We start from the raw sequence: 56,205 nt of genomic DNA on the forward strand, positions 1-56,205 counted from the left end.
GGAGTGCCTCGGCCCCGCTCCACCCCGCCGCGCCGCAGGCACCGCTGCGGGTCGTCGTCGCCGACGACAACCCCGTGGTCCGGGCGGGGCTCACCGTCCTGCTCGGCGGACGCGAGGACATCGCCGTCGTCGCCGAGGCGGCCGACGGGGCCGAGGCACTCCGGGCCGCCCGGACCCACCGGCCGGACGTCATCCTGCTCGACGTCCGCATGCCCGGCGTCGACGGCATCTCCGCCCTGCCGTACCTGGCCCAGGCGGCCCCCGTGATGATGCTGACGTACAGCCGGGAGAACGAGATCGTGCACGAGGCCCTGCGCCTCGGTGCCGGCGGCTACCTCGTGCACGGCGAGTTCACCGCCGATCAGCTGGTGGCCGCGGTGCGGGACGTGAAGGAGGGGCGGGCCCACTTCACGGCCACGGCCGCGAACGCCCTGCTGGCGCGGTTCCGTCAGGACGGGGGCCCGGCAGGCGCGCGGGCCCTGCCGGACGGGCTCGGTGCCGCGTACGGCCCGCCGCCGTATCCGGTCCAGCCGCCGGGGCCGTTCGGGGGCCAAGCGCCGCCCGGGAGCCGGGACGCCCGTCCGATTGTCTCGACTTCATCGAATCCCGGCGAAGTTGCTTCGCATCTGCAATCGAATGTGGGACAGTCGTCCGTACGGCCGGGGGGTGGCACGGGTCCGCATGCCGACACCTCCCAACAGGCCCGCGACAGAAGCGAGTTCGGTCTGAGTTCGAGGGAGGTGGAGGTGATGGACCTGATCGCGTCGGGCATGAGCAACCAGCAGATCGCCGCCACCTGTTTCATCAGTGAGAAGACGGTCAAGAACCACATCAACCGCATCTTCGCGAAGCTGCACAGCACCAGCCGGAGCGAGGCCATCGCGATCTGGATCGGCACCGCACGGACCGGCCACGGGTTCGGCAGGGGGGTGACGGGGCGTGGATGAGCGCACCACCGCCGACCGCGGGGCCCAGGCGCCCCCGGCGGAGGCCCAACTCCGCGTTTGGGCCCCTCAATGGGCCCAGGGACCCTCTTCCGGGACCCCTCGTCCCGCGTACGTTTCCGGTGTCGAAAGCGGGGGGCACCGCACAGCCGGTGGACCCGCGGACGACACCGAGACTTACGCGTCGGCCGGCCAGCGGTCGGCCGAACCCGAAGGGGGACGACATGTCGAACGACACTCTGCTGAAGGCCACCGTCAACACGCAGCTGCGCGTCAACGGCTGGAAGAACACGGTCGTCCGTCGGATGACCGACCGCGAGCGCTCCAAGGGCCAGACGGCGCTGGAGTACCTGGGCATCATCATGGTCGTCGTGGTGATCATCGGTGCGATCGTCGGCACGGGCATCGGCGGCAAGATCACGCAGAAGATCAACGAGCAGATCGACAAGATCAAGGCCGGCTGAGCCGCTTGCGCCACCGCAGCACGAAGGATCAAGGGCAGGCATTCCCCATCTATCTGGTGATGGTGGGGGGCCTGCTCTTCCTCGCGTTCGCATTCTTCGCAGTCGGACAGGCATCGGCGACCCGGAACACGGCCCAGGGCGCGGCGGACGCCGCGGCACTCGCGGCGGCCCAGGACGCCCGCGCGAAGCTCACGGCCGAATGGCTCGACGCACTCCAGGACCCGACCGCGTGGCGGGACATCTTCGACGGCTACGCGCCGATCACCCCCTCGTGCGGGGTGGCCGCGCAGTTCGCGGCCAAGAACGGCGCGGTCCTCGACGGGGTGCCGGGCTGCAGGCCCGAACCGGGCATTCCGCTGACCTTCAGCGTCAGTGTCAAGACGCAGAAGCCCGTCGGCGACTCGGTCATCCCCGGCACGGAGGCCAAGTTCGGCACAGCCGACGCCAAGGCCGCCGTCAAGCCGCTGTGCACGTTCGAGCTTCCCGACGACCTCGACCTCCTTCCCGTGCTCGACTGCACGACAGGCAGCTGGGATCTCGAGGACAGCCTGACGGACCTCCCCGACGCGAAGGACCTCTTCGACGTCCGGTTGGTCGACTGATAGCGAATACGAGAGAAGGAATTCCAGTCATGAGCATTCGGCATGTCCTGAAGGCCCGCAGAGGGGCAGCAGCGGCGGTGATCACCGCTGGGCTCGTCTTCACCATGGCCGGTTGCGGTGGCGGCGACGGCAAGCAGGACGACCAGGACAAGTCAAGCTCGTCCAGCAAGCCGGCCGAGAAGGAGAAGGAGGGGTCGGGCGGGACGTCCGCGCAGCCCGATCCCGACCAGGTGATCGCCACGGTCAAGGGACGTGACGGGATGGTCCTGGTGATCAACTCCGTCGAGCGTGACAGCGGGGGCTTCGTCACGGTCAACGGCCAGGTGGAGAACACCGGCAGTGCCGCCTACTACGCGACGACGGAATGGCGCGGCACCGAGGAGGAGCTGCGCGGCGGAGGCCAGTCCGTCGGCGGGGCCACGCTGGTCGACAAGGCCGGCAAGAAGCGTTACTACGTGCTGCGCGACACGGACGGCCGCTGCCTGTGCACCTCGGGCTTCACCCAGGTCGACGCGGGCAAGAAGCTCCCGATCTTCATGCAGTTCCCGGCACCTCCGGAGTCGACGACCGAAGTCGACTTCCAGTTGCCCTCCTTCCCGAACGCCACGCTCGAGATCACGGGGTGACGGCGGCCATGACACGGTCACAAGCGCGCAGAGCCCCCGTCCGCGTCACAGCGGCGGTCTTCATGGCCTCTGCGGTCGTGGCGGCGGCACAGGTGGTGTCCGCCGTTCCCGCCCGCGCCGACGAGAAGCCCAGCGTCCCGCCGGGTACCGAAGCCTCCGCCGAACCTCCTGTGCAGGTGGACGCGGACTCGCCCGGCCTCAAGATGGTCGACGGCGCGACCCTCGCACCCGCCAAGGTCCTCGACATCAAGTCCGTCATCGAGTCCGAGGGCGGCGAGGAACGCCGCGAGGACACCAACTCGGACGTGAAGTACGCACTCCAGGCCGAAGTGCTCTTCGGCAAGGACAGCGCGAAGCTCAGCCCTGCGGCGAACGGACGCATCCAGGCCATCGCCGCCGAGATCACGAAGGAGAACGCGAAGAAGGTCCGCATCTTCGGGTTCACCGACAACCTCGGTTCCTCGGCGCACGGCGACGTGCTGTCGAAGGAGCGGGCCGACGCCGTGCACTCGGTGCTGGCCAAGGCGCTGAGCGACGCCGGGATCACCTACGAGGTCCGCGGCTACGGGGAGCAGTTCCCCATCGCCGACAACTCGAACGAAGAGGGCCGCAAGAAGAACCGCCGCGTGGAGGTCTCGTACCCGCGCGGAGCGGGCGGCTGATGCGCCTGCCGCACGGGTGACGGCCGGCCGCCTCCGGGTGGGCCGGCCGTCGTCGTCCGGCGGCTCGACGCGGCGCATTGAGCCCGCTGTTGGGCCCGGGGGCCCATGACGCGGCCCCCGTTCCTCCCTAGCGTGGCGAGCATGTCTGTACTGGGGGAAGCACGCAGGGTCCTGCGCCGCCGTGTGCGGCGCGGCATGCCGCGCACGGACACACGCCTGCTCGGGCTGCGCAGGCGGCGCAGGGGGGACCGGGGCCAGACACCGCTGGAGTACGTCGGCCTCGGTCTGGTGGTCGTGGCGATCATCGGCGCCCTGGTGGCGACCGGGATCGGGCAGGAGCTGACGGTGAAGATCGGCGCCCAGGTGTGCCGTATCACCGGCGGCGGCGACTGCGGCTCCGGCGGCGGTGTCACCGAGGCGCGGGACGGCGAGCAGGACGAGGAAGGGCAGGGGGACGACACCGCCCCCGCCGACCGCCCCGTCGACGACTCCGGCGACCCCCAGCAGAAGTCCCCCGAGCAGATCGCCTACGAGAAGGCGCTGAAGGATCTCCAGGACGCCCGGTCCGCCGAGAAGGCGGACCAGGACAAGGCGATCCAGGCGGCCAAGGAACTGGCGAAGATCCTCGCGGACGAACTCGGCATCACCGACGCCCTCGACTGCATCACCGAGGGCGACATGGGCGCGTGCACCGAGACGCTCGTCAACGTGCTGCTCAGTCTCGTGGGCGGCGCGGTCGGCAAGCTGGCCGCCAAGTACGGGGCGCCGTGGAAGTGGAAGAAGGCGTACGAGCTCATCCAGAAGCTCAAGAAGCACGGCGGCGACCTGTACGACGGCCTCACCGGGCTGCTCAAGAACCGCAAGAAGGTCAAGGACGCCCAGCAGGCCCTCGACGACGCCAAGAAGAAGTACGACCCCGAGAAACAGAAACCCGACGACAAGAAGCCGGACGACAAGCCGACCACCTGCCCCGTCCGGCACAGCTTCCTGCCCGGCACGCCGGTGCTGCTCGCCGACGGGCGGCGGGTTCCGATCGAGACCGTGCGCGTCGGCGACCGGGTGGCCGCGGCCGACCCCCTCAGCGGGGTGACGGGCGGCCGGCAGGTCACCAGGACGTTCACGACGCACGACGACAAGGAGTTCACCCGGCTCACCGTGCGGACCCCGTCCGGGACCGCGTCCGTGACGGCGACCGACACCCACCCGTTCTGGCTGGACGACGAGGGGCGCTGGGCCGACGCCGGGGACGTCCGCGCCGGGGACCTGCTCCGCTCCGAGCGCGGCGGCGGCATGGAGGTCCTGGCGGTCCGGCACTTCGTGCGGCAGCGCACGACCCACGACCTCGCCGTCGACGGCGTGCACACCTACTTCGTGGGCGTGGGCTCCGCCAACGCCCTGGTGCACAACAACGACTGCGACATGTCCGACGAGGAGGTCGAGGCGGCCCGCAAGCCGGACGTCGGGGAGGGCGACGACCCGAAGAAGTTCAAGGACCACTTCCTGCGGCACAAGAAGCTGATCGAGGACGCGCTCGGCACCAAGTACAAGAAGCTCAAGGAGGACGGCCCGCGCTTCCGCCAGGACATCGCGGACGCGATCAAGGACGGCACGTTCGAACTCGTCGGCAAGGGCACGCTGAAGAAGGGCGAGCCGGAGGGCCTGATCTATCGTGGCAAGGGCGTGACGATCGTCCTGCGGGAGAACGGCGACTTCTGGACCGCTCTGAAGTCGGGCGAGGGCCTGGACACCGGCATCCAGATCACCAAGAAGGTGCCGAAGAAGGAAGGCTGAGCGGATGAACAGCGTGGCGCGGCAGGTCGCGGGGCTGCTGGACGGGCGACGCGTCCGCGATGTGCTCGTCCCGGGGTGGATCGACCGCGACGAGCAGATCGTGGAGTTCCGGCCGCAGCCGCTGGTGGTGTGGCTGCGGCTCGACCTCGGGGTGGTGCGGCTGTCGGCCGAGGAGCAGTTCGGCAGCCTCGGGGTCCGCTCCGGCTCCACCCCCGACTGGTCCGACGTCCCGCTCCTCGCCGAGTCGGAGTACGAGATCGCCCTCGCCTCCTGGAGCGAGCAGCTGTTCGGGGACGGCCGGGGCGACCTCGCGTGGACCGGACTGCGGTCCTACGAGACCGATGACGGACACACCACGGTGATGGCCCTCGACCTGGAAGGCGACCACACGCTCTTCGTCGACCCCACGTGGACGTTCGGCATCCGTGTCGGCAACGCGGCCGACGAGCGCACATGGGTGGAGCTGTACGGCGGCGACCGGGCACCGCGGGCGTGGTGGCCGGCCGCTTCGGGCGTCGCCCAGCGGCCCGGGGGCGCGGGCGGATGAGCGCGCGGCAGCACCCTGTGGCGGACCGGGGGACACGTCCCGCGGGCGGCCCCCGGCCCGCGCGGCTGCCGTGAAACGCCCGGAAAGGCCGGCCGGCCCTGCGCGGTTGCGGACCGCTGCCCGATCGGACGGCCCGTCCGGCCGGCGCGTGGGCCCTGGGGCCCATGTCGCCGCGCCCGCGGGGTTGTTAGCGTGCGGGGACACCGTCGAGCAGCAGGGGAACGGCATGAGCACGGGGACCCGCAGGACCGTACGGAACACCGCCCGCCGGGTGGCGGGGGCCGCGGCCGCCGCCGTGCTCGCGCTGGGGGCGCTCACCGCCTGCCAGGACGAGGACACGCCGGACGACGGCGGCGGTGACGGCGGCCGGCCCGCCGCGTCGGCGTCCGCACCGGCCACGGAGGGCGCCGACGGGACTTTGGCCGCAGAGCCCTCCGTCCCGCCCTCCGACACCACGCCGAGCAGCGGCAAGGCGCTCACCGAGGACGGACTGGCGAAGGCCGCCCTCGCGACGGGCGAGGTGCCGGGCTTCGCGGTGACGCCCCTGCAGGGCGGCGAGGAGCCCGGGACGGAGAAGTCCGACGACCCCGACTGCGCTCCGCTCGCGGCGGTCGTCAACGGAGCGCCCGAACCGGCCGCGTCGGCCACCGTCTACCGCACGGCCGTCGACACGAGGGAGGAGGGCGAGGACACCCAGACCGTCGTCACCCTGATCCTCACCTCCCACCCGGACGGCGGCGCGGAGCAGGTCCTCTCCTCCCTGCGGTCCGCCGTCGGCGCGTGCGCGAAGGGCTTCACGGCCCGCGGCGGCGACGGGGTCTCGACGTACGCCGAGGTGAAGACGATCCGGGGGACGCGGGCGGGTGACGACTCGATCGCCTATCAGGTGACGGGCGCCCTGGGCGGCGACAAGATCCCGCTGGTGTTCCACGTCGTGCGGCGCGGGGCCACGGTCGTCACCTTCTACACGGCGAACTTCGTCGGCGGGACCACCCCGACCGTGCCGGACGAGCTGATCCTGAAGCAGACCGCCAAGCTCCCGTAGGGCGACGGCCCGAGGTCACGCCTTCCGGCCCCCCGTCACGGTCACCCGGGTGCCGGGCACCAGCCCCCAGGCCGCCATCGCCCCGGCCTCCGCCTCCAGCACATGGCGGGCGCGCAGGCGGACCGCCCCGAGCCGGCCGGGCCGCATCGTGTGCACGTGCAGGACGCGCAACTCCTTGTCCAGGTAGGCCACGTCGATGGCGAAGCGCATCCGGAAGGTGTGGACGCTGTTGCACGGGGTCAGCAGGATCGCCCCGTCGACACCGTCCCTGCCGAGCAGCCCCCGGGTGCGCGTCCGGTAGGACGCGGCGACGAGCAGCGCCACCGGCGCCTCGTGTCCGGGTATCCGCAACTCCGCCGTGCCGTCCCGCCATCCGCCCATGGCGCAGACCGTATCGCCCTGCCTCCCCGGCGGGGAGGGGTCGGGGGATTGGGTCCGTGCGTCCCGTGTCTGGGTCCCCGGACCCATGACGGCGCGGCGGGCTCCGGCCTAGGGTCCTGCCGTGGACGTGACGCCGATCGCCGTAGCCGCCGCCGTCTGGGGCGCCGCCACCGGGCTGCTGGTGCCCCGGGCCGCGTACCGGCTGTCCGTCGAGCCGGAGGAGGAGTGGCGGGCGGTGTGCCCGCGGGGTCATGCGATCACCGGTCCGGCGGCGGGCTGGGTCGGCCTCGCGCGCTGCGCGCCCTGCGCGGCGGGCGCCCCCGCGACGACGGCCGACGCCCCGGGCTCCGGCCCGCACGCCGTGGCGGACGCCCGCCCGCCCGCTCCCGGCGGCGACCGGCCTGCCGCGGTCCCGGCGGCCGGCACCCCTGCCGCGTCTTCCGGGGCCCCCGGTACCGCGTCGGGTGCCCCCGGCCCGCCCGAGGTGTCCGACGCCCCCGCAACGGGCACCGCCACGGCCGCGGACGTCACGGCCCCGGCCACGGGCACCGCCGCCGACGCCTCGGCCACTGTCACCGACACCCTGGCCACCGACACCGACACCCTGGCCACCGACCCCCCGGCCACCCGGGCGCCCGCCGTCCCCGCGGCGGCCCCCGACGCCCCCGGCCCGCCCGGTGAGCCGGACGGCCGGCCCGTCCCGTACCGGGTCTCCGTCCCGGTGTCCGCGGTGACCGCCGTGGCGTGCCTGCTGCTGGCGTACGCGACCGGGCCGCGCCCGGAGCTCGCCGTGTGGCTGCTCGGCGCACCGTTCGCCGTGCTCCTCGCGCTCGTCGACCGCAACGTCCACCGGCTGCCCGACGAGCTGACGCTGCCCCTCGCCGGTGCGTCGGCCGTCCTCCTGGGCGCGGCGGCGCTCTTGCCCGGCGACGGCGGCTCCTGGCCCACGGCGCTGCTCGGCGGGCTCGCCCTGGGCGGCGTCTACTTCCTCCTCTTCCTGATCAACCCGAACGGCATGGGGTTCGGGGACGTCAAACTCGCCCTGTCCCTGGGCGTGGTGCTGGGCTGGTACGGCTGGACCGTGCTGTTCGCGGGCGCGTTCGCCGGCTTCCTGCTGGGCTCGGTCTACGGGGTGGGGCTGATGCTGCTGCGCCGGGCCGACCGCCGGACGGCGATCCCCTTCGGCCCGTTCATGATCACGGGCGCCTTCCTGGGCCTGCTCCTCGGCGCCCTCGCGGCCGCCTGACCACGCGCCCCCGCCGCGGCCGGGACCGGGACCTCAGGCGTGCGGCCCCACCGTCACCTCGCCGACGACCAGCTCGGCCCGCCCCTCGAGCACCTCGCCGACCCGCTCGGCCTGCGCGGCCAGCTCCTCGCGTGCCGCCGGGGACGCGAGCGCCGGGCCGACGGGCTCGACGGTCACGGTCACCCGCCTGCCGGAGCGGCGCTGGTGCCAGACGCCCGAGACGGTGCCGTCCACCAGCACCACCGGGTAGTTGCCCGCCTGGCCCCCGGCCAGGGCGCGGTCCCACGCGGCGCCGGGGAACAGACGCTCCCGCGGCTGCGCGGCAATCGTGTACGCGTCGAAGTAGGGCAGCAGCCGCACGCCCCGGGGCCCGGAGCCGGCGTCGAACGCGGTGTCGCCCGCGGCCACCCACGCCGGTCCGTCGTCGCACACCACCTCGGTGATGCGCCCGGCGGCCGCCTGCTCCGCGAACAGCCGTGCCGCCCAGCCCTTCGGCGCGGCCAGCCACCGGGCGAACCACTGGGGCGTCGACGGCCCGTACGCGCGCAGATAGCGGAGGACGACCTCCTCGAGCGCGGCCGGTCCCGGCAGGGGAGTGACGTCCGGGCTGGTGTAGGTGACCCGACGGCCGCGCACCGGGCCGAACGCGAGCACGCCCCGGTGGGCCGCCGTGTGGGTCGCCTGGCGCCAGCGGGGCCACTTGTCCTGGAACGCCTCCATCACCCGGTCGCCGGCCCAGCTGCCGGTGCGGGCCGTGATCGCGTCCGTGAGCTCGTCCACGGTCAGGGCCTGCCCGTCGCCGAGGGCGTCCCGGATCGCGGCGACCACCTCGTCGGTCTGCTCCGGGGTCATCCGCACGCCGTCGGGCATCACCGGGCCGCCGGCCGGGATCGCGGAGAGGGCCCCGGTCCACAGGGGCAGGTCGGCCGCGGGCAGCAGATGCACGGTGCCGCGCGGGCCGTAGGTCTTCACCAGGGTGCGCTCCTGCCAGAGCGCCGCCCGCACGTCCGCACGGGTCGCGCCCCCGCCGACCCGCAGCGCGACGGACAGCTCGGCGGCCGACATCACCTGGGCGTGTGCGCCGAGCATCGCGCCGGTCACGCCGGCGGGGGTGCCGCCGGGGGTCTCCAGGCCCTGCCGGGCGATCCGCCGGGCCCAGGCGGCCTGCCAGGTCACGGTGCCGGACGGGGGGCGTGCGTCACGGTTCGTCATACGGGCGAGCGTAGAGACCCATGAGGACAGATCCTGTCCTCTGTACGGAGGCGACCCGGGCTGGCGCCGTACCGTCTCCGAGCGCCTGACGTCACGTCATGTGTTCGTCAATACGGCTCCCGTCCCGGCGGGTCACCCGTGGGGACTAACCCGTCCGGAAGGCCCGCGGGCCCGTCGCGCCCCCGTCGCGCCCCCCTCGGGGCCCGGCGGGACAAGGGCGACCGGCCCGTGGCGCACGGGCCGGGGCCGGCATTCCGGACCTCTGTGCGCCGTCGTGCGCCGTCCCCGCGAGAAACGGCGCGCGGTTGTGGCACGGCGTGGCACGCAACAACGCTCACGAAGGGTTATGGTGGAAACCCCCCCTCGGGCCGGTCCGTATCCCCCCCCACGGACCGGCCCGTTTTTTCTGCCCGCATCCGGCACGGGCCGCGGACGGGCTCCGCCCCACTCCGGCACGGCGCATCCGCCCGCCCCGCGTGCGGCGGGGCGCGCCCGGGCTCCGGGCCCGACCCGGCCGCTTCCCGCCCGGGGGGATCAGCTCCGTCCGGCCCAGATGTTCGTGCCCTCGGTGTCGACGGCGAAGGTGTCGATCCGCTCCAGCTCGTCCTTCGTCAGCGCCGGCGCGGCCAGGGCCGCCACGTTCTCCTCCAGCTGCCGCACACTCGACGCGCCGATCAGCGCCGAGGTCATCCGCGGGTCGCGCAGCACCCAGGAGAGCGCCATCTGCGCGAGCGACTGGCCCCGCTCCCCCGCGATGTCGTTCAGCCCGTTCAGCCGGCGCACCACGTCGTCCGAGAGCAGGCCGGGGTCGAGGGACTTGCCCTGGGTGGCGCGCGAGCCCTCCGGGATGCCCTTGAGGTACTTGCCGGTGAGCAGACCCTGCGCCAGCGGGACGAAGGAGATGCAGCCCATCCCCGCGGCCTCCAGGGTGTCGAGCAGGCCGTCGTCCTCGATCCAGCGGTTGATCATCGAGTACGAGGGCTGGTGGATGAGCGCGGGGACGCCCATCTCCCTGAGCAGGCGGGCCGCCTCCGCGGTCTGCTCCGCCGTGTAGGAGGAGACGCCGACGTAGAGGGCCTTGCCCTGCTGCACGGCGGAGGCGAGGGCGCCCATCGTCTCCTCGAGCGGGGTGTCCTTGTCGAAGCGGTGGGAGTAGAAGATGTCGACGTGATCGAGGCCCGTCCGCCTCAGGCTGGCGTCCAGCGAGGACAGCAGGTACTTGCGCGAACCCCACTCCCCGTAGGGCCCGGGGTGCATCAGATAACCGGCCTTGGTCGAGATGACCAGCTCGTCCCGGTACGGGGCGAAATCCTGAGCGAAGATCTTGCCGAAGTTCAGCTCGGCGGAGCCGGGCGGGGGGCCGTAGTTGTTCGCCAGGTCGAAGTGGGTCACGCCCAGGTCGAACGCGCGGCGCAGGATCGCGCGCTGGGAATCGAGCGAGCGGTCGTCGCCGAAGTTGTGCCACAGACCGAGCGAGATCGCGGGCAGCCGGAGCCCGGACCGGCCGCTGCGGCGGTACTCCATGGATGCGTAGCGGTCGTCCGCGGGCAGGTGGTGCAGGGAATCAGTCACGCTTCCCTCCCTATCACGGACTTGTGACACACCGGGTTGGGCCCGTGTGGCCCGGCCGCAGTACTGTTGCGCCTTCGGGGACAGCCGTATCGAGGGGTGTAACAACAGTGAACCTGCGCGACCTGGTGTACGGGCTCTACGCACGCCGGGTGGAGGGCCGCCTCGACCACGCCCAGGTGCCGAAGCACATCGGCGTCATCCTCGACGGCAACCGCCGGTGGGCCAAGGCGTCCGGCGGCACCGCCGCACAGGGGCACCAGGCGGGCGCGGACAAGATCTCCGAGCTGCTCGGCTGGTGTGCCGAGACGGACGTCGAGGTCGTCACCCTCTGGCTGCTGTCCACGGACAACTTCGACCGTCCGGAGGAGGAGCTCAAGCCGCTCCTCACCATCATCGAGAACACCGTCCGCAACCTGGCGGCGGACGGCCGCTGGCGGGTGCACCACGTCGGCACGCTCGACCTGCTGCCCGCCCACACCCAGTCCGTGCTGAAGGAGGCCGAGCAGGCCACCGACGGCATCGACGGAATACTGGTCAACGTCGCGGTCGGCTACGGCGGCCGCCAGGAGATCGCCGACGCGGTCCGCTCCCTGCTGCTGGAGCACGCGGCGAAGGGGACGAGCGTCGAGGAGCTCGCCGAGACCGTCGACGTCGAGCACATCTCCGAGCACCTCTACACCCGCGGCCAGCCGGACCCGGACCTCGTCATCCGCACCAGCGGCGAGCAGCGGCTCTCCGGGTTCATGCTCTGGCAGAGCGCCCACTCCGAGTACTACTTCTGCGAAGTCTTCTGGCCGGCCTTCAGGAAGGTCGACTTCCTGCGCGCGCTGCGCGACTACGCCGCCCGCCACCGGCGCTACGGCTCCTGACGCACCCGGCCCCCGGGGACTCCCGCCGGCCGTCCTCCGCACGCCCGCGCACCCCTCGCGCGCGACGCCGCCGAAGCGCCGCCGTTCCTCCTGTCACCGCATGTTCACCCGGTGAGCCTCCGCGCTCCGGCATGGCCGAAGCCGTTCGAGGGAATACAGCCTCCAGGTCGACGTCCGATCCACGGACGTCGTATCTCAGTGAGCGGCCGACACCGCTCGCCCGGGAGGCCCTTTGCACACGAAGGACTGCGGATCCGGCCCACGCGGCCAGGTCGCGGACCACGCGAAGGGCCGGCGTTCGGCCCGTGCATCGGGCCCGAACCCGGCCTGTCCTCCGCTCCGGCGGATGGACTCATGGTCCGCGGCGCCGTCGCACGGCGTCGCGCCCCGACCTCGTCCGAGGGGGTACGTCCTTCCGTGGTGAACAGCACTAAGCGCCGCATGCCCGACCGGCGCACCTACGTTCTCGACACCAGCGTCCTGCTGGCCGATCCGCACGCCATGAGCCGCTTCGACGAGCACGAGGTCGTGCTCCCGATCGTGGTGATCACGGAGCTGGAGGCCAAACGACACCATCCGGAGCTGGGGTACTTCGCCCGGCAGGCGCTGCGCCTGCTGGACGACTTCCGCATCCGGTTCGGCCGACTCGACGCGCCCCTGCCGATCGGGGATCTCGGCGGCACCCTGCGCGTCGAGCTGAACCACTCCGATCCCGGCGTGCTCCCCGCCGGGTTCCGGCTGGGTGACAACGACTCACGGATCCTCGCCGTGGCGCGCAACCTCCAGGCAGAGGGGTACGACGTCACGGTCGTCTCCAAGGACCTGCCGCTGCGCATCAAGGCGTCGTCGGTGGGGCTGCTGGCCGAGGAGTACCGCGCGGAACTGGCGATCACCGACGCCGGCTGGACGGGGATGGCCGAGGTGGCGCTCTCCGCCGAGCAGGTGGACCTGCTCTACGGGGAGGAGACGCTGTACGTGCCCGAGGCGGCCGAGCTGCCCGTGCACACCGGTCTGGTGCTCCAGTCGGAGCGGGGCAAGGCGCTGGGGCGGGTGACGTCCGAGGGCAACGTGCGGCTGGTGCGGGGCGACCGGGAGGCGTTCGGGATCCACGGCCGCAGCGCCGAGCAGCGCATCGCGCTCGACCTCCTGCTCGACCACGAGGTGGGGATCGTCTCCCTCGGCGGCCGGGCCGGCACCGGCAAGTCGGCGCTGGCGCTGTGCGCGGGCCTGGAGGCGGTGCTGGAGCGCCGTCAGCACCAGAAGGTGATGGTCTTCCGGCCGCTGTACGCGGTGGGCGGCCAGGAGCTCGGCTATCTGCCGGGCACCGAGGCCGAGAAGATGAGCCCCTGGGCGCAGGCGGTGTTCGACACCCTGTCGGCCGTCGCCGGCCGCGAGGTGATCGAGGAGGTGCTCGGGCGCGGCATGCTGGAGGTCCTGCCGCTCACCCACATCCGCGGCCGCTCGCTGCACGACGCCTTCGTCATCGTCGACGAGGCCCAGTCGCTGGAACGCAACGTGCTGCTGACCGTTCTGTCCCGGGTCGGGGCGAATTCCCGGGTCGTCCTCACCCATGACGTGGCACAGCGGGACAATCTGCGCGTCGGCCGGTACGACGGAGTCGTCGCGGTGGTCGAGAAACTGAAGGGGCATCCGCTGTTCGCGCATGTCACGCTCACCCGCTCCGAGCGGTCGCAGATCGCGGCGCTGGTGACCGAAATGCTGGAGGACGGGCACATTTAGCCGGACAAGTCCCCAGCTGGGAAGCGGGGACCGTTCCGGCAAACGGGACAGATGAGTTGACGCCGCCCGGCAGAGCGCAGAAGCGTAGCCGGGCGGCGTCGCGCTGCGTGCCCTTTCCGTCAAAACCCCTGCGGCAAACGGGGTGTGAGCTTTCCCACGCAGCGGATAATTGCCTTGCGGCATCGGCGTGGGGCAGAGTCTTGCTTCCGTCAGGCCCCGCATGCGGCACACCCGTACCGGAAACGGTGCACAGCAACAGACACAACTCAAGACTTGCCGTCGCATGCCGCCCGCGAGCACAATGCGGCAACTCCCCAACGGAGTTGCCCACCGGGCCCGCGCCTCTTGTGACCCATGCAGTAGGAGGCCAGCGTCAGGGGCACGATTGCGTTCGCGAGGTCACCTGTGCGGGCGTTGCTGGAAGGAAACCGTGTGAGCCGGATCTCGGTCCGGGGATTCGCTGTCGCCTCGGCGACTGCGGTCACCACCGTCGGCGCCGTCGTCGGCGTCGCGTCGGGCAACACGCAGCCTGCGGGGGACAACCTCGAGGCAGCGGCAGCCGACACGACGCTCCTCGCGGACATCCCCCTGGGCGAGCAGGCCCAGGTGCAGGTCTCGTCCCTCTCGCAGCAGGCGGACGCCCAGGCAGCGGCCGCGGACGCGTCCGCGAAGAAGTCCGCGGAGGAGTCGGCACGCCTCCAGGCCGCCAAGACCGCGGAGGCCAAGAAGGCCGCGGCCGTCGAGAAGGCGGAGCGCGAGCGCGAGGAGAAGGAGCGGGCCAACCGCGACTCGATCCGCTCGGCGTCCAGCTTCTCGACCCAGGCCTCGTACACCGTCGCCGAGGTCAAGGCCATCGCGCGCCAGATGGTGCCCGCCGACCAGTTCCAGTGCTTCAGCAACATCGTGAACCACGAGTCGACCTGGAACTACCGGGCCCAGAACCCGTCTTCGGGCGCCTACGGCCTCGTGCAGGCGCTGCCGGGCTCCAAGATGGCCTCGGCCGGCGCCGACTGGCAGACCAACCCGGCCACCCAGATCAAGTGGGGCCTCAACTACATGGACAGCCGTTACGGCAGCCCGTGCGGTGCCTGGTCCTTCTGGCAGGCCAACCACTGGTACTAGTACCGGTATCCGGTCACCGCTCAACGTTCCGGAGCCCCCCACCGTCCTACGGTGGGGGGCTCGGTGCGTGTACCGTCGAGGGCCGGTTGTTCCCAGCGGGGGCGCCGCCCGCGCCCCAGGGGGCGCAGGGGGAGAGCGGTGGGGAAAAAGGGGAGCATCATGTCGAAGGTTCCAGGATGGCTCGGGCGCGTGGGTGCCGGGCTGACCCGGATGGGAGAGCACCTGGACGAACGGCGCAAGGAGGCCGTGGCGGACGAGGCGCTGCCCGACGAGGCGCCGGTCGCGGAGAGCGTCCCGCCCCCTCCGGCCTACGCACCCGCCGTCGCCGCCAAGCCCGACCCGGTCGCCGCCATCCCGTGGGGCATCCGGGTGGCCGCCGAGGCGGGCTGGCGGCTGCTCGTCCTCGCGGGCACGCTCTGGGTGCTGATGCGGGTCATCAGCGCCGTGCAACTGGTGGTGCTGGCGTTCGTCGCCGCGCTGCTCGTCACCGCGATGCTCCAGCCGACGGTCGCCCGGCTGCGCAGGCTCGGACTGCCGCGCGGACTGGCGACCGCGGTGACGGCGATCCTGGGCTTCGTGATCATGGGGCTCGTCGGCTGGTTCGTCGTGTGGCAGGTCATGGAGAACCTCGACAACCTCTCGGACCGGGTCCGTGACGGCATCGAGGAGCTCAAGCGCTGGCTGCTGGACAGCCCCTTCCACGTGACCGAGAGCCAGATCAACGACATCGCCGAGAACCTGAGCGACACGATCGGCACCAACACCGAGGAGATCACCTCCGCCGGCCTCCAGGGCGTGACGGTGATGGTCGAGGTGCTCACCGGCATACTGCTGGCGATGTTCTCCACGCTCTTCCTGCTGCACGACGGGAAGCGCATCTGGCAGTGGACGCTCAAGCTGGTCCCCGCCCAGGCGCGCGCGGGAGTGGCGGGCGCCGGTCCGCGGGCCTGGCGCACGCTGACCGCCTATGTGCGCGGCACCGTGCTCGTCGCGCTCATCGACGCGATCTTCATCGGCCTCGGGATCTGGTTCCTCGACGTGCCGATGGCGGTGCCGCTGGCCGTGTTCATCTTCCTCTTCGCCTTCATCCCGCTGGTCGGCGCGGTGATCTCGGGCGCGCTCGCCGTCGTCGTCGGCCTGGTCACCCAGGGCGTGTTCACGGCGCTGATGGTGCTCGTCGTCGTCCTCGCGGTGCAGCAGATCGAGGGCCATGTCCTCCAGCCGTTCATCCTCGGCCGGGCGGTGCGGGTGCACCCGCTCGCCGTGGTGCTGTCCGTGGCCGCCGGCGGTCTGATCGCCGGCATCGGCGGCGCCGTGGTCGCGGTGCCCCTGGTCGCCGTCACCAACACCGTCGTCGGCTATCTGCGGTCCTACAGCCAGGAACAGTCGCTGCGCCGGCTGCCGCCGCCGCACGGGGCGACCGCGCTCGACACGGCTCCCGTGCCACCGCCCGCGGTGGCCGCCGGACCGGAGCCGGAGACGCAGTCGTGATCTCGGAACCGGAGCTGGTGGGCGGCGATCCGTTCGGCGCGCCCGGCAGCGGCCGCGCCCTGGGCGGGCCGCCCCCGCCCGACGCGCTCGGCACCGGCCCGGAGGGGGAGGTCCCGGCCCGCCGGACGCGGCCGGCCTGGCTGTGGGCGATCGGCGGGGCGGCGGCCGCGTCCGTGCTGTGGGCCGGAGGGCTGTACGGGTACACGGCGCTCGGTCCGGACCTCGGCGGCTACCGGGCGACCGGGAACCTCTGCACGGAGACGGAGCTGAAGGGGGCGTCCTCCGCGCTGGGGACGCCCCGCAAGGAGGAGAGCACCCACCAGGAGAGCCGGCACGAGACGCTGGACCACGCGTACTGCTCCGTCTATCTGGAGCCCACCGGGTACGAGCCGGACACCGACGAGGAGGGCAACGAGGTCTGGTCGCTGCCGAGCGTCGACATCACCTACACGCTGCACCGGAAGACCGACCCGGGGCCGGAGTTCGACGGTGTGGTCCTGTCCCGCAACGAGGGGTTGGGCAGAGCCCACGAACCCCGGCGGCTGTCCGGGCTGGGTGAGCGGGCCTATGTGTTCGAGCAGACGGGCGACGGCGTCGTCATCGAGGTGCTCGACGGCCAGGCCACGTTCTCGCTCTGGGCGTCGGGCGGGGTGGACCCGGAGACCGGCGAGCAGATCGGCGACGCGTCCGACATCGAGGCGCTGCTGGTGGACGATCTCAGGGCCCTGATGGAGCGGCTCAGAAGCTGATCCGCGAGGAACCCGTGGACGCGACAGGCCCCGCCGGACCTCATCGGTCCGGCGGGGCCTGTCGTCCGTGCGCGGGGTGGGCCGGCTACTCGGCCAGAACGGCTTCCGCGTCCAGCGTCGTGCCCACGGCCTGGATCACCGCGGCGATCTTGAAGGCCTCCTGGATCGTCTCGCGGTCCACGCCGGCCTTGCGGAGCACCTGCTCGTGCGAGTCGAGGCACTGGCCGCAGCCGTTGATCGCGGAGACGGCGAGCGACCAGAGCTCGAAGTCGACCTTCTCGACACCCGGGTTGCCGATCACGTTCATCCGCAGACCGGCACGGAGCGTGCCGTACTCGGGGTCGGACAGCAGGTGACGGGTCCGGTAGAAGACGTTGTTCATCGCCATGACCGCGGCGGCGGACTTGGCGGCGGTGTACGCCTCCGGCTTGAGGTTCGCCTTCGCCTCCGGCTCCAGCTCACGCAGCACCTTCGGCGAGCGCGAGGCGATCGCGCAGGCGAGCACGGTGCCCCACAGCTGCTGCTGCGGAAGGTCGCTGTTGCCGATCACCGAACCGAGGTTCAGCCGCAGGTCCTTCGCGTAGTCCGGTACGGCGGCCTTGAGTTCGTCGAGGGCCATGGGTCACTCACCGGCCAGCAGCGCGACCGGGTCGAGGGTGTTCTCGCCCTTGTTCCAGTTGCACGGGCACAGCTCGTCGGTCTGCAGGGCGTCGAGGACCCGCAGGACCTCCTTGGGGTTACGGCCCACGGAACCGGCGGTCACCATCGTGAACTGGATCTCGTTGTTCGGGTCGACGATGAAGACGGCGCGCTGCGCGAAGCCGTCCTCGCCCTCGATGCCGAGGTCGCGCATCAGCTCGTGCTTGGAGTCGGCCATCATCGGGAAGGGCAGGTCACGCAGGTCGGCGTGGTCCTTGCGCCAGGCGTGGTGGACGAACTCGGAGTCGCCGGAGAAGCCCAGGATCTGCGCGTCACGGTCGGCGAACTCGTCGTTCAGCTTGCCGAACGCGGCGATCTCGGTCGGGCAGACGAAGGTGAAGTCCTTGGGCCACGCGAAGACGACCTTCCACTTGCCCTCGTAGGACTTGTGGTCGATGGTCTCGAACTCCTTGCCGGTCTCCAGCGAGACGCAGGCGGTCAGCTCGAACGTGGGGAACTTGTCACCGACAGTGAGCACGCGCTCTCCTTGCATACAGGAAGGTCCCTTTTGAGGTCTTCCATGCGGGTTGGACGGATCTTGATAGTGGCACAGAGTGCATTGATCGCGGAAATAGCTAGACTCGGTCATCGCGATCGGAGGTGGTTATCAGTGGCTGGGCCGAACAGGGGCAAACAGCCGAGCATCGCACAGCTGCGCGCCTTCGCGGCCGTGGCGGAGCATCTGCACTTCAGGGACGCGGCGGCCGCAATCGGGATGAGTCAGCCGGCGCTCTCCGGTGCGGTCTCCGCGCTGGAGGAGGCACTCGGTGCCCAGCTGCTGGAGCGTACGACGCGCAGAGTGCTGCTCTCCCCGGCCGGCGAACGCATCGCCGTGCGGGCCAGGGCCGTGCTCGACGCGGTCGGGCTGCTGCTGGAGGAGGCCGAGGCGGTGCGCGCCCCCTTCACCGGCGTCCTGCGTCTCGGGGTGATCCCCACCGTCGCTCCCTATCTGCTGCCGACCGTGCTCCGCCTCGTCCACCGGCGCTACCCGGAACTGGACCTCCAGGTCCACGAGGAGCAGACCTCCTCGCTGCTGGAGGGGCTCACCGCCGGGCGCCTGGACCTGCTGCTGCTCGCGGTGCCGCTCGGGGTACCGGGGGTGACCGAACTCCCGCTCTTCGACGAGGACTTCGTGCTGGTCACCCCCGAGGGCCACGATCTCGGGGGCCGGGACGACCTGCCGCGCGAAACCCTGCGCGAGCTGCCGCTGCTCCTCCTCGACGAGGGCCACTGCCTGCGCGACCAGGCACTCGACGTCTGCCGTGAGGCCGGGCGCGAGGACGGGGCGCCGGTCACCACCACCGCGGCCGGGCTCGCCACGCTGGTGCAGCTCGTGGCGGGGGGCATGGGCGTGACCCTGCTGCCGCGCACCGCGGTCGACGTGGAGGCGGGCCGGGGCGGGCTGGGCACCGCGCACTTTGCCGCGCCCGCGCCGTGCCGTCGGATCGCGCTGGCGATGCGGGCGGGCACCGCACGGGCCGAGGAGTTCGCCGAGTTCGCAGGGGCCCTGCGGGAGGCGATGCGGGAGCTGCCGGTACGGGTGGCGGACTGACGGCCCCCGACGGCGGGCCGGGCCGACGGGGCGGGGCCCGGCGGCCCGCCGGGCCCCGGGTCTACTCCGTCCGCAGGCCGTCCGCCCGCATCAGCCGCCACAGGGCCGGCAGCGACAGCAGCGTCACCCCCGCGACCACGCCCGCGCCCGCCCCCGCCAGCGGCACGAACACCCACCAGTCGGACACCGTCTTGCCCGTCATCCGCAGCATCACCGCGCCCAGGGCCAGACCGCCCGCGGTCGCCACCAGCATGCCCAGCGCCACCGGCAGGGCGGTCTGCCACAGCACCGACCACGCCAGCGTGGCGCGGCGCGTCCCGAAGGCGACCAGGACCGCCAGCAGCCGCCGCCGCTCCCGCAACTGCTCGATCTGCGCCACCACCAGGGACGCGGCGATCAGCGCCAGTGTCCCGCACGCCCCGGCCAGCAGACCTCGCTGCACACTCGCGTACCGCTGGTCCCGGTCCGCGTCGGTGGCCTCGCGCACCGCGAGCAGGGGGCTCAGCCGGGCCGCCGTGTTGCGGACGTGCTCGGCCGCGTCCGGGACCCCGTCGTCGAGGTGCACCTGCGCGACCGTCCGCGCGCCCGGCAGCGCGGCCGGGTCCACCGGGGCCGCCGAGCCCGGCGCGTGTGCGCCCGTGAGCGCGCCGGGCGTCGCGAAGATGCCGAAGAGTTCCTCGCCGCCCGCGTCCGGCCGGGCCGGCACGGTCGGGCTGCCGGCGGGCAGGGTCCACAGCAGCGGACCGGTCTCCCGGTCCCGCTCGAAGGGGTCGTTCAGATCGACCGGGCGCCCCGTGCGGGCTGTGCGGTCGATCCACCGGTTCAGCTCGGCGTCGCCGCGGCGGTGGACCACGAAGGCGTCGCCGTCCGCGCAGTGGGGGATCTCCGCGAGGCGCCGCAGGGTCGGACAGGAGGCCACCACGAGCGAGGTCATCGGCCGGGACCCGTCCCCGGTGACCGGGCCGGTGCCGACCGCGCTCGCCTCGATCACGGCGGTGGCCTCCCGTACCCCCGGCGTGGCGCGGAACGCCTTCTCCGCCTCCGGCGCGAGACCCGGGGCCGCGTACTCGGCCAGGACGGTCATCCGCCCTGCCCAGGCCGAGTGGGAGATCAGCCGGGCGAAGTCCGCGTGCATGCCCGCGAAGAGCATCTGGAGCGCGATCGCCCCGGCGACCGCGACCGTGATGCCGCTCACCGCCCGCGCCGCGGCCCCGCTGCCGAGCTGGAGCCGCCGCACGGCGAGCTGCCACGGCAGCGGCCCGGCGCCGCCGAGCCGCCGGACCACGGCGTCGACCAGCCAGGGCAGCAGCGTGGAGAGTCCCAGCAGCACCAGGATCGCGCCGGCCGCGACCGGGAAGGTGTCCACCGCCCCGCCGGGCGTCACCCGGCCGATCGCCAGCAGCACCCCGAGGCCCGCGAGCGGTATCGCCGGCCGCCACCACAGCCGGCGCCGCACCGGCGCAGACCCCCGTACGACGCCCAGCGGTTCGACGGTCACCGAACGCATCGCGACCAGGGTCGTCACCACCGCGCACAGCGGCACGGCGACCAGCACCAGGGCAGCCGCCCACGGCTCCGGGACCACGTCGTGCGGGAAGGCCCCCAGATCCCACAGCCGCACCGAGCCGGCGAACCGCCGGCTCACCGCGAACACCGCGGCGCCCACGGCCAGTCCGAGCAGCGAGCCGAGCAGGGCCTCACCGGCCGCGATCCGGCGGGTGGCGCGGACATCGGCGCCGGTCAGCCGCAGGGCCGCCAGCCGCTGGTCGCGGCGTTCGCCGCCGAAGCGCGCCGCGGTCGTGAGGAAGACGGCCACCGGGACCAGCAGCACCACGCAGATCAGCACGATCAGGACGAGGAGCGGGGCGTCGACCGGGTCGTCCGGCCGGCCCGTGCCGTAACCGGCGGTCCGGCTTCCGCCGTTGGCGGTCGTCAGGGTGTCGCTGCCCGCGTAGTAGCGCAGCTCCCCGGGGTCGTGCAGGCCCTCGTCGCCGATCGTCCCCGCCACTTGGGCGCCGAGACGTTCCTTCAGCAGTGCGCCGCCGGGGGAGCCGAGCAGCTCGCCGAGCGCGGGGGAGACGAACATCTCGCCCTCGGCGGGTATCCGGTCCAGCCCGGGCGGCAGCACGGCCCGGGTGCCGTCGGCCCGCAGCAGCTCCCCGGCGACGGGATCGCCCCGGTACTCGGTGCCGGTCTCCAGGTGGACGACGGTCCGGTCAGACCGCGGCACGGGCTCCGTGCTGTACCAGTCGGAGGCCGTCCGCGCCGCCTCCCGGGCCTCGCGGGCCGCCATGATCTGCGGGACGGAAGCGGCGAGAAGGAGCAGCGCGACGCCCAGACCGGTGCCGAGGGCGGTCAGCGCGGTCCGGGTCAGTCCCTCGCGTCCGCCGCCGAGGGCGAACCGGGCGCCGAGGGCGAGTTCGTGGAGCAGTCGCCTCATCGGGCGAACTCCGGGTCGCGGGAGCGGCCGTCGCGCACCACGACCTCACGGTCGGACCAGGCCGCGACCCGCGCCTCGTGGGTGACCAGCACGACGGCGGTGTTCCGCTCGCGCGCCGCCGCGGTGAGCAGCTCCATCACGCGCTCGCCGTTGAGGGAGTCGAGCGCGCCGGTCGGCTCGTCGGCGAAGAGCACCCGCGGCGAGGTGACGAGCGCCCGGGCGACCGCGACCCGCTGGCCCTGGCCGCCGGAGATCTCCCCGGGCCGCTTGCGGGCGAGGTCGGCGGTTTCCAGGCGCTCCAGCCACTCGGTGGCCGTCCGCTCGGCTTCCTTGCGCCGGGCTCCGCCGAGCCGGAGCGGCAGGGCCACGTTCTCCACGCAGGTCAGCTCCGGGACCAGCCGGCCGAACTGGAAGACGAAACCGAAATCGGTGCGGCGCAGCGCGCTGCGGCCGTCGTCGCCGAGGCCGGCGAGGTCGCGCCCGTCGTAGCGGACGGAGCCCGCGTCGGGCGCCACGATCCCGGCGAGGCAGTGCAGCAGGGTGGACTTTCCGGAGCCGGACGGCCCCATGACGGCGACGACCTCACCGGGGTGGACGGAGAACGACGCCCCGTCCAGGGCGGTGGTCGGGCCGAAGGACTTGCGCAGGTCCTCGGCGACGAGCAGGGATCCCTCGGGGGTCACGGGCGCACCTCGGCGGCGAGCTGGTCCAGCCGCGCCGCGGTCAGTTCCAGCCAGCGCAGATCCGCTTCGAGGTGGAAGAGCGCGTGGTCGCAGATGAGCTGGTCCGCGAGGTCGCCGCGGCGCTTGCGGTCGGTGAGGATCCGCATCAGCCGCAGGTGCTCGGCACGCTGGGTGTCGAGCAGGCCGGCTGCGCTGCGCCCGGTGAGCAGGGCGAGGACGACCTTGGTGTACAGGGTCGACTGGAGGTACGGCTCGGGCTTCTCCGGCTCCGCGAGCCACTGGGACACATCGGTGATCCCGGCCCGGGTGATGGCGTACCGCTTGCGTTCCGGGCCGCCGCCGGCCTCGACGCCGTCGATTTCGACGAGGCCGTTCTTCAGGAGCCGGGACATGGTGGAGTACACCTGTCCGTAGTGCAGCGGCCGGTCCTGCCCGAAGCGCTCGTCGAAGGCGCGTTTGAGGTCGTAGCCGTGCCGGGGGCCGGATTCGAGGAGGCCCAGGAGAGTGTGACCGATGGACATGGACGTCACTCTACACAGGGTGTATACGCGGGGTGTATAGAGGGTGGGGGCCGCCGGCCCGGCGGCCCCCACCTCCTACTCCGTGGTGCGTTCCCCGGATTCCGGTTCCGGTCCGGCCCCGGTCTCCGGTTCCGGTCCGGCCCCGTCGTCCGGCCCTGCGGGCGGCCTGCGCGGCGGACGCCCCCGGCGGGCGAGGGGGCCCACACCGCCGGGCAGCCGGCCCGCGTCGCCGAGCGCCCGGCGCAGCAGGAACTCGATCTGGGCGTTGGTGCTGCGCAGTTCGTCCCCGGCCCAGCGGGCCAGCGCCTCGTACACCGCGGGGTCGAGCCGCAGCAGTACCTGCTTGCGTTCTCCCGGGGGCGGCGGGGTCACTGGTACAGCGAGCCCGTGTTGAGCACCGGCTGGGCCGCCCGGTCGCCGCAGAGGACGACCATCAGGTTGGACACCATGGCCGCCTTGCGCTCGGCGTCCAGCTCCACGATGTCCCGCTCGGTGAGTCGGTCCAGGGCCGCTTCGACCATGCCCACCGCGCCGTCGACGATCTGGCGGCGTGCGGCGACCACGGCGCCGGCCTGCTGGCGCTGGAGCATGGCGGAGGCGATCTCCGGCGCGTAGGCGAGGTGCGTGAAGCGGGACTCGATGATGTCGACGCCGGCCGCGTCGACCCGGGCGCGCAGTTCGACGGCGAGCTTCTCGGTGATCTCCTCGGCGTTGCCCCGCAGGGAGAGACCGTCCTCGTCGTGCGCGTCGTACGGGTACTCGATCGCGATGTGGCGCACGGCGGCCTCGGTCTGCGTCGAGACGAACTCCAGGAAGTCGTCCACCTCGAACATCGCCTGGGCGGTGTCGTCGACCTTCCAGACGACGACCGCCGCGAGCTCGATCGGGTTGCCGTACGCGTCGTTGACCTTGAGGACGGCCGTCTCGTGGTTCCGCACGCGGGTGGAGATCTTGGCCCGGGTCGTGAGCGGGTTGACCCAGCGCAGGCCGTCCGTGCGGATGGTGCCCCGGTAGCGGCCGAAGAGCTGGACGACCCGGGCCTCGCCCGGCGCGACCATGTTCAGTCCGCACATGGCGAGGATCGCGGCCAGCCCCACCACGATGCCGCCCACGATCATCAGGGCCTTGGCGCCGCCGGAGTCCACGCCGATCGCCCCGAAGACGAGCGCCGCGCCCGCCGCGAGGCCGATCAGCCCGAGCAGCAGTGCGAGCCCTCCGCCGATGCTGTGGGCTGCGGTCTCGCGCACCCGTGGTGCGGGCATCTGGGGCACATCGGGTGCGTCCGTCTCCCTGGCCGCCGTCGTGTCCGTTCCTCGCGAGCCGTGTGCAGGCATGGTCCACTCCCCGTTTCCGTGCCGGCGGACCCGGTCGGCGCCGGGTCCGTCTGTCTAGCAAAGTGATATCAGATTACCAGCTGTCGCAACCCTGTGCGCCTCTCAGGAGTCGGTTCCTTTGCAAGGGGGTGCTGATTCTCACGTCCGGAAAAGGTCGGATCGGGGCCCCTTTGCCCGGACTACCGGTGTTACCTTTCTGAGCTGATTCCGGGCCCGCCTGCCGGCGCGGCCACCGAACGACGGCCCCGCCCGCGCGGCGAGGCCACCGACGAACGACGGCCCGCCGACCGGCGAGGCCACGCGAACGACGTGACGACGGAAGAGCGGAGCTGCGAAGCGATGGGCCGAGCGGATGAGCGACAGGCTCGGCAGCGCGGTGCGCGCCGGGCGGGGGCGGCCGGGCCCACGGGCATACGCCGGTTCTTCACCTGGCGAAAACTGCTGGGGACGTTCTTCGGCTTCTGCCTGGTGGTCATGGGGGCGTTCTTCGTCGTCTACCTGATGGTCCCGGTGCCCGCGGCCAACGCCGAGGCCGAGATGCAGAGCAACGTCTACAAGTACAGCGACGGCACGGTCCTCGCCCGCACGGGCAAGGTGAACCGGGAGATCGTCGGCCTGGAGAAGATCCCGAAGGACGTGCAGTACACCTTCGTCGCGGCGGAGAACAAGTCGTTCTTCGAGGACTCGGGCGTCGACCTCAAGGGCACCCTGCGGGGCGTGAAGAACACCCTGACCGGCAAGGGCAAGCAGGGCGGCTCCACCATCACCCAGCAGTACGTCAAGAACTACTACCTGGACCAGGACCAGACGGTCACCCGCAAGCTCAAGGAGCTGGTGATCTCGCTCAAGGTGGATCAGAAGAAGGAGAAGAGCGAGATCCTGGCCGGGTACATCAACACCAGCTACTACGGTCGCAACGCGCACGGCATCCAGGCCGCCGCGCAGGCGTACTACGGCGTGGACGCCGAGAAGCTCGACGTCGCCCAGGGCGCCTACCTCGCCGCCCTGCTCCAGGCCCCGAGCCAGTACGACTGGTCCTCCGCCTCCGAGACGGGCCGCAAGCTGGTGACCGAGCGCTGGAACTACGTCCTCGACAACATGGTCGAGGAGGGCTGGCTCGACGCCGGTGAGCGCGCGGGCCTGAAGTTCCCCGTCCCGAAGGCCCCCAAGCCCGCCCCCGGCATGGAGGGCCAGACCGGCTACCTCGTCGAGGCGGCGAACGCCGAACTCGCCCGCCAGGGCCTCGACGAGGAGGACCTGAAGGCCGGCGGCTGGACGATCACGCTCAACGTCGACCGCAAGAAGCAGCGCGAGCTGGAGGAGGCGGTCGAGGAGCAGCTGGAGGAGAAGCTCGACCGCGAGGGCAGCAAGGTCGACGCCACCGTGCAGGCCGGGGCCACCTCCGTCGATCCGCGGACGGGCAAGGTCGTCGCCCTGTACGGCGGCACCGACGCCACCCAGCACTGGCTGTCCAACGCCACCCGCCGCGACTACCAGCCCGCGTCGACCTTCAAGCCCGTGGTCCTCGCCTCCGCGCTGGAGAACGAGTCCCGGACCCAGGACGACGACCCGATAGGTCTCAACACCGTCTACGACGGCACCAGCAAGCGCCCCGTCCAGGGCAGCGACACCCCGTTCGCCCCGCAGAACGACCTCGGCCGCAGCTACGGTCCGGTCTCCGTGCAGACCGCGCTGAACCGCTCGATCAACTCCGCGTTCGCGCAGATGGCGGTCGACGTCGGCCTGGACAGGGTCAAGAAGACGGCCCTGGAACTGGGCGTGCCGGACGTCAACTTCCCCGAGCGGCCCGCCGTGTCGCTCGGCACCATGGGCGCCTCCACCTGGGACATGGCCGGGGTGTACGCCACCCTCGACAACCACGGCAAGAAGGTCACGCCCACCATCGTGGCCAAGGCCGAGCACAACGACCGCACGGTCGAGCTGCCCGACCCGATCGGCGGCTCCGTGATCAGCCGCGAGACGGCCGACACCGTGACCGCCGGCCTGACGGGCGTGGTGGCCCAGGGCTCCGGCGTCGCCGCGCGCTCGGACGCGTACGAGGCCGCGGGCAAGACCGGCACCTCGGAGAAGAACCGGTCCGCCTGGTTCGCCGGCTACACGCCCGAACTGACCACCGTCGTCGCCCTCTTCGGCGAGTCCACCGCCGAGGGCGGCGGGCAGGTCTCGCTCACCGGCACCGCCAACTCCGGCCGCGCCAACGGCGGCGGCTTCCCGGCGAGGATCTGGGGCGACTACACGCTGGACGCCCTGAACGGCGGCTCGGACGCCTCCTTCGACCTCGACGTCGCCGAGACGGCCCGCCCCGAACCGGACCCGGAGCCGACGCCGACCGAGACCGAGACCCGGGACCCGGAGCCGACGCCGACCGAGACCGAGACCCGGGACCCGGACCCGACGCCGACCGAGACCGAGACCCGGGACCCGGACCCGACGCCGACCGAGACCGAGACCCAGAAGCCGGACCCGACGCCCAGCGGCGGCGTCACCTTCTCCCCGCCGGTCGAGCCCGACGACGGCGGCGGCGAGCGGCTGCGGCCGCAGGACTGAGACACCGCCGGACGGGACACGGCAGCGCTCCCGGAACCATCGGGTTCCGGGAGCCCCGGCGTGCGAGGGGGCGGCTCAGCCGCGGCCGACCTTCTGCGCGACCGTGTCGCCGAGGTCCTTGTCCACGGTGCGCCAGTACTGCACGGCCCGCTCCAGCACCGGCGCGGACACCCCGTCGAGCAGATGGCCGCTGATGTTGGAGGCGAGCCGCTCGCGCTGGGCGTCGTCGAGGACCTCGCGGACCATCGTGCCCGCCTGGCCCCAGTCGTCGTCCTCGCTGTGCCTCCTGGTCGCCTCGCGCACCAGCTCGCCCGCCGTCTCCCAGCCGGCCGGGTCGCCGAAGCGCCCGAAGTCGGCCGCCGGGCCGCCGTAGGAGTTGGGCGCGTACGGCCGCGACGCGTGCGAGGGCACGTAGCGCATGGGGCCGTCCTTGGCGTAGGAGTTCACCGGCGCGTGCGGCCGGTTGGGTGGCAGCTGCGCGTAGTTGGGGCCGATCCGGTACCGGTGGGTGTCCGGGTAGGAGAACAGCCGGCCGAGCAGCATCTTGTCCGGCGAGGGCCCGATGCCGGGGACCATGTTCGACGGCTCGAAGGCCGCCTGCTCGATGTGGACGAAGAAGTCCTCGGGGTTGCGGTCGAGGACCATCCGGCCGACGTCGATGAGCGGGTAGTCGCCGTGCGGCCAGACCTTGGTGAGGTCGAACGGGTTGAACCGGTAGTCCGCCGCGTCCTCGAACGGCATGATCTGGACCTTGAGCGTCCAGGAGGGCGCGTCGCCGGACCGGATCGACTCGAAGAGATCCCGCCGGTGCTTGTCCGGATCCGATCCGGCGAGCTCGTCGGCCTCGGCCTGGGTGAGGAAGTCGATGCCCTGGTCCGTCTTGAAGTGGTACTTCACCCAGAACCGCTCGCCGCCCGCGTTGATCCACATGTAGGTGTGGGAGCCGTAGCCGTTCATGTGGCGGTACGTCTTCGGGATGCCCCGGTCGCCCATCAGCCAGGTGACCTGGTGCGCCGACTCGGGGGAGAGGGTCCAGAAGTCCCACTGCATGTCGTGGTCGCGCAAGCCGGTGACGGGGTGGCGCTTCTGGGACCGGATGAAGTCCTGGAACTTGATCGTGTCGCGGACGAAGAAGACGGGGGTGTTGTTGCCGACCAGGTCGTAGTTGCCGTGCTCGGTGTAGAACTTCAGGGCGAAGCCGCGCGGGTCCCGCCAGGTGTCCGGGGAGCCCTGCTCGCCCGCCACCGTCGAGAAGCGCGCCAGCATCTCGGTGCGCCTGCCCGGCTGGAACAGGTCCGCCTTGGTGAACTGGCTGACGTCATTGGTCACTTCGAAGAAGCCGTACGCTCCCGAGCCCTTGGCGTGCACCACGCGCTCGGGGACCCGTTCCCGGTTGAACTGGGCCATCTTCTCGATCAGGTAGTGGTCCTGGAGCAGGATCGGACCGTCCGGACCCACGGTCAGCGAGTGCTCGTCGCTCTCCACCGGGATACCGGCGTTGTTCGTGGTGTACGGGGCCCTGGGGGTGGACTCGGACACGGGATTCTCCCGTCGGTCTGGGGTATATGGGTCGCTTCGGGCCGTCTGCCCCAGTGAACGCCTCGCACACCGCACGGGCAACATCTGCCCGGTTCCGGACCCCGCCCCGGACGGGCCGGAGGATCAGCCCGGGGTCGGCAACTCGAACCAGACGACCTTGCCCGTCGACAGCCGGGTCGCGCCCCAGCGTCTGGCCAGCCGGTTCACCAGGAACAGGCCCCGGCCCCCCTCGTCCGTGTCGCGTGCCCTGCGCTGCCGGGGCAGCTGCGGGGAGTCGTCGCCCACCTCGCAGCGCAGCACCTCGGTCCGCAGCAGGCGCAGCATCACCGGCCGCTCCGCGTAGCGCACGGCGTTGGTGACCACCTCGCTGACCAGCAGTTCCACCGAGTCCGAGAGATCCTCCAGGCCCCAGCGCTCCAGCGCGCGGCGCGCGAGACGGCGGGCCCGGCCGGGGGCCGCGTCCTCCGGGTCCAGGAACCAGTACGCGACGTCACTCGGCGCGATCCCGTCGAAGCGGGCCGCGAGCAGCGCGATGTCGTCGTCCCGGTCGCCCGGGCCGAGCATGTCCAGCACGTCGTCGCAGAGCGCCTCCAGCGGCGGCGAGTGGTCGGGACCGGTGAGCTGGGCGGTGGCGGCCAGGCGCTCCCGCAGCTGCTCGATACCGGTCCACACGTCGCGCAGCCGGGACTCGACGAGACCGTCGGTGTACAGGAGCAGGGTCGCCCCGGCCGGGGCGTCGAGCTCCACGGCCTCGAAGTCCACGCCGCCGACGCCGATGGGGGCGCCGGGCGGGACCCGGAGCACCTCGGCCCGCCCGCCCAGGTGCAGCAGGATGGGCGGCGGATGGCCGGCGTTGGCGATGGTGATGCGGTGCGAGACCGGGTCGTAGACCGCGTAGAGGCAGGTCGCCATGCGGTCCGTGCCCAGCCGCTGGGCCTGCTCGTCGAGGTGGTGCAGCACCTCCTGCGGCGGCAGGTCGAGCCCGGCCAGCGTCTGTGCCGTGGTCCGCAGCTGGCCCATGATCGCGGCCGAGGTCATGGAGTGGCCCATGACGTCGCCGACGACCAGCGCGACACGGCTGCCGGGCAGCGGGATCGCGTCGTACCAGTCGCCGCCGACCCGCGCCGTCTCGGCGGCGGGGAGGTAGCGGGAGGCCAGCCGGACACCGGTGGGCTGCGGCAGCGAGTCCGGCAGCATGGTGCGCTGGAGCTCGTCGGCGATGTACGCCTCGCGGCCGTAGAGCACGGCCTTGTCGATCCCGAGGGCGGTGTGGGTGGCGAGCTGGGCGGCGACCAGGAGGTCGTTCGGCTCGAACGCGGGCCGGTCCGGGCGGCGCAGGAAGACGGCCGCGCCGATCACCCGGCGCCTGCCGCGCAGCGGGGCCAGTATCGCGCGGTGACCGCTGGGCACGATACGGCCGTCGCCCAGCAGTTCGGGCAGCGCGGCACGGGCCGCGGCGGAGTCGCCGAAGACGGGCCGCACCCCGCGCAGCACCTCGGAGAGCGCGCCGCCGGAGCGGACCTCGCACAGCTCGGCGGCCGGCGCGAGCTCGGTCTGCGGGTCGAGCACGGAGATGACCGCGCCCGCGCCGCCTTCGGCGTCGTCGCTGGTCGAGCGGAGCCGGTCGCTGCGGCGCAGCCGCAGGACGAAGGGGGAGACGGGCCGCTCGTCGCCCACGGGCAGGGGGTCGCGCAGGTAGACGAGTATCGCGTCGGAGAAGGTGGGCACGGTGGCCCGGCACAGGCCGAGCACGATCTCGTCGAGGTCGATGCCGCGCGCGATGCGCCGGGTCGCCGCCCCGACGAACCGCAGCCGGTCGCCCTCGCGGCGGGCGGTGCCCGCGATGTCCTGTGCCTGCGCCTGCACGGAGTGCGGCGGCAGACCCGGCTGCGGCAGCGGCGGCTGCCCGCCGGGCAGGCCGGCGCCACCGGCGGCCTGGGACCGCGGCCGGGTGCGTTCCTGGGGCCGCGCAGCCAGGGGCTGCCGGCCCTCGTGGGAGGTGGGATGCTCCGTCACGCGTGGGATTCCGTCCGGCTCGGGTGGGTCGACGCGACTGCGCTGCGGCCACTCGTGGCGGCCGGCTCGTGGGGCTGTGCACCCGCCCCGGGACCGGTCCTTGCAGGACGGCGGACATCCGGCACGGCTCGACCCCCTCTGTGCGACTCGTGCTGTCTTCGGTGACTCGTGCTGACGTGCGGTCTGTCCTGCGCTTTCTCCCTCGTACGGCGCAGCGCTGCGGACGACGATCCTACGTTTGCCCCTGGGGGGCGCATCAAGAGTCTCACGAGGTCGTATACGCCGGAGCGCGTTCGCTGACCGGAATCGGACAACGAGGTGGTCGTGCCGGTACGACAGGGCGGGAAGGATCGGGCGGAGTGAGGGCCGAAACGCAAATTTTCGGCCAGCTTCACTCCGTGACGCCCTGCGGGTGTCCGTCCTCCCGTGCCCGGCACGGACCGGGCGCACGGCTCAGGCCGCGGGCCGTCCCTCGCCGCGCCCCGCCCAGTCGGCCGGCAGCCGCGGCACGGTCCACGACGGGTCGGGGCGCCAGTGCTCCCAGCCCGAGGAGAACGGCGCCTCCCAGGCGCGGATGGACGCCACCGCGGCCCGCCCCGCCTCCCGGACGCGTTCGGCCTTCGCCTCGTCCATCAGCCCGACGAGCTGCGCCTGGGCGAACTCGTCCTCGTCCCGCCACAGCCAACTGCGGTCCGGATAGACGGAGATGTCGAGGAAGTGGTCCTCGGAGTCCACCCCGCCCGACCACCGGGTGCGCGGCTCCTCGAGATTCACGTACCAGCTCTTGAACCGCCAGCCCGACTCCCAGAACAGCCAGACCGACCACGGGTCCCGCGGCCTGGCCAGCTTGAGCACCCCGGCGCCGAACCAGCGGTCGCGGGTCAGCGTGCGCGGCACGGTGTAGCGGGTCGCCAGCGGCTCCAGATGCACGGGGGAGCCGTCGGCGAGCACCGGCTTGACGCACTCGGTGCCCGGCGCCATCCAGACGGCGAGCAGGTCCTCGGTGTCCTGGACGACCGTCACGGGCCGGCAGATGTGCACCGTGCAGCCGTCGAGATCGGGGGCATGACCGCGGTACCGCCAGAGGATGTGGTCCCCGGGTGCCCAGCGTGCGATGCGTTCCGTCCCTGTCATGAGCAGATCTTAGGAGGCGGGCCCGGCCCGGCAAGGCACCCGTGAGCCGGATCGCGGCGCGCGCCCCGGCTCAGGGGTGGGTCATGCGCAGCACGTCGAGGGCCTCGTCCAGCTGCTCCAGAGTCAGTTCGCCGCGCTCCACGTACCCGCGGTCCAGGACGACCTCCCGGATGGTCCGGCGTTCCGCCAGCGACGCCTTGGCGACCTTCGCCGCCTCCTCGTAGCCGATGTACTTGTTGAGCGGCGTGACCACGGAGGGGGACGACTCCGCGTACTCGCGGGCGCGTTCCGCGTCGGCGGTGATCCCGTCGACGGTCCGGTCCGCGAGCAGGCGGGAGGCGTTGGCGAGCACCCGGACGGACTCCAGGAGGTTCTTGGCCATCACGGGCAGCATGACGTTCAGCTCGAAGTTGCCCGCGGCTCCCGCGACGGCGACCGTCGTGTCGTTGCCCGTCACCTGCGCGGCGACCATCAGCACCGCCTCGGGGACCACCGGGTTGACCTTGCCCGGCATGATCGACGAACCGGGCTGGAGGTCCGGCAGCCGGATCTCCGCGAGCCCGGTGCGCGGCCCGGAGGCCATCCACCGCAGATCGTTGCAGATCTTGGTGAGCGACACCGCGACGGTCCGCAGCTGGCCGGAGGTCTCCACCAGCGCGTCCCGCGCGCCCTGCGCCTCGAAGTGGTCGCGGGCCTCGGTCAGCGGCAGCCCGGTGGCGGTCGCCACCTCCGCGATGACGGCCGCGGAGAAGCCGGGCGGGGTGTTGATGCCGGTGCCCACCGCCGTGCCGCCCAGGGGCAGTTCGGCGAGGCGCGGCAGCGCGGAACGCAGCCGCTCGACGCCGTTGCGGATCTGTGCCGCGTAACCGCCGAACTCCTGGCCGAGGGTGACGGGGGTGGCGTCCATCAGATGGGTGCGCCCCGACTTCACGACGGCGGCGAATTCGGCCGCCTTGCGCTCCAGGGAGGCCGCCAGATGCTCCAGCGCCGGCACCAGGTCCCCGGTCACCGCGGCGGTGGCGGCGATGTGGATCGAGGAGGGGAAGACGTCGTTGGACGACTGGGAGGCGTTCACATGGTCGTTGGGGTGGACGGCCCGCCCGAGGCGCTCGGAGGCGAGGGTGGCGATCACCTCGTTGGCGTTCATGTTCGACGACGTGCCGGATCCGGTCTGGAAGACGTCGACGGGGAAGTGGTCGTCCCAGCGGCCCCCGGCGACCTCGTCCGCCGCGCTCGCGACGGCCTCGGCGATGTCCGCGTCCAGCACGCCCAGCCGGGCGTTCACCCGCGCCGCGGCCGCCTTGATCAGCGCCAGGGCCTCGATGTGCGCCCGTTCCAGACGCTGGCCCGAGACGGGGAAGTTCTCCACCGCGCGCTGCGTCTGGGCCCGCCACTTCGCGTGCGCGGGGACCCGCACCTCGCCCATGGAGTCGTGCTCGATCCGGAACTCGCCTGCCGCCGTGCCGCTCATCGCTGTCCTTCCTCCGGCCTACGCCTCGAAAAGTTGAGCAGTTGTCTTGTTCCGCGTATTCCCAACTGCGCTACCCGCCAGTACATACCCCGTGAGACCACAACCCGGGGAGGCGCAATGACGCGACCAGGCCCAAGACTCCACCCGTTCCGGCGCACGGCTGCCGCCGTCGCCGTCCTCGCCACCGTGCTCGGCGGCACCGGCGCAGCCACGGCGTCCGCGGCACCGGCCACCCCCGCGGCCGCGGCGTCCGTCCCGCTGCCGCCCGAACTGGAGGCCGTCCGCGCGGCGGAGGCCACCGCCCTCTACGGCAGCCCGGCCGAACGCCCGCTCGACCAGCGCAGGACGGCGCTGATCTCCCTGGGCGACAGCGAGATCTCCGGCGAGGGCGTCGGCACCTACGAACCGGGCACCGACGGGCCGGACAACTGGTGCCACCGCTCGCCCGAAGCGGCCGTCCACCGCACCGGCATCGCCGCCGACGTGACCTACAACGTCTCCTGCTCCGGCGCCCACACCGGAAACATCCGCATCGGCGGCTCCCGGCAGTACACCGACGAACCGGTCCAGAGCGACAGCCTCGCGATCAAGGCGCGCAACACCCGGATCACGATGGTCCTGCTCGTCGCGGGCGCCAACGACGACCTGCAGTTCGGCCCGGTCATGACCGACTGCGTCACCCGCTACATCCTGCTCCAGGGCGCCTGCGCGCCGAAGTACGCCCCCGGCTGGCAGGCCCGTGTCGACGGTCTCGTGCCCAAGGTCGAGCAGACCGTGCGCGACCTGCGGACCGTGATGCGCGACGCCGGTTACGGGGACGGCGACTACAAGCTCGTGCTCATGGGCTACCCGAGCCCCATCGGCCCCGACTTCCGGGACAACCCGTCCTTCCCCGGCAAGCTGATCTGCGGCGGCCTGGGCTACGACTCCGACACCACGTGGGGCCGCGACACGGCCGTCCCCGCCTTCGAACGCGGCATGCGACGAGTCGCGCAGAGCACCGGAGCGGTCTACCTCGACAACTCACGCCTCTTCCACGGCCACGAGGTCTGCCACCAGGACGCCTGGGCCCGCGGCCTCTACATCGACCTCGGCAAACCCTTCCCGCCGGACGCCAACTCCGTCCGTCAGTCCTTCCACCCGAACGCGCGCGGCCACGCGGCCTTCGCGTCCTGCCTGACCCAGCTGTACGACTCGGGCCTGCGGGAGGCGAGTTGCGCGGACGTCGCCTCCAGTGGCGCCCCGCGCCTGTTCCCGCTCGCCTGGGACGACGTCTACCGGCCGCTCAGGGCCGCCTCCGGCCTCTGCGCCGACGTCGAGGGCGCCGTCACGCGCAACGGCACCAGGACACTGGCCTGGGAGTGCCACGGCGGCCGCAACCAGGGCTGGTGGCACGACACCGCCCGCGGCTCCCTCCACACGGAGCTGAGCCAGGACCGCTGCCTGGACGTGCCGGACTCCGCCTACCGCGCCGGCACCGCCCTGGTCCTGTGGGACTGCCACGGCGGCGCCAACCAGAGGTTCGTCCGCGACGGTTCGACCATCCGCCCGGCATCCGCCCCCGGCCTCTGCCTGACGGCCGCCTCCACCGCACCGCTCCGCCTCGCCTCCTGCGACGGATCCCCGGGGCAGCGCTTCGCCTAGGAGGCCGTCCACTCGGGCGACTCGGGGCGGCTCCGGCCTCGCGCGGCGACCCGGGCTCCGTCCGGGGCTCGGGGTTCGCCCGGGTTTCGGGCGACTCCGGGCGAATCCTGCCTCGCCGGCGGCTGAGGGGCGCGGGTCCGGGGGCGGAGCCCCCGTAAGGCGTCGCGCCCGCGACGGCGCGACGCACGGGCCCGAGGGCCCCGGGGCGCGACCCGGGCCCCCGGGACCGCGGTTGCAGCGCCCCCCGGGGGTGCTACGCCAGCCCCGGCCCCCGCACCGGAATCGAGGTGAACGTGGGCGCCGGGGCCGGCTCCGTGAAGAAGTCGTTGCCCTTGTCGTCGACCACGATGAACGCGGGGAAGTCCTCGACCTCGATCCGCCACACCGCCTCCATGCCGAGCTCCTCGTACTCGACGACCTCGACCTTCTTGATGCAGTCCTGCGCCAGCCGCGCCGCCGGCCCGCCGATCGACCCCAGGTAGAACCCGCCGTGCGTCCCGCACGCGTCCGTCACCTGCTTCGAGCGGTTGCCCTTGGCGAGCATGATCTTCGAGCCGCCCGCGGCCTGGAACTGCTCCACGTAGGAGTCCATCCGGCCGGCCGTCGTCGGGCCGAAGGACCCGGACGCGTACCCCTCGGGCGTCTTCGCGGGCCCGGCGTAGTAGACCGGGTGGTCCTTCAGGTACTGCGGCATGTCCTCGCCCGCGTCCAGCCGCTCCTTGATCTTCGCGTGCGCGATGTCGCGCGCCACGACCAGCGGGCCGGTCAGCGAGAGACGGGTCTTCACCGGGTACTTGGACAGCTCCGCGAGCATCTCGTCCATCGGCCGGTTGAGGTCGATCCGGACGACGTCGCCCTCCTCGGCGAGGTGCTCGTCGGTGGTGTCGGGGAGGAAGCGCGCCGGGTCGGTCTCCAGCTGCTCCAGGAAGACGCCCTCGGCGGTGATCTTGGCGACGGCCTGGCGGTCCGCCGAGCAGGAGACGGCGATGGCGACGGGGAGCGAGGCGCCGTGCCGCGGCAGCCGCACCACCCGCACGTCGTGGCAGAAGTACTTGCCGCCGAACTGCGCGCCGATCCCGATCTTCTGCGTCAGCTCGAAGACCTTCTTCTCCAGCTCCTCGTCGCGGAAGCCGTGGCCGAGCGCCGAGCCCTCGGACGGCAGCTCGTCGAGGTAGTGCGCGGAGGCGTACTTCGCGGTCTTCAGCGCGAACTCGGCCGAGGTGCCGCCGACGACGATCGCGAGGTGGTAGGGCGGGCAGGCCGCGGTGCCGAGCGAGCGGATCTTCTCCTCCAGGAACCGCATCATGCTCGCCTCGTTGAGGACGGCCTTCGTCTCCTGGTAGAGGAAGGACTTGTTGGCCGAGCCGCCGCCCTTGGCCATGAAGAGGAACTTGTACGCACCGCCGTCGGTGGCGTACAGCTCGATCTGCGCGGGCAGGTTCGAGCCGGTGTTCTTCTCCTCCCACATGGTCAGCGGCGCCATCTGCGAGTAGCGCAGGTTCAGCTCGGTGTAGGCGTCGTAGATGCCGCGCGAGAGGGCTTCCTCGTCGCCGCCCTCGGTGAGCACGTTCTGGCCGCGCTTGCCCATGACGATCGCGGTGCCGGTGTCCTGGCACATGGGCAGGACGCCCGCGGCGGCGATGTTCGCGTTCTTCAGGAGGTCCAGCGCGACGAACTTGTCGTTGGACGACGCCTCGGGGTCGTCGATGATGCGGCGCAGCTGGGCGAGGTGGGCGGGGCGGAGGTAGTGCTGGATGTCGTGGATCGCCTCGGCGGCCAGCTTCCGCAGGGCCTCGGGCTCCACCGTGAGGAAGGTCCGCCCGTTCGCCTCGAAGGTGGCGACGCCCTCGGCGGTCACCAGCCGGTACGGGGTGGTGTCCTCGCCCAGCGGGAGCAGATCCGTATACGCGAACTCCGGCATTTCGCCCATTCCTCACTTAGCAGACAGCAGCATGCCTCCGTCGGCAGCGCCATCCAGCGTAAGACTCCCCTGCGGCGCCGATCCTGTGAGGTAAGGCTCACTTCCCGGACCGGGACCGCACGGGGGTGCGGAGCGCCCCCCGCGGTGGTGGTCGCAGGGGGCGCCGCGCATCGCCGGGCGACCGTCCGGCGATGCGCGGTCCGGCGCCGGCGGCCGTCCCCCGCCGGCCGTCCGAAGCCCGGCGGCCGTCCGCTAGCCGGTGATCGTCGCCGTCAGCCGGAAGGCGGTGGCGAAGACCGGGGACGTACGGCGGGACTCGACGACCAGCTCCCACACACCGGCGGCCGGCGCCTCGTACGTGCGGGTGGCCGGGTCGCGGCCGTTGCCGTCGAGGTAGTGGGCGTAGCAGGAGAGGCTGCCCGGTGCCGCTCCCGCCGGACCGGGGCGCCGGCCGCCCCCGGCCCGACCCTGCCCGAGGCCGGGCGGCGGGGAACGCCCGTGGGGAGGCGGTTTCCCGCCTGGCCGGTATGCGCCGGCGTGGCCCGCGCGGCGGCCGGATCCGGCCGCCCGGACGCGATGCCCGGGCGCCATCCCTGGTCGCGATCTATCGCGTTTCGCTAGGCTGGTCACGTGGACCTCGAGAAGCAGCCCCAGAAGTCGGCCGTCCGCGCCGAGACCGCCCGTCCCGAACAGGCCATGCGGGCGTCGGACGCCGACCGCGACCGGATCGCCGACATCCTGCGGGACGCTCTCGCCGAGGGGCGGCTCGACGCCGAGGAGCACTCCGAACGCATCGACGCGGTCTACCGCGCGAAGACCCTCGGCGAGCTCGAACCGCTCGTGAGCGACCTCCCGTCGGACGGGCGCGGCGCCGCCTCCCCGTACGGCGCAGGCGTGCGGGCGCCCGAGGACGACGAGGCCGGCGGTCCCGCGGACAACGTGGTCGCCGTCTTCTCCAGCGCGACCCGCAAGGGCCGTTGGAGCGTGGGCCGCCGCACCAACGCCTTCTCGCTCTTCGGCAGCGTCGAGATCGACCTCACCGAGGCGATGTTCCGCCAGCGCCTCACGGTGATCAACGCGACCTCGATCTTCGGCAACGTCGAGATCCGCGTCCCGGAGAACATCACCCTGCGCGGCAGCGGCACCGGCATCTTCGGCAACTTCGAGGTGGTGCACCTGGAGGCCGCCGACCCCCAGGCGCCCGTGGTCGTCGTCAACGGGTACGCGGTTCTGGGCAATATCGAGGCCAGGCCCAAGCGCGGCCGCCTGATCGCCGACCTCCACGCCCGCCTGCGCAAACACCTCGGCTGACGGCCCGGCGCGCATACGGCACTTCGCGCCGTCCGCGCGCCGGGCGGGGGCCGGCGCACCGGACGGCGGCGCCACTCAGTGCATAGGCGTGCGCACAGCGGGTAGGGACTGCTGCATCGTCTCTCGCTCGCGAATCCGTCGTCAGGAGTAGACCGTGCTGCAACTGCCGCATCAGTCCCTGAAGGTAGCCGCCGTTCCGCCTCAGCGCGTCCCGGCTCGGGAGGACGATGCCGGCCCCTGGCACGCGGAGGCGGTGTGCCGCCGCGACGAGGCCGGACTCTTCTTCGCCCCGTCCAAGGAGCCCACGGCCGCACGGCTGGCACGGGAGGAGGCGGCCAAGCGCGTCTGTGCCCGCTGCCCCGTGATGGTCGAGTGCCGCGAGCACGCTCTGCTCCAGCCGGAGCCGTACGGCGTGTGGGGCGGGCTCACGGCGGCTGAGCGCCGCGTGGTCCTGGCCCGTAGGCGCCGGCGGGAGGTCGAGCTGAAGAAGTCCCCGTCCGCCGCCTGACGCACCTCGGCCGGCGCGTCACGGGCTCGCCGGCCCCGCGGCCCGCCGGACGACGTCCGCCCGACGACGACGGCCGCCCGGCGCCCGCCTGACGACGCCGACGGACGCACCCGCCCGAGGAACGGCGGACGAGGAGCGGCGACGAGGAACGGCGACGAGAACGACAAGAGGCGCCCCTCCGCACAAAGGGGCGCCTCTCGTGCCGTCCGCGGCCGGGTCCTACTGGGCGCGGTCGAAGTCGATCTGGCTGTAGGCCCGCAGCTTCGACAGGCGGTGGGTCGAGTCGATCTGGCGGATCGTGCCCGACTTGGAGCGCATCACGAGCGACTGGGTGGTCGCCGTCTCGGCCCGGTAGCGCACACCGCGCAGCAGTTCGCCGTCGGTGATGCCGGTGGCGACGAAGAAGACGTTCTCGCCGCTCACCAGGTCGTCGGTGGACAGCACCCGGTCGAGGTCGTGCCCGGCGTCGATCGCCCGCGCCCGCTCCTCGTCGTCCTTCGGCCACAGCTTGCCCTGGATGACGCCGCCGAGGCACTTGATGGCGCAGGCCGAGATGATGCCCTCGGGCGTGCCGCCGATGCCGAGGAGCAGGTCGACGCCGGTGCCCTCCTTGACGGCCATGATGGAGCCCGCGACGTCGCCGTCGGAGATGAACTTGATCCGGGCGCCCGTCTCGCGGATCTCCTTGACGATGCCCTCGTGGCGGGGGCGGTCGAGGATGACGACCGTGACGTCCTCGGGCGAGGAGTGCTTGGCCTTGGCGACGCGGCGGATGTTCACGGACACGGGGGCGTTGATGTCCACGTAGTCGGCGGCCTCGGGGCCGGTGACCAGCTTGTCCATGTAGAACACCGCGGACGGGTCGAACATGGTGCCCCGGTCGGCCGCCGCCAGTACCGCGATGGCGTTCGGCATGCCCTTGGCGGTGAGCGTGGTGCCGTCGATGGGGTCCACGGCGATGTCGCACTCGGCGCCGGTGCCGTCGCCGATGCGCTCGCCGTTGAACAGCATCGGCGCCTCGTCCTTCTCGCCCTCGCCGATGACGACGACGCCGTTCATCGAGACGGTCGAGACGAGGGTTCGCATGGCCTTGACCGCCGCACCGTCGGCGCCGTTCTTCTCGCCGCGGCCCACCCAGCGGCCGGCCGCCATGGCGGCGGCCTCGGTGACACGGACGAGCTCCAGGGCGAGGTTGCGGTCGGGGGCCTCGGGAGAGACCTCGAGCGGGGACGGCAGTTGATGCTCGGTCATCGGAGCGCACCTTTCTGTACGACGCGACGGCCGTAATAGGAGGGTGGTGCGACTCTATCGGTAGATCGACATATTGAGCAGAGGGGCCCACGTTTGAGCGCGGATGCCGGATGCGACCATAGGGGACGTGGCAGGTATGCGAGGCAGACAGACGGTCCGGGGCATGTTCCAGTCGATGGCGGTGATCGGCGTCGTCGTGGCGGGCATCTACATGCTGGTCCCGCACGACGAGAAGGCCGACCCGATCAAGCCCGTCGACTACCGGGTGGAGCTCCTGACCGCCCAGCGCGCGGCGCCGTACCCGGTGGCCGCGCCCGAGGGCCTGCGCGGCGGGTGGCGCACCACGTCGGTGACGTTCGACGGCGCCGACGACCACGCCTGGCACCTCGGCTTCCTCGACCCGGACACGCAGTACGTGGCGGTCGAGCAGTCCACCGCACAGCCGGCGGAGAAGTACGTGCGCAAGGTCACGCGGCACGCGGAGAAGACCTCCGCGACGCAGGAGATCCGCGGCGAGACCTGGCAGCGCTGGGACGGTCCGAAGTACGACGCGCTGGTGCGCACCGCCGACGGGGCGACCACGGTGGTCATGGGCACGGCCTCGCCGGAACGCCTGACGGAGATGGCGCAGGCGCTCGTCGCCGGGTCCGCCGCCTCCCCGTCCCCGTCCGCCAAGGGGTCCTGAGCCCGCCCGCCGGGGCGCCTTCCCGCCCCGGCCGCCCGTGCCGTACGGCGAAGGCCGCCGCCCCGGAGATCCGGGTGCGGCGGCCTTCGTGCGCGCGGGGCGGCTCAGACGGTGGTGACGACCTGCTCGTACGACAGGCGCGGGGAGCGGGGGAACCAGGCGTCCTCGGCGGGCTTGCCGATGTTGACGACCATCAGCGGGGTGTGGTCGCCGTCCAGGAACTCCTTCTGGATGCCGGCGGCGTCGTAGCCCGTCATCGGGCCGGCGGCCAGGCCGGCGGCGCGGATGCCGAGGATGAAGTAGGCGGCCTGGAGGGAGGCGTTGACCACGGCGGCCGACTCGCGGACCGGGCGCTCGCCGAAGAAGACGTCCTTCGCCTGCGGGAAGTGCGGGAACAGCGTCGGCAGCTCCTCGTGGAACTCGTTGTCCGCGGCGAGGATCGCGACCAGCGGGGCGGCGGCCGTCTTGGCGCGGTTGCCCTCGGCCAGGTGGGACACCAGGCGCTCGCGGGCCTCCGGGGAGCGGACGAGCACGACGCGCAGCGGGGTCTGGTTGAAGGCCGTCGGGCCGTACTTGACCAGGTCGTAGATCGCCTGGACCTGCTCGTCGGTCACCGGCTCGTCGGTGAACGCGTTCGCGGTGCGGGCCTCGCGGAACAGCAGGTCCTGGGCGGCGGGGTCAAGAACGAGGGACATGGGAACCTTCCGGGGACGGTTAATGGGCCAACCAACTACCGCTTCACCGTACCGCAAGTAGATTAAAGTTCAACTAAAGCGCGGCTCTGGTGACCCGACTCACACTCCCCGCCCCGCCCGCCGTCCCCGCCGGACCCGGCCATGAGCCCTACCGGCCGCCGTCGTCCCCGTCCGGCTCCGCTTCCGCCAGTGCGGCGTCGAGGCGCGCCCGCGCCCCCTCCAGCCAGTGCCGGCAGACCTTCGCCAGCTCCTCCCCGCGCTCCCACAGGGCGAGCGACTCCTCCAGCGTCGTGCCGCCCGCCTCCAGCCGGCGCACGACCTCGATCAGCTCGTCCCGCGCCTGCTCGTAGCCGAGCGCGGCCTCTTCCGTCCTGGCAGCCATGCGATCCACCCTAAGTCGAGCCTGCAATGTGAAAACGGCGGCGCCGTCGCGCGGCCGGGAGACACCCGCCGCGCGGACGCCCGCCCCCGAGCGCCCCGCCCGGTCAGTCGTCGACGCGCACCGCGAACTCGCCGTGCGCGACCCTGGCGCGCAGCGCGTCCCCCGCGGCCACCTCGTCGGGCGAGCGCACCACGGCGCCGTCCGCGCGCTGGAGGACGGCGTACCCGCGCTCCATCGTGGCGGCCGGCGACAGCGAGACCACCCGTGCCCTGGTGTGCGACAGCTCCGAGTCCGCACGGTCCAGCAGATGCCCGAAGACCCGCCGGCCCCGCGCCAGCAGCGCGTCCACCTCGTCCTCGCGCTGCTCCACCATCCGCTGCGGGTGCTCCATGCACGGCCGCGCCAGCGCGTGGGCGAGGCCGCGCTCCTCGCGCTCCAGCAGCCCCTCCACCGTGCGCAGGGCGCGGCGACGCAGCTGCCGCACCCGCTCCAGCTCCTCGCCGACGTCCGGCACGACCTTCTTCGCCGCGTCCGTCGGCGTGGACGCCCGCAGGTCCGCCACCAGGTCCAGCAGCGGCGCGTCCGGCTCGTGGCCGATGGCCGAGACGACCGGGGTCGTGCAGCCGGCCACCGCGCGCACCAGCTGCTCGTCGGAGAACGGCAGCAGGTCCTCCACGCTGCCGCCGCCCCGGGCCACGATGATCACGTCCACCTCGGGGTGCTCGTCCAGCTCCTTGACCGCCTGGACGACCTGGGTGACCGCGTGCACCCCCTGCACGGCCACGTTGCGCACCTCGAAGCGGACGTGCGGCCAGCGCCTGCGCGCGTTCTCCAGGACGTCCCGCTCGGCGGCGGACGCCCGGCCGCACACCAGGCCGACCCGGTGCGGCAGGAACGGCAGCGCCCGTTTGCGGTCCGCCGCGAACAGACCCTCCGCACCGAGCGACCGCTTCAACTGCTCCAGCCGCGCCAGCAGTTCACCGATGCCGACCGGTTTGATCTCCGTCGCCCGCAGCGAGAGCTGCCCCCGCGGCGCGTACCACTCCGGCTTGGCGAGCACCACGACCCGCGCCCCCTCGGTGACCACGTCCGCCACCGCGTCGAAGACCTGGCGGTAGCAGGTCACCCCGACCGAGATGTCGTACGACGGGTCCCGCAGCGTCAGGAAGACGACCCCGGCGCCCGGACGGCGCGACAGCTGGGTGATCTGCCCCTCGACCCACACCGCCCCGAGGCGGTCGATCCACCCTCCGATGAGCCGCGAGACCTCGCCGACGGGCAGGGGCGCTTCCGCGGACGTGTTGAGAGCCATACGGGCGAGGGTAACGGCCCGCTCCGACATCGCCGCCGATCCGGACCGCCCGCCGCCCGCCCCGGCCCTCTCAGCCCTTCCCGTCCCCCTCGGCCGGCTCATCCGGCCTCGTCCGGCCCCACTGCACCGACAGCACCACCAGCCCCACGCCCAGCCAGATCACCCCCACCACCTGCGCCGACCGTGCCGCCTCCGCGATCACCGCGACCAGTACGGCGGCTCCGAGCACCGGCACCACCACATGACGCAGCCAGTCCGGCGGCCCGTCCATCCGGCGCACCACGAACCAGCCGACCACGCTCGCGTGCAGCAGCACGAACGCCGTCAGCGCGCCGATGTCCACCACCGACACCAGGTGGTCCAGGCCGTCGTCCCGCTGCGCCGCCCACACCGCCGCCACCATCGTGACCACCGCCGCGACCAGCAGGGCCAGCCGCGGCACCCCGGAGTCGGTGCGCGCCAGCACCCGCGGCAGCCGCCGGTCCCGGGCCATCGCGAAGAGCAGCCGCCCGGCCGCCGCCTGCCCGGCCAGCGCGGCGAACGCCGCGCCGATCGCCTTGCTGACCGCCACCAGGTCGTGCAGCCAGGTCCCCACCGAGGCGTCCACCGCGTCGTAGAAGGCGGAGCCCTGCGCCGCCGGATCGGCCGCCAGCTCCGCCGACGACACCGGGGTCAGCAGCGCCACCAGATACGTCTGCGCCACGAAGAGCGTCCCGGCGAGCGCCAGGCAGAACAGCACCGCCCGCGCCACCTTCCGCGAGCCGCCGGTCACCTCCTCCGCGAACGAGGCGATCGCGTCGAAGCCGAGATACGACAGCACGGCGATCGACACGGCGCTGAAGACCGCGGCCATCGAGAAGCCGGCGTCACCGGTGAGCGGCGACAGCCAGTCCCGCTCGGCCCCGTCGCGGGCCAGCACCACCACCGCCGACACCACGAACACCAGCAGCACCGCGATCTCCATCGCCAGCACCGCGAAACCGACCCGGGCCGCCGCCCGCACGCCCCACAGGTTGAGCAGTGTGGTCACCACGACCGCGAGGGCCGTCCACACCCACCGGTCCACCGCCGGGACCAGCGCCTCCATGGCGATCCCGGAGAACAGGTACGCCACCGCGGGGATCAGCAGGTAGTCGAGCATCGCCATCCACCCGGCGACGAAACCCGGCGCCTCGCCCAGCCCCTTGCGCGCGTAGGTGAACACCGATCCGGCCTGCGGGGCGACCCGCACCATCTGCGCGTAGCTCGAAGCGGTGAACGCCATGGCGACCGTCGCCACCACGTAGACCAGCGCGACCGCCCCGCCGGACGTGGCGTCCAGCGTGCCGAACACGCCGACCGGGGCCATGGGGGCGATGAACAGCAGCCCGTAGACGACGAGGTCACGGAAGCCGAGTGTGCGCCGCAGTCCGCTGTGGTCCCCGGCGGCACCCTGCCCGCCGTCCCGTACGGCCCCTCGCCTCATCGCGTCCTCCCTGCCTCGCGTACCGCCCAGTCTGCTGGCCACGGGCGATCACCTGCCTGTTCTGGACGGCCTTACGATGGGACGCATGACTTCTGCGCAGCCTGCCCGACGCGTCCTGCTCGCCGCTCCCCGTGGTTACTGCGCGGGTGTGGACCGCGCCGTGATCGCCGTGGAGAAGGCCCTCGAGCAGTACGGCGCGCCCATCTACGTCCGCCACGAGATCGTCCACAACAAGTACGTCGTGCAGACCCTGGAGAAGAAGGGCGCGATCTTCGTCGAGGCGACGGCGGAGGTCCCCGAGGGCTCGATCGTCATGTTCTCCGCCCACGGCGTCGCCCCGACCGTGCACCAGGAGGCCGCCGAGCGGAAGCTCGCGACCATCGACGCCACCTGCCCGCTGGTGACCAAGGTCCACAAGGAGGCCGTGCGCTTCGCCCAGGAGGACTACGACATCCTCCTCATCGGCCACGAGGGCCACGAGGAGGTCATCGGCACCTCCGGCGAGGCCCCCGACCACATCACCCTCGTCGACGGCCCCGACGACGTCGCCAAGGTCGAGGTCCGCGACCCCGACAAGGTCGTCTGGCTGTCCCAGACCACCCTCTCCGTCGACGAGACGATGGAGACCGTCGACGCCCTGAAGACCAAGTTCCCCGGCCTGATCTCACCGCCCAGCGACGACATCTGCTACGCCACCCAGAACCGCCAGACCGCCGTCAAGCAGATGGGCGCCGAGGCCGACCTCGTCATCGTCGTCGGCTCCAAGAACTCCTCGAACTCGGTCCGCCTGGTCGAGGTCGCCCTCGGCGCCGGCGCCCGCGACGCCCACCTGGTCGACTTCGCCGAGGAGATCGACGAGGCGTGGCTCGACGGTGTCACCACGGTCGGCGTCACCTCCGGCGCCTCCGTGCCCGAGGTGCTGGTCGAGGGCGTGCTGGAGTGGCTCACCCGGCACGGCTTCGAGGACGTCGAGATCGTCAAGGCCGCCGAGGAGTCCATCACCTTCTCGCTCCCCAAGGAGCTGCGGCGCGACCTGCGCGCCGAGGCGGACGGCCTCGCCGGCCGGTGACCGCCGGTCCCGTCGCCGCTCCCTGACCTGCCGTCAGGCTCTAACGTGGTGCCCATGAACGTCTTCGGAGTGGACATCGGCGGATCCGGGATCAAGGGCGCTCCCGTGGATCTGGAACGGGGCGACCTGGCCGAGGAGCGCCACAAGGTCCTCACCCCCCATCCGGCGACGCCGGACGCCGTCGCCGACGGAGTGGCCGAGGTGGTCGCCCACTTCGGCTGGACCGGCCCGGTGGGCATCACCTTCCCCGGCGTCGTCACCGGCGGCATCACCCGCACCGCGGCCAACGTCGACAAGGGCTGGATCGACAAGGACGCGGCCCGGCTGCTCGGCGACCGGATCGGCGGCTCGCCCGTGACCGTCCTGAACGACGCGGACGCCGCCGGCGTCGCCGAGATGACCTTCGGAGCCGGCCGCGGCCGCAAGGGCACCGTGATCATGCTGACGTTCGGCACCGGCATCGGCAGCGCGCTCTTCGTCGACGGCCGCCTGGTGCCCAACACCGAGCTCGGCCCGGCTGGACCGGCCCGGTGGGCATCACCTTCCCCGGCGTCGTCACCGGCGGCATCACCCGCACCGCGGCCAACGTCGACAAGGGCTGGATCGACAAGGACGCGGCCCGGCTGCTCGGCGACCGGATCGGCGGCTCGCCCGTGACCGTCCTGAACGACGCGGACGCCGCCGGCGTCGCCGAGATGACCTTCGGAGCCGGCCGCGGCCGCAAGGGCACCGTGATCATGCTGACGTTCGGCACCGGCATCGGCAGCGCGCTCTTCGTCGACGGCCGCCTGGTGCCCAACACCGAGCTCGGCCACCTCGAACTTCACGGCCACGACGCCGAGAAGCGGGCCTCCACCAAGGCCAAGGAGGACGCCGACCTCAGCTGGCCGCACTGGGCCCGCCGGGTGCAGAAGTACCTCGCCCACGTCGAGATGCTCTTCTCGCCCGAGCTGTTCGTGATCGGCGGCGGCGTCAGCCGCAAGGCGGAGAAGTTCCTGCCCCTCATCGAGGACATCCGGGCCGAGATCGTCCCGGCCGAGCTGCAGAACAACGCGGGCATCGTCGGCGCCGCGATGGCGGCCGCCGGCCGCTGAGGCGGCCCGGGTCAGTGGCGGCCCGCGGGATCCTTCGTCCCGGCGGGCCGCCGCCGGCGCCGCCCCATCGCCCGCACCTTGCGCACGCAGGTGATCAGACCGGCGACCAGCGTCCCGCCGTAGAGCCAGACGGCGTGCACCGCCAGCGCGGTGACGACGGCCATCGTCTGACCGCCCAGCCCGCCGTCGCCGCCGGAGATCGGCACGATGCCCACCGCGAACGCGATCGGCACGATGATCGGCGCCATCACCAGGTCCGCCTCGCGCACCCACAGCGCGGTCAGCGCGCTGACCGGCAGGAACAGCACCCCGTAGACGACCGCCGAAGCGTCCAGCAGCAGCCAGTCCAGGAACCCCAGCACGAACATCACGGCGGCGGCGAACAGCCCCGCGCCGAGTCCGGTCAGCCGGGGGTTCGGCAGTCTGCGCAACGCGAGCACGACCGGCGGCACCGGCCGCCGGGGCCGGGGACGCACCGGGTAGACGGTGGTGCCGTCGGCGACTGTGCCCCGGGCGGGAAGCGAGCCCTGCGGGCGCTGCCGGGGCTCGGGGCTACGGGTCCTGTGCTGCTCCACTTGCACAACGTAGGTCGCCGGAGGGGCACGGGGAGGCACCAGACACGCCCTTTGAGCCACCTTGGCCGTGCGTTCGACTGACGGCGGCCGTCGATGCCCGCCGCGGCCCGCCCGTAAACTGGGGGATCGGCCCGCCCCCTGCGGACCGCACGGACCGCAGCACCGCCCACCACCCACTCAGGAAGTCGCCAACGTGTCGCTCACGATCGGAATCGTCGGCCTGCCGAATGTCGGCAAGTCGACCCTGTTCAACGCCCTGACCAAGAACGACGTACTGGCGGCCAACTACCCGTTCGCCACCATCGAGCCCAACGTGGGCGTCGTCGGGGTCCCCGACACCCGTCTCACCAAGCTGGCCGAGATCTTCTCCTCCCAGCGCGTCCTCCCCGCCACCGTCGACTTCGTCGACATCGCGGGCATCGTGCGCGGCGCGAGCGAGGGCGAGGGCCTGGGCAACAAGTTCCTGGCGAACATCCGTGAGTCGGACGCGATCTGCCAGGTCATCCGCGCCTTCAAGGACGAGAACGTCGTCCACGTGGACGGCAAGGTCTCGCCCAAGGACGACATCGAGACGATCAACACCGAGCTGATCCTCGCCGACCTCCAGACCATCGAGAAGGTCCTGCCGCGCCTGACCAAGGAGGCGCGCATCAAGAAGGACGTGGCGCCGAAGGTCGCCGCGGTCGAGGCGGCGAAGGAGATCCTGGAGCGGGGCGACACCCTCTTCTCCCAGGGCATCCTCCAGGGCTCCGAGAAGGCCGAGCTCCTGCACGACCTCCACCTGCTCACCACCAAGCCGTTCCTCTACGTCTTCAACGTCGACGAGGACGAGCTGACCGACGACTCCTTCAAGGACGAGCAGCGCGCCCTGGTCGCCCCGGCCGAGGCGATCTTCCTCAACGCCAAGCTGGAGGCCGACCTCGCCGAGCTGGACGAGGAGGACGCCATCGAGCTCCTCCAGTCCGTCGGCGCCGAGGAGCCCGGCCTCGCCACCCTCGCCCGCGTCGGCTTCGACACCCTCGGCCTCCAGACCTACCTCACGGCAGGCCCCAAGGAGTCCCGCGCCTGGACGATCAAGAAGGGCGCCACGGCCCCCGAGGCGGCCGGTGTGATCCACACCGACTTCCAGAAGGGCTTCATCAAGGCCGAGGTCATCTCCTTCACAGACCTGGTCGAGACCGGCTCCGTCGCCGAAGCCCGCGCCAAGGGCAAGGCCCGCATGGAGGGCAAGGAGTACGTCATGCAGGACGGGGACGTGGTGGAGTTCCGCTTCAACGTGTAGTCGGTCCGTTGCTGCTCGTCGGTCGGGTTCGTCGAACACAGTCAGCTCGGAAGGGGTCGGACTCCGACGAGTCCGACCCCTTCCACAGCCTCCACACCCTCGCCGCAGGCATCGACCGTGATCGCGATGCCGTCATCGCCGGCCGCACCCTGCCCCGGAGCCCCGGCGCCGCCGGACGACACGTCAACCGGATCGAGACGCTCGAACGCCGGATGTTCGGCCGGGCCGGCTTCGCTCTGCTGCGGAAGAGGGGGCTTCCGGCTCATGCCGCTGGAGCGGTGTTCCCTGATGGTCATGAATCCGCGCGGAGAACCGGGGAGCGCCCCGCGGCTTCGAGGGAGTGGCACCCGGGTCCCACGGACGCGATCTCTTCCTTCACGTCATCGAGAGGGGCTGCACTGACGTATGCGTCATCGCGGTGACCGGTCCCCTCGCCGGTCGCGTCCTCATGGGTAACGGCGACGGGTTCTGGGGTCCCAACGTCTCCTCCGCCACCGACTTCTTCGACTGGTACGAACGGTGGCTCAGTCACTCCACGGCCCCTCGTCACCTGCCATCCACCCGGCTCATCCCTGCCATGGTGGGGTCGTCGGGCAGGCTTCGGTCCGATGGCTGCGCTAACCTCTATGTTACTAACATCGTTGTTAGTGTCCTACGCGGAGGTCGACGGTCATGGTGGATTTCGTAGGCCGTCGGCAGGAGCTGGCGACGTTGGAGCGCGAGCTGCGGAAGGTGGCGGCAGGGAGTGGGGGAGAGCGGCCCGGTCGGTGCGTGATGTTGCGCGGTCGGCGGCGTGTGGGCAAGTCGCGACTGGTCGAGCGGTTCGCGGAGCGCTCCGGAGCCCCTTTCCTGTTCTACGCGGCGACCGGGGCGTCCCGCGGGGCCGACCTGGCACGGCTGGCCCGGGATGCCCAGGCGTCGACGCTGCCGATGGCGGGACTCGTGGCCGCCGCGCGGCCGGAGAACTGGGACGCCGCGTTCGACGTGCTGGCCGCGGCGCTCCCCTCCGACCGGGTGAGCGTGCTGGTCATCGACGAGGTCCCGTACCTGATGGACGCCGATGGCGCCTTCGAGGGGATGCTCCAGCGGGCCTGGGACCGGGTCCTGGAGACCAAGCCGGTGCTGCTGGTCCTCATCGGTTCCGATCTGGCGATGATGGAGGCGCTGAACAGCTATGGGCGCCCCTTCCACCAGCGCGGCCGGGAGATGGTGCTGGGACCGCTGAACCCGGCCGAGGTGGGGCGGATGCTGGAGCTGGATCCGGCGGAGGCCTTCGACGCCGCGCTGGTCACCGGCGGCCTGCCGCTGATCTGTGCAGAGTGGCCGCGGGGCGCAGGGCTGTGGGACTTCCTCGGTGAGGCACTGAGCGACCCGGTCTCGGCTCTGCTGGTGTCGGCCGAACGCTCGCTGGCAGCCGAATTTCCCCCACAGGCTCAGGCCCGTACGGTGCTGGCGGCCATCGGCAGTGGTGAGCGGACCTTCACCAACATCGCTCGTGCGGCCGGCGGAATCGGGGCCACACCGCTGCAACGAGCGCTTGAGCTGCTCACCGACAAGCGGATCGTCGCTGCGGAGCTACCCGTGTCGCCGCGTCCGTCGAAGGATCGCCGCTACCGTGTGGCAGACCCCTATCTGCGCTTCTGGCTGCACCTGCTCGGCCCCTCCATGGAGGAGATCGAGCGAGGCCGGGGCGATCTGACCCTGGCACGGATCCGGGAGAGCTGGACCAGCTGGCGCGGCCGGGCGGTCGAGCCGCTCGTCCGCGAGGCGCTCGCACGGATACTGCCCGACGATCAGCTCCCCGCAGCCCCGGCAGTGGGCGGCTACTGGACCCGCACCAACGATGTCGAGATCGACGTCATCGGTGCGGACCGCGCCCCCGTTGCCAAGGAGCTGCTCTTCGTCGGCTCCATCAAGTGGCTGGAGCAGTCACCCTTCGACCGGCACGACCTGGCAGCACTCCACCGACACCGGGCCGCCCTCACCGACGAACCCGTTCCCGTCGTGGCCGTCTCGCGCAGCGGCGTCGAAGCTCCGGGCCTCGACGCAACGTACGGCCCCGGTGACTTGCTGACCGCTTGGCCGCTGTGAGCGACCGATCGCGGACCCCTTGCCCCTCATGCCGGCAGGCGCCTGTGCCATGAGCTCCACGGCGAGACCGGTGACGGACGGCCGAGCCGGGACCTCCGGGGGACGCCATGAAGACGAGGGCTCCGTCGGTCAGCTCGGTGTGGCGCGGTGCCCCGGACAGGCGGTCCAGGTCCTCGGCGAACCGGCCTTCCGCGCGCGGCGGGCGCAGCCGGCCGGGCAGGGCGGTCATGGGACGACCCCGGCCGTTCCGCGGCCCGCGGTCCTCGCCCGCGGCGGGACGTCGCCCGGCCTGCGCGCCCCCTGGGCCGAGGGCGTCAGGGGCTGGTCCAGCCGGCGGCGAAGTCGCAGCACAGGTCGGTCCACCGGCGCTGCCGCTCCGGCGTCCACTCGGCGTGGCCGCGGAGCCGGGGCAGGGCTCCGACCCAGGTGTCCCAGGGGCCGCCGGGCACGGTGAACGGCGCGGCGTGGTCCGACCCGAGGGCGGCGTCGATGCGCAGCAGGGCGCCCAGAGCGTCGCCCTGGTCGTAGCGCAGGTCGGTGCGCGGGAGGTAGCGGTCGAGGTAGGCCACGAGGATCTCGGCGTCGGCGACGGTGCCGAGGCGGGCCAGGGCGAAGCAGTAGCCGCGGCCCGCGTAGCAGACCTCGCTGTCGAGGAGCAGGGCGCCGAGGCGTTCGCGGAACGCCTCGCGGCGGTCCACGCCGATGAGCCAGGCGGCCGTCGTGCGCGGACGCCATCCGTGGTCGAGCAGGGTCTCCAGCTCGGCGTCGGTGATCGCGGCGGCGTCGGCGACGAGGTGCCGGGTGAAGCGCTCGGCGTGCGGCCATCCCGGCCGCAGGAAGCGCCCGCTGTTCAGGTCGAGGTAGCGCGGCATCTCCGAACTCATCGTCTGCACATAGCGCGCCACGACCCGGCGGTGGTGCGGGTCGTCGGGCGGCAGGGCGTACGCGGACGGTGAAGGCTGCACGCAGGCAGTCTCGGCCACGCCCGCCCGTGTCCGCCACGCATTTGTGCGCGCCAGGGGCGGGCGGGGTCGCCCGGTCCTGTGGGACCGGACTGCCGGTGGCCGGGCACGGTCCGTCCACCGCCGGGCGCCTGTTTCCCGGAGGGGCCGCGTCGGGGCCGGGGCCCGTGCGGCGGGCCGGGCCGGACCCGGGCGTCGTCTACGCTCCGCGGGCGAACACGCCGAGTCCCGGGGGGAGTACATGGCCGCAGAGCCGGTGCGGGAGGCCGACGCCGTCGTCCACTGGCGGCCGTTGTGCATGTACTGCCTGAAGCTGTGGTTCCTGGTGCGCTTCACGACGCGGCTGCGCTGCACCTGGCTGAACATCTGGCGCGACGAGGACGCGGCCGCGTACGTGCGGTCCGTCGCGGACGGGAACGAGACCGTGCCGACGGTGCGCGTGGGCTCCACGGCCCTGGTCGATCCGTCGCAGGCCGCCGGCATCCGGTCCCAGGCGTAGCGGGCGAGGGTCTTCACCGCCTCCTTCTCCGTGACCTTCTCGTACGGCAGCGGGGGCAGCACGGGCTTCTTGTCGTTGGTCCGTCAGGCCCCCGTACCCGCCCCGCCGTGCCGGGGGCGGGGCGGGTACGGGGGCCTGACGGCCGCACCCCGCACGCGGGTCGCCCGATCGGACACCTGCGGCGACGCCGGACCCGACGCCGGACCCGGGCCTCGCCACCGCGGGGCCCCGGGAGAGCCCGCCGCCGACGCGGCGCAAGCCGCGCCGGCGGGCGGTTTCGGCCGACACGACCGCGCCGAGGTCCTCGGACGACGACGTCGGCATGCGGAGGCCGAGTTTGGCCGAAACCCTCCGGGTGCGCGGCGCGAGCGGAGTGCGGCCCTCGCCGCGGGGAGACGGCGGGGCGAGGAGCGCGACGGGGCCTCCCCGTGACGTCACCCGCTGTTCACCCGGCCCGCGAGGGCGGCCGGCGGGCACGGGCCGGCGGCGGAGCCGGGGTCGAGGGGGCCCCGGCAGCCGGGACAGTGCCAGGTGGCAGAATCGACCGGCCAGTAGCTTGCGCAGTGGGGGCGGCGAAAGCGCGTCATGGGGGGTCAGCATGGCAGCCGTGTGGCGCTCGTGTTTCCGGGCGCACGGGCCTCTTGTGCGATTCCTATGGATCGGTCAATCTTTCGCTCGGCAGACGGACGGAGGGGGTCGACGAGGTGAAGCCGCGTCGTTGGCATGACCCTGCCGTTCAGCTGCCATGACCCCCACAGCAACGCACCACCTATGAGGAGGACCCCTCACATGTCTGTGATGCGTGACTCGCGGCGAAGAATCGCCGCGGCCAGCGCCATAGCCGTCGCCGCCCTCGTGGCCGGCACGGCTGCCGCCCTTCCGGCCTCCGCGGTCGAGCCGGCGCCCGTCGGCGTCATCGAGAACGCCGGCGCCCCGGGTGCCGTCAAGGGCAGCTACATCGTGACGCTCGACGAGTCCGCGGCCGACGCGGGCTCCAGCGAGGGCAAGGCCCTCGCGGCGGAATACGGTGCGAAGATCAAGCGGACCTTCCAGTCGGCCGTCAACGGCTACTCGGTCCAGCTCTCCGAGGCGCAGGCCAAGAAGTTCGCGGCGGACCCGGCTGTCGAGTCCGTCGTGCAGAACCGTACCTTCAAGATCACGGGCACCCAGCCGAACCCGCCGTCCTGGGGCCTGGACCGGATCGACCAGCAGTCGCTCCCGCTCAACTCCAGCTACACCTACCCGGACCCGGGTGGCGAGGGTGTCACGGCGTACGTCATCGACACCGGCGTCCGCATCAGCCACAGCGACTTCGGCGGCCGCGCGTCCAACGGCTACGACGCCATCGACAACGACAACACGGCGCAGGACGGCCACGGTCACGGCACGCACGTCGCCGGTACCGTCGCCGGGTCCTCCTACGGCGTGGCCAAGAAGGCCAAGATCGTCGGCGTCCGCGTGCTCGACAACTCCGGTTCCGGCACGACCGAGCAGGTCGTCGCGGGCATCGACTGGGTGACGCAGAACGCGGTCAAGCCGGCCGTCGCCAACATGAGCCTCGGCGGCGGGATCGACAGCGTCCTCGACGAGGCGGTCCGCAACTCCATCGCCTCCGGCATCACCTACGCGGTCGCGGCGGGCAACGACGGCGCCAACGCCTCCAACTACTCGCCCGCGCGGGTCGCCGAGGCCATCACCGTCGGCTCCACCACCAGCACCGACGCCCGCTCCAGCTTCTCCAACTACGGGACGTCGCTGGACATCTTCGCCCCCGGTTCGTCGATCAAGTCGGCCTGGAACACCAACGACACGGCGACGAACACCATCTCCGGCACCTCGATGGCGACCCCGCACGTCGCGGGCGCCGCCGCGCTCTACCTCGCCGGCAACAAGACGGCCACCCCCGCCCAGGTCGCCTCCGCGCTGACCGGCGCGGCCGTCCAGGGGAAGGTCACCAACCCGGGCACCGGTTCGCCCAACCGTCTGCTGAACGTCGGCAGCGGCGGCACCACGCCCCCGCCCGGTGACCGGTTCGAGAACACCGCCGACTACACGATCCGCGACAACGCCACCGTCGAGTCGCCGGTCACCGTCAGCGGTGTCACGGGCAACGCGCCCTCGAACCTGGCCGTCTCGGTCGACATCAAGCACACCTACATCGGTGACCTCCGGGTCGACCTGGTCGCCCCCGACGGCACCGTCTACAACCTCAAGGCGTACGGCTCCGGAGGCAGCGCGGACAACGTGATCACCACGTACACCGTGAACGGCTCCGCCGAGGTCGCCAACGGTGTCTGGAAGCTGCGCGTGGGTGACAACGCCACCTACGACACGGGCAAGATCGACGCCTGGTCGCTCCAGTTCTGATCCCGGACCGGGCGGTGACGCCCGAGCCCTGATCCACGCCCGTACGGAAGGGGCGGCCGCCCGAGCGGCCGCCCCTTTCCGCACGCCGACCGCGGTCGGCCCCCGCGGCGGGGGCCGGTCCGTCAGGGCGCCGGAGATGTCCCCGCGTTCCCACCCTCCCCGCGATTCGTCGTATGATCCGCGCGCCCGTGCGCAGGCGTTCGAACGATCCGAGGAGCAGACGAGCCGTGGACCCCGCAGCCCAGGGCGGGCAGCCGAACCCCCAGGACCCGTACGGTCAGCAGCCCTGGGGCGTACCGCGCCCGCAGCCGCCGCAGCGCCGGACCCACAACGGACTCTCCATCGCCTCGCTGGTGCTGGGCATCGTCTGCTGCATCCCGCCGCTCGGCCTCGTCCTCGGACTCGTCGCGCTCACCCAGATCCGGCGCCGTGGCCAGCGGGGCAAGGGCATGGCCGTCGCGGGCGTCGTCCTCTCCTCGCTGAGCACCGTGCTGCTCGTCGTGTTCATGGCCACCGGTGGGGCGGGCGACTTCTGGCGCGAGTTCAAGAAGGGCATGGACGAAGCGTCCAGTGCGAGCAGCCCGTTCGATCTGGCCAAGGGCGACTGCTTCGACATACCGGGCGCCGAGGTGCCGGACGAGACCGAGACGGAGTCCGTCCCGACCAAGGACTGCGCCGAGCCGCACGACGCCGAGGTCACCGGCAGCTACCGGCTGGACGAGGCGGACGGGTACCCCGCGTCCGATGCGGCGGACGCGGCCATGGAGAAGCGCTGCAACGGCATCAGCGACGCCTACGTCCCCGACCCGTCCGCGCTGCCCTCCCATGTCGCCAACTACTACTTCCTGCCCACCAGGGAGAGCTGGGACCTCGGCGACCGCACGGTGACGTGCGCCCTCGCCGCGACCGAGGGCCGGCTCACCGGCTCGTTCGAGGACGGCGGTGCGGCGGAGGCGACGGGCGGCGGGACCGGCGTCTGAGCCGACGCCGGTCCCGCCTGTCGGCGGGCCCGTGTGCCGCCCACCGCCGGGCGGCACACGGGCCGTGGTCCGTGCCGGGAGGTCAGCGGCGGCCGAGGCCGCGGTCCACGGCCGCCGTCAGCTCGCCGTCCGCCGTGTCCCCGTCGAGCGACCAGAACATCGCGCCGCCGAGCCCCATGGCCCGGACGTAGGCGGACTTGGCCCGCAGCACCTGCGGGTCGTCGTACGTCCACAGCGTGGTGCCGTCGAAGAGCCAGGCGTGGCCCTCGGCCCGGTTGCGGTGCACCGTGTACGCCCCCGAGTCGGCCAGCTTCTTCAGCGCCTTGTAGTCCTCGTAGCCGGCCGCCCAGGTCGCCGGCGCCGGCCCGGTCGCGGGCTGCCCCAGACCGTCCCCGCCGCCGGTCACACCGGTCCAGCCCTGGCCGTAGAACGGCATGCCGACCACCAGCTTGCGGGCGGGGGCGCCGCGCCGCAGCCAGTCGCGGACGGTCTGGTCGACGCTGAAGTCGCCGCGTGCGCGCAGGGCGGACTGCTGGGCGGTCGTGGACTCGCCGGAGACGTGGAAGTCGTAGCCCTGGAGGTTCACGAAGTCGAAGTCGCGCATGATCTTGGCGACTTCGAAGCCGGCGTCGATCTTCGCGGGCGCGGTCGGCACGAACGCGCTGAGCTCGTAGTGCCTGCGCTTGCCGCCGTCCGCCTTCGCCTGCGATGTCGCGTACGCATCGAGCTGGACGCGGAACTCGCGGACCAGCGCGGTGAAGTTCTTCTTGTCCTCCGGCCGGTGGACGGTGTCCGTGTCGCCCGCGGAGCCCGGCCACTCCCAGTCCAGGTCCACGCCGTCGAAGACCCCGGCGGCCGCGCCCCGGCCGCCGCGGGCCCCGTCGACGGGCAGGTTGCCCTTGATGTAGAGGTCGATGCAGGAGGCCACCAGGGCCTTGCGGGACTCGGGCGTGCGCACGGCGTCGGAGAAGTGGGTGGACCAGCTCCAGCCGCCGAGCGAGATCATCACCTTCAGGCCCGGGTGCTTGGCCTTCAGCTCGCGCAGCTGGTTGAAGTTGCCGGCGAGGGGCTGTTCGGCGGTGTCGGCCACGC

The 56,205-nt window shown here is 72.3% G+C and carries 53 protein-coding genes (1 of these 53 cut by a window edge); 28 read left to right on the top strand and 25 right to left on the bottom strand.

The window, feature by feature from the left end; translation table 11 throughout:
- The 8 genes from EAO77_RS11565 to EAO77_RS11600 form a co-directional block, all read left to right on the top strand.
- Positions 1 to 947, top strand: a 947-nt coding sequence (locus EAO77_RS11565; protein ID WP_147989085.1) for a response regulator transcription factor, incomplete at its 5' end; no start/stop codon positions are given.
- A 221-nt stretch (positions 948 to 1,168) separates the two neighbouring features.
- Positions 1,169 to 1,408: a hypothetical protein gene (locus tag EAO77_RS11570; protein WP_147987921.1), complete on the top strand. Its 240-nt coding sequence runs from the start codon at positions 1,169 to 1,171 to the stop codon at positions 1,406 to 1,408.
- 5 nt (positions 1,409 to 1,413) lie between these two features.
- Positions 1,414 to 2,010, top strand: coding sequence for a pilus assembly protein TadG-related protein (locus EAO77_RS11575; RefSeq protein ID WP_147987922.1), 597 nt, complete (start codon positions 1,414 to 1,416; stop codon positions 2,008 to 2,010).
- 29 nt (positions 2,011 to 2,039) lie between these two features.
- Positions 2,040 to 2,636 (top strand): hypothetical protein, encoded by a 597-nt coding sequence (locus tag EAO77_RS11580; protein ID WP_147987923.1) that lies wholly within the window; start codon positions 2,040 to 2,042, stop codon positions 2,634 to 2,636.
- 62 nt (positions 2,637 to 2,698) lie between these two features.
- Positions 2,699 to 3,298, top strand: a complete 600-nt coding sequence (locus tag EAO77_RS11585) for an OmpA family protein (protein WP_410088394.1) — start codon at positions 2,699 to 2,701, stop codon at positions 3,296 to 3,298.
- A 141-nt stretch (positions 3,299 to 3,439) separates the two neighbouring features.
- Positions 3,440 to 5,089 (top strand): polymorphic toxin-type HINT domain-containing protein, encoded by a 1,650-nt coding sequence (locus EAO77_RS11590; RefSeq protein WP_187283184.1) that lies wholly within the window; start codon positions 3,440 to 3,442, stop codon positions 5,087 to 5,089.
- Positions 5,090 to 5,093: 4 nt separating this feature from the next.
- The gene (locus EAO77_RS11595; RefSeq protein ID WP_147987926.1) at positions 5,094 to 5,636 is read left to right on the top strand and encodes a hypothetical protein; all 543 of its coding nucleotides are present in this window, start codon (positions 5,094 to 5,096) and stop codon (positions 5,634 to 5,636) included.
- Positions 5,637 to 5,862: 226 nt separating this feature from the next.
- A complete protein-coding gene (locus EAO77_RS11600) occupies positions 5,863 to 6,681 on the top strand; it encodes a hypothetical protein (RefSeq protein WP_147987927.1) in 819 nt (272 codons plus the stop codon).
- A gap of 15 nt (positions 6,682 to 6,696) precedes the next feature.
- Here EAO77_RS11600 and EAO77_RS11605 read toward each other — a convergent pair whose 3' ends face one another.
- On the bottom strand, positions 6,697 to 7,062 hold the full coding sequence (locus EAO77_RS11605; protein WP_147987928.1) for a DUF192 domain-containing protein: 366 nt from the start codon (positions 7,060 to 7,062) through the stop codon (positions 6,697 to 6,699).
- A 121-nt stretch (positions 7,063 to 7,183) separates the two neighbouring features.
- Between EAO77_RS11605 and EAO77_RS11610 the strand changes: the two genes are divergently transcribed.
- The gene (locus tag EAO77_RS11610) at positions 7,184 to 8,308 is read left to right on the top strand and encodes a prepilin peptidase (protein ID WP_147987929.1); all 1,125 of its coding nucleotides are present in this window, start codon (positions 7,184 to 7,186) and stop codon (positions 8,306 to 8,308) included.
- Between the two features lie 33 nt (positions 8,309 to 8,341).
- On the opposite strand, the gene EAO77_RS11615 is transcribed toward EAO77_RS11610, so the two are convergent.
- A complete protein-coding gene (locus tag EAO77_RS11615) occupies positions 8,342 to 9,520 on the bottom strand; it encodes a winged helix DNA-binding domain-containing protein (protein WP_147987930.1) in 1,179 nt (392 codons plus the stop codon).
- Between the two features lie 534 nt (positions 9,521 to 10,054).
- Positions 10,055 to 11,092 (bottom strand): L-glyceraldehyde 3-phosphate reductase, encoded by a 1,038-nt coding sequence (gene mgrA, locus EAO77_RS11620; protein WP_147987931.1) that lies wholly within the window; start codon positions 11,090 to 11,092, stop codon positions 10,055 to 10,057.
- 107 nt (positions 11,093 to 11,199) lie between these two features.
- Here mgrA and EAO77_RS11625 point away from each other — a divergent pair, with 107 nt between their 5' ends.
- The 5 genes from EAO77_RS11625 (at position 11,200) to EAO77_RS11645 (ending at position 17,063) form a co-directional block, all read left to right on the top strand.
- Positions 11,200 to 11,961 carry an isoprenyl transferase gene (locus EAO77_RS11625; protein WP_147987932.1) on the top strand — a complete coding sequence of 254 codons (762 nt, stop codon included), beginning with the start codon at positions 11,200 to 11,202 and terminating at the stop codon, positions 11,959 to 11,961.
- 417 nt (positions 11,962 to 12,378) lie between these two features.
- Positions 12,379 to 13,701, top strand: a complete 1,323-nt coding sequence (locus tag EAO77_RS11630) for a PhoH family protein (protein ID WP_147987933.1) — start codon at positions 12,379 to 12,381, stop codon at positions 13,699 to 13,701.
- A gap of 432 nt (positions 13,702 to 14,133) precedes the next feature.
- Complete coding sequence (locus EAO77_RS11635; protein WP_147987934.1) at positions 14,134 to 14,823, top strand: transglycosylase SLT domain-containing protein; 690 nt, start codon at positions 14,134 to 14,136, stop codon at positions 14,821 to 14,823.
- Between the two features lie 159 nt (positions 14,824 to 14,982).
- The gene (locus EAO77_RS11640; RefSeq protein WP_147987935.1) at positions 14,983 to 16,314 is read left to right on the top strand and encodes an AI-2E family transporter; all 1,332 of its coding nucleotides are present in this window, start codon (positions 14,983 to 14,985) and stop codon (positions 16,312 to 16,314) included.
- Positions 16,311 to 17,063, top strand: coding sequence for a hypothetical protein (locus EAO77_RS11645; RefSeq protein ID WP_147987936.1), 753 nt, complete (start codon positions 16,311 to 16,313; stop codon positions 17,061 to 17,063). The genes EAO77_RS11640 and EAO77_RS11645 overlap by 4 nt, the downstream gene beginning before the upstream one ends.
- An 85-nt stretch (positions 17,064 to 17,148) precedes the next feature.
- On the opposite strand, the gene EAO77_RS11650 is transcribed toward EAO77_RS11645, so the two are convergent.
- Both EAO77_RS11650 and EAO77_RS11655 read right to left on the bottom strand, forming a co-directional pair.
- Positions 17,149 to 17,682 (bottom strand): alkyl hydroperoxide reductase, encoded by a 534-nt coding sequence (locus EAO77_RS11650; protein WP_147987937.1) that lies wholly within the window; start codon positions 17,680 to 17,682, stop codon positions 17,149 to 17,151.
- A 3-nt stretch (positions 17,683 to 17,685) separates the two neighbouring features.
- Positions 17,686 to 18,240, bottom strand: a complete 555-nt coding sequence (locus EAO77_RS11655; protein WP_147987938.1) for a peroxiredoxin — start codon at positions 18,238 to 18,240, stop codon at positions 17,686 to 17,688.
- A 132-nt stretch (positions 18,241 to 18,372) separates the two neighbouring features.
- On the opposite strand from EAO77_RS11655, the gene EAO77_RS11660 reads away from it, so the two are divergent.
- A complete protein-coding gene (locus EAO77_RS11660; RefSeq protein ID WP_147987939.1) occupies positions 18,373 to 19,314 on the top strand; it encodes a hydrogen peroxide-inducible genes activator in 942 nt (313 codons plus the stop codon).
- A 61-nt stretch (positions 19,315 to 19,375) separates the two neighbouring features.
- On the opposite strand, the gene EAO77_RS11665 is transcribed toward EAO77_RS11660, so the two are convergent.
- The 5 genes from EAO77_RS11665 to EAO77_RS11685 all read right to left on the bottom strand — a co-directional run bounded on the left by EAO77_RS11665 (position 19,376) and on the right by EAO77_RS11685 (position 24,292).
- On the bottom strand, positions 19,376 to 21,754 hold the full coding sequence (locus EAO77_RS11665) for an ABC transporter permease (protein ID WP_147987940.1): 2,379 nt from the start codon (positions 21,752 to 21,754) through the stop codon (positions 19,376 to 19,378).
- Complete coding sequence (locus EAO77_RS11670; RefSeq protein WP_147987941.1) at positions 21,751 to 22,437, bottom strand: ABC transporter ATP-binding protein; 687 nt, start codon at positions 22,435 to 22,437, stop codon at positions 21,751 to 21,753. The genes EAO77_RS11665 and EAO77_RS11670 overlap by 4 nt, the downstream gene beginning before the upstream one ends.
- Positions 22,434 to 22,958 carry a PadR family transcriptional regulator gene (locus EAO77_RS11675; protein WP_147987942.1) on the bottom strand — a complete coding sequence of 175 codons (525 nt, stop codon included), beginning with the start codon at positions 22,956 to 22,958 and terminating at the stop codon, positions 22,434 to 22,436. Before EAO77_RS11675 ends, EAO77_RS11670 begins: the two co-directional genes overlap by 4 nt.
- Positions 22,959 to 23,033: 75 nt before the next feature.
- Complete coding sequence (locus tag EAO77_RS11680) at positions 23,034 to 23,330, bottom strand: hypothetical protein (RefSeq protein ID WP_261993870.1); 297 nt, start codon at positions 23,328 to 23,330, stop codon at positions 23,034 to 23,036.
- Positions 23,327 to 24,292, bottom strand: coding sequence for an SPFH domain-containing protein (locus EAO77_RS11685; protein ID WP_147987943.1), 966 nt, complete (start codon positions 24,290 to 24,292; stop codon positions 23,327 to 23,329). The genes EAO77_RS11680 and EAO77_RS11685 overlap by 4 nt, the downstream gene beginning before the upstream one ends.
- Positions 24,293 to 24,631: 339 nt before the next feature.
- Here EAO77_RS11685 and EAO77_RS11690 point away from each other — a divergent pair, with 339 nt between their 5' ends.
- Positions 24,632 to 26,860, top strand: coding sequence for a transglycosylase domain-containing protein (locus tag EAO77_RS11690; RefSeq protein WP_147987944.1), 2,229 nt, complete (start codon positions 24,632 to 24,634; stop codon positions 26,858 to 26,860).
- Positions 26,861 to 26,935: 75 nt separating this feature from the next.
- On the opposite strand, the gene EAO77_RS11695 is transcribed toward EAO77_RS11690, so the two are convergent.
- The 4 genes from EAO77_RS11695 to EAO77_RS11710 form a co-directional block, all read right to left on the bottom strand.
- Entirely contained in the window at positions 26,936 to 28,399 is a 1,464-nt protein-coding gene (locus EAO77_RS11695) for a catalase (RefSeq protein WP_147987945.1), read from the bottom strand.
- 123 nt (positions 28,400 to 28,522) lie between these two features.
- Entirely contained in the window at positions 28,523 to 30,415 is a 1,893-nt protein-coding gene (locus tag EAO77_RS11700; protein WP_147987946.1) for a SpoIIE family protein phosphatase, read from the bottom strand.
- Positions 30,416 to 30,868: 453 nt separating this feature from the next.
- A complete protein-coding gene (locus EAO77_RS11705; protein WP_147987947.1) occupies positions 30,869 to 31,549 on the bottom strand; it encodes a DUF402 domain-containing protein in 681 nt (226 codons plus the stop codon).
- 70 nt (positions 31,550 to 31,619) lie between these two features.
- On the bottom strand, positions 31,620 to 33,020 hold the full coding sequence (locus EAO77_RS11710) for a class II fumarate hydratase (RefSeq protein ID WP_147987948.1): 1,401 nt from the start codon (positions 33,018 to 33,020) through the stop codon (positions 31,620 to 31,622).
- A 117-nt stretch (positions 33,021 to 33,137) separates the two neighbouring features.
- Between EAO77_RS11710 and EAO77_RS11715 the strand changes: the two genes are divergently transcribed.
- Positions 33,138 to 34,664: a ricin-type beta-trefoil lectin domain protein gene (locus EAO77_RS11715; protein WP_147987949.1), complete on the top strand. Its 1,527-nt coding sequence runs from the start codon at positions 33,138 to 33,140 to the stop codon at positions 34,662 to 34,664.
- Between the two features lie 253 nt (positions 34,665 to 34,917).
- Here the strand turns inward: EAO77_RS11715 and EAO77_RS11720 are convergent, their stop codons facing one another.
- Positions 34,918 to 36,585 (bottom strand): fumarate hydratase, encoded by a 1,668-nt coding sequence (locus tag EAO77_RS11720; protein ID WP_187283185.1) that lies wholly within the window; start codon positions 36,583 to 36,585, stop codon positions 34,918 to 34,920.
- A gap of 252 nt (positions 36,586 to 36,837) precedes the next feature.
- Complete coding sequence (locus EAO77_RS38560; RefSeq protein ID WP_187283186.1) at positions 36,838 to 37,176, bottom strand: hypothetical protein; 339 nt, start codon at positions 37,174 to 37,176, stop codon at positions 36,838 to 36,840.
- Positions 37,177 to 37,215: 39 nt separating this feature from the next.
- Here EAO77_RS38560 and EAO77_RS11730 point away from each other — a divergent pair, with 39 nt between their 5' ends.
- Both EAO77_RS11730 and EAO77_RS11735 read left to right on the top strand, forming a co-directional pair.
- Positions 37,216 to 37,896 carry a DUF1707 domain-containing protein gene (locus EAO77_RS11730; protein ID WP_147987951.1) on the top strand — a complete coding sequence of 227 codons (681 nt, stop codon included), beginning with the start codon at positions 37,216 to 37,218 and terminating at the stop codon, positions 37,894 to 37,896.
- 154 nt (positions 37,897 to 38,050) lie between these two features.
- Complete coding sequence (locus EAO77_RS11735) at positions 38,051 to 38,404, top strand: WhiB family transcriptional regulator (protein WP_147987952.1); 354 nt, start codon at positions 38,051 to 38,053, stop codon at positions 38,402 to 38,404.
- A gap of 219 nt (positions 38,405 to 38,623) precedes the next feature.
- Here EAO77_RS11735 and glpX read toward each other — a convergent pair whose 3' ends face one another.
- Entirely contained in the window at positions 38,624 to 39,655 is a 1,032-nt protein-coding gene (gene glpX / locus EAO77_RS11740; protein ID WP_147987953.1) for a class II fructose-bisphosphatase, read from the bottom strand.
- A gap of 136 nt (positions 39,656 to 39,791) precedes the next feature.
- Between glpX and EAO77_RS11745 the strand changes: the two genes are divergently transcribed.
- The gene (locus EAO77_RS11745; protein WP_187283262.1) at positions 39,792 to 40,340 is read left to right on the top strand and encodes a DUF4245 domain-containing protein; all 549 of its coding nucleotides are present in this window, start codon (positions 39,792 to 39,794) and stop codon (positions 40,338 to 40,340) included.
- Positions 40,341 to 40,444: 104 nt separating this feature from the next.
- On the opposite strand, the gene EAO77_RS11750 is transcribed toward EAO77_RS11745, so the two are convergent.
- The 4 genes from EAO77_RS11750 to EAO77_RS11765 all read right to left on the bottom strand — a co-directional run bounded on the left by EAO77_RS11750 (position 40,445) and on the right by EAO77_RS11765 (position 44,194).
- The gene (locus EAO77_RS11750; protein ID WP_147987955.1) at positions 40,445 to 41,035 is read right to left on the bottom strand and encodes a malonic semialdehyde reductase; all 591 of its coding nucleotides are present in this window, start codon (positions 41,033 to 41,035) and stop codon (positions 40,445 to 40,447) included.
- Positions 41,036 to 41,183: 148 nt separating this feature from the next.
- Entirely contained in the window at positions 41,184 to 41,417 is a 234-nt protein-coding gene (locus tag EAO77_RS11755) for an exodeoxyribonuclease VII small subunit (RefSeq protein ID WP_147987956.1), read from the bottom strand.
- A 103-nt stretch (positions 41,418 to 41,520) separates the two neighbouring features.
- Complete coding sequence (gene xseA, locus EAO77_RS11760; protein WP_147987957.1) at positions 41,521 to 42,729, bottom strand: exodeoxyribonuclease VII large subunit; 1,209 nt, start codon at positions 42,727 to 42,729, stop codon at positions 41,521 to 41,523.
- A gap of 70 nt (positions 42,730 to 42,799) precedes the next feature.
- Positions 42,800 to 44,194: an APC family permease gene (locus EAO77_RS11765; RefSeq protein ID WP_147987958.1), complete on the bottom strand. Its 1,395-nt coding sequence runs from the start codon at positions 44,192 to 44,194 to the stop codon at positions 42,800 to 42,802.
- A gap of 76 nt (positions 44,195 to 44,270) precedes the next feature.
- On the opposite strand from EAO77_RS11765, the gene EAO77_RS11770 reads away from it, so the two are divergent.
- From EAO77_RS11770 to ppgK, 3 genes are read left to right on the top strand one after another with little or no spacing between them, the layout of a single operon-like run.
- Positions 44,271 to 45,263: a 4-hydroxy-3-methylbut-2-enyl diphosphate reductase gene (locus EAO77_RS11770; RefSeq protein ID WP_147987959.1), complete on the top strand. Its 993-nt coding sequence runs from the start codon at positions 44,271 to 44,273 to the stop codon at positions 45,261 to 45,263.
- Positions 45,264 to 45,317: 54 nt separating this feature from the next.
- Positions 45,318 to 45,920: an ROK family protein gene (locus EAO77_RS11775; RefSeq protein ID WP_315986088.1), complete on the top strand. Its 603-nt coding sequence runs from the start codon at positions 45,318 to 45,320 to the stop codon at positions 45,918 to 45,920.
- Entirely contained in the window at positions 45,830 to 46,357 is a 528-nt protein-coding gene (gene ppgK, locus EAO77_RS11780; RefSeq protein ID WP_315986098.1) for a polyphosphate--glucose phosphotransferase, read from the top strand. Before EAO77_RS11775 ends, ppgK begins: the two co-directional genes overlap by 91 nt.
- An 11-nt stretch (positions 46,358 to 46,368) precedes the next feature.
- On the opposite strand, the gene EAO77_RS11785 is transcribed toward ppgK, so the two are convergent.
- Positions 46,369 to 46,932, bottom strand: coding sequence for a DUF6542 domain-containing protein (locus tag EAO77_RS11785; protein ID WP_147987960.1), 564 nt, complete (start codon positions 46,930 to 46,932; stop codon positions 46,369 to 46,371).
- Between the two features lie 193 nt (positions 46,933 to 47,125).
- On the opposite strand from EAO77_RS11785, the gene ychF reads away from it, so the two are divergent.
- Positions 47,126 to 48,214 (top strand): redox-regulated ATPase YchF, encoded by a 1,089-nt coding sequence (gene ychF, locus EAO77_RS11790; protein ID WP_147987961.1) that lies wholly within the window; start codon positions 47,126 to 47,128, stop codon positions 48,212 to 48,214.
- Between the two features lie 41 nt (positions 48,215 to 48,255).
- On the opposite strand, the gene EAO77_RS38565 is transcribed toward ychF, so the two are convergent.
- Positions 48,256 to 48,510 carry a hypothetical protein gene (locus EAO77_RS38565; protein ID WP_187283187.1) on the bottom strand — a complete coding sequence of 85 codons (255 nt, stop codon included), beginning with the start codon at positions 48,508 to 48,510 and terminating at the stop codon, positions 48,256 to 48,258.
- A gap of 376 nt (positions 48,511 to 48,886) precedes the next feature.
- On the opposite strand from EAO77_RS38565, the gene EAO77_RS11805 reads away from it, so the two are divergent.
- A complete protein-coding gene (locus tag EAO77_RS11805; protein ID WP_147987962.1) occupies positions 48,887 to 50,305 on the top strand; it encodes an ATP-binding protein in 1,419 nt (472 codons plus the stop codon).
- Positions 50,306 to 50,619: 314 nt separating this feature from the next.
- Here EAO77_RS11805 and EAO77_RS39445 read toward each other — a convergent pair whose 3' ends face one another.
- Positions 50,620 to 51,270 (bottom strand): DUF6000 family protein, encoded by a 651-nt coding sequence (locus EAO77_RS39445; protein ID WP_315986089.1) that lies wholly within the window; start codon positions 51,268 to 51,270, stop codon positions 50,620 to 50,622.
- 238 nt (positions 51,271 to 51,508) lie between these two features.
- Here EAO77_RS39445 and EAO77_RS11815 point away from each other — a divergent pair, with 238 nt between their 5' ends.
- The 3 genes from EAO77_RS11815 (at position 51,509) to EAO77_RS11825 (ending at position 55,113) form a co-directional block, all read left to right on the top strand.
- Complete coding sequence (locus EAO77_RS11815) at positions 51,509 to 51,766, top strand: NrdH-redoxin (RefSeq protein WP_147987963.1); 258 nt, start codon at positions 51,509 to 51,511, stop codon at positions 51,764 to 51,766.
- Positions 51,767 to 52,555: 789 nt separating this feature from the next.
- Positions 52,556 to 54,133 carry a S8 family peptidase gene (locus EAO77_RS11820; RefSeq protein ID WP_147987964.1) on the top strand — a complete coding sequence of 526 codons (1,578 nt, stop codon included), beginning with the start codon at positions 52,556 to 52,558 and terminating at the stop codon, positions 54,131 to 54,133.
- Positions 54,134 to 54,360: 227 nt separating this feature from the next.
- Positions 54,361 to 55,113: a DUF4190 domain-containing protein gene (locus EAO77_RS11825; protein WP_187283188.1), complete on the top strand. Its 753-nt coding sequence runs from the start codon at positions 54,361 to 54,363 to the stop codon at positions 55,111 to 55,113.
- Between the two features lie 82 nt (positions 55,114 to 55,195).
- On the opposite strand, the gene EAO77_RS11830 is transcribed toward EAO77_RS11825, so the two are convergent.
- Positions 55,196 to 56,205 carry the 3' portion of a glycoside hydrolase family 18 protein gene (locus tag EAO77_RS11830; RefSeq protein WP_147987966.1) on the bottom strand. Its footprint extends 355 nt past the window's final position, so the window shows 1,010 of its 1,365 coding nt (coding positions 356-1,365); the start codon falls outside the window, past its right edge — the gene reads right to left on this strand; the stop codon is at positions 55,196 to 55,198.

It is taken from the genome of Streptomyces sp. T39 (assembly GCF_008042045.1).
Lineage (GTDB): Bacteria > Actinomycetota > Actinomycetes > Streptomycetales > Streptomycetaceae > Streptomyces.

What these genes read in the sequence shown, in the direction of transcription:
- EAO77_RS11570 (WP_147987921.1), top strand. Translation starts at nt 1,169, where the DNA reads ATGTCGAACGACACTCTGCTGAAGGCCACCGTCAACACGCAGCTGCGC.
- EAO77_RS11580 (WP_147987923.1), top strand. Translation starts at nt 2,040, where the DNA reads ATGAGCATTCGGCATGTCCTGAAGGCCCGCAGAGGGGCAGCAGCGGCG.
- EAO77_RS11585 (WP_410088394.1), top strand. Translation starts at nt 2,699, where the DNA reads ATGGCCTCTGCGGTCGTGGCGGCGGCACAGGTGGTGTCCGCCGTTCCC.
- EAO77_RS11590 (WP_187283184.1), top strand. Translation starts at nt 3,440, where the DNA reads ATGTCTGTACTGGGGGAAGCACGCAGGGTCCTGCGCCGCCGTGTGCGG.
- EAO77_RS11595 (WP_147987926.1), top strand. Translation starts at nt 5,094, where the DNA reads ATGAACAGCGTGGCGCGGCAGGTCGCGGGGCTGCTGGACGGGCGACGC.
- EAO77_RS11600 (WP_147987927.1), top strand. Translation starts at nt 5,863, where the DNA reads ATGAGCACGGGGACCCGCAGGACCGTACGGAACACCGCCCGCCGGGTG.
- EAO77_RS11605 (WP_147987928.1), bottom strand. Translation starts at nt 7,062, where the DNA reads ATGGGCGGATGGCGGGACGGCACGGCGGAGTTGCGGATACCCGGACAC.
- EAO77_RS11615 (WP_147987930.1), bottom strand. Translation starts at nt 9,520, where the DNA reads ATGACGAACCGTGACGCACGCCCCCCGTCCGGCACCGTGACCTGGCAG.
- EAO77_RS11640 (WP_147987935.1), top strand. Translation starts at nt 14,983, where the DNA reads ATGTCGAAGGTTCCAGGATGGCTCGGGCGCGTGGGTGCCGGGCTGACC.
- EAO77_RS11650 (WP_147987937.1), bottom strand. Translation starts at nt 17,682, where the DNA reads ATGGCCCTCGACGAACTCAAGGCCGCCGTACCGGACTACGCGAAGGAC.
- EAO77_RS11665 (WP_147987940.1), bottom strand. Translation starts at nt 21,754, where the DNA reads ATGAGGCGACTGCTCCACGAACTCGCCCTCGGCGCCCGGTTCGCCCTC.
- EAO77_RS11675 (WP_147987942.1), bottom strand. Translation starts at nt 22,958, where the DNA reads ATGTCCATCGGTCACACTCTCCTGGGCCTCCTCGAATCCGGCCCCCGG.
- EAO77_RS11685 (WP_147987943.1), bottom strand. Translation starts at nt 24,292, where the DNA reads ATGCCTGCACACGGCTCGCGAGGAACGGACACGACGGCGGCCAGGGAG.
- EAO77_RS11690 (WP_147987944.1), top strand. Translation starts at nt 24,632, where the DNA reads ATGGGCCGAGCGGATGAGCGACAGGCTCGGCAGCGCGGTGCGCGCCGG.
- EAO77_RS11705 (WP_147987947.1), bottom strand. Translation starts at nt 31,549, where the DNA reads ATGACAGGGACGGAACGCATCGCACGCTGGGCACCCGGGGACCACATC.
- EAO77_RS11710 (WP_147987948.1), bottom strand. Translation starts at nt 33,020, where the DNA reads ATGAGCGGCACGGCGGCAGGCGAGTTCCGGATCGAGCACGACTCCATG.
- EAO77_RS11715 (WP_147987949.1), top strand. Translation starts at nt 33,138, where the DNA reads ATGACGCGACCAGGCCCAAGACTCCACCCGTTCCGGCGCACGGCTGCC.
- EAO77_RS11720 (WP_187283185.1), bottom strand. Translation starts at nt 36,585, where the DNA reads ATGCCGGAGTTCGCGTATACGGATCTGCTCCCGCTGGGCGAGGACACC.
- EAO77_RS38560 (WP_187283186.1), bottom strand. Translation starts at nt 37,176, where the DNA reads ATGGCGCCCGGGCATCGCGTCCGGGCGGCCGGATCCGGCCGCCGCGCG.
- glpX (WP_147987953.1), bottom strand. Translation starts at nt 39,655, where the DNA reads ATGACCGAGCATCAACTGCCGTCCCCGCTCGAGGTCTCTCCCGAGGCC.
- EAO77_RS11745 (WP_187283262.1), top strand. Translation starts at nt 39,792, where the DNA reads ATGCGAGGCAGACAGACGGTCCGGGGCATGTTCCAGTCGATGGCGGTG.
- EAO77_RS11750 (WP_147987955.1), bottom strand. Translation starts at nt 41,035, where the DNA reads ATGTCCCTCGTTCTTGACCCCGCCGCCCAGGACCTGCTGTTCCGCGAG.
- EAO77_RS11755 (WP_147987956.1), bottom strand. Translation starts at nt 41,417, where the DNA reads ATGGCTGCCAGGACGGAAGAGGCCGCGCTCGGCTACGAGCAGGCGCGG.
- xseA (WP_147987957.1), bottom strand. Translation starts at nt 42,729, where the DNA reads ATGGCTCTCAACACGTCCGCGGAAGCGCCCCTGCCCGTCGGCGAGGTC.
- EAO77_RS11765 (WP_147987958.1), bottom strand. Translation starts at nt 44,194, where the DNA reads ATGAGGCGAGGGGCCGTACGGGACGGCGGGCAGGGTGCCGCCGGGGAC.
- EAO77_RS11770 (WP_147987959.1), top strand. Translation starts at nt 44,271, where the DNA reads ATGGGACGCATGACTTCTGCGCAGCCTGCCCGACGCGTCCTGCTCGCC.
- EAO77_RS11775 (WP_315986088.1), top strand. Translation starts at nt 45,318, where the DNA reads ATGAACGTCTTCGGAGTGGACATCGGCGGATCCGGGATCAAGGGCGCT.
- EAO77_RS38565 (WP_187283187.1), bottom strand. Translation starts at nt 48,510, where the DNA reads ATGACCATCAGGGAACACCGCTCCAGCGGCATGAGCCGGAAGCCCCCT.
- EAO77_RS11805 (WP_147987962.1), top strand. Translation starts at nt 48,887, where the DNA reads ATGGTGGATTTCGTAGGCCGTCGGCAGGAGCTGGCGACGTTGGAGCGC.
- EAO77_RS11815 (WP_147987963.1), top strand. Translation starts at nt 51,509, where the DNA reads ATGGCCGCAGAGCCGGTGCGGGAGGCCGACGCCGTCGTCCACTGGCGG.
- EAO77_RS11820 (WP_147987964.1), top strand. Translation starts at nt 52,556, where the DNA reads ATGTCTGTGATGCGTGACTCGCGGCGAAGAATCGCCGCGGCCAGCGCC.